This is a genomic window from Acidovorax sp. LjRoot66 (assembly GCF_964253305.1).
Taxonomy (GTDB): domain Bacteria; phylum Pseudomonadota; class Gammaproteobacteria; order Burkholderiales; family Burkholderiaceae_C; genus Acidovorax.
In genome coordinates this window covers 3,388,414-3,442,603 of record NZ_CAXUQU020000001.1, presented here as the reverse complement: position 1 = coordinate 3,442,603, position 54,190 = coordinate 3,388,414, and the positions used below count along the sequence as shown (strand labels likewise).

56 protein-coding genes and 1 tRNA gene (1 of these 57 cut by a window edge) are annotated in these 54,190 nt (G+C 67.4%); 12 read left to right on the top strand and 45 right to left on the bottom strand.

Annotated elements, in window-relative coordinates; translation table 11 throughout:
• A protein-coding gene (locus tag ACSQ3Y_RS16195) for a DUF1852 domain-containing protein (RefSeq protein WP_436178051.1) crosses the window boundary here: on the top strand, positions 1–922 show its 3' portion. It extends 62 nt beyond the left edge of the window; 922 of the gene's 984 nt are visible here — the last part of the coding sequence; its start codon lies off the left edge, out of view; the stop codon is at positions 920–922.
• A 253-nt stretch (positions 923–1,175) separates the two neighbouring features.
• Entirely contained in the window at positions 1,176–2,201 is a 1,026-nt protein-coding gene (locus ACSQ3Y_RS16190; protein WP_428001148.1) for a methionine synthase, read from the top strand.
• Between the two features lie 640 nt (positions 2,202–2,841).
• On the opposite strand, the gene ACSQ3Y_RS16185 is transcribed toward ACSQ3Y_RS16190, so the two are convergent.
• The gene (locus tag ACSQ3Y_RS16185; protein ID WP_436178050.1) at positions 2,842–4,131 is read right to left on the bottom strand and encodes an ankyrin repeat domain-containing protein; all 1,290 of its coding nucleotides are present in this window, start codon (positions 4,129–4,131) and stop codon (positions 2,842–2,844) included.
• Positions 4,132–4,542: 411 nt separating this feature from the next.
• Entirely contained in the window at positions 4,543–6,186 is a 1,644-nt protein-coding gene (locus ACSQ3Y_RS16180) for an amidase (protein WP_436178049.1), read from the bottom strand.
• 50 nt (positions 6,187–6,236) lie between these two features.
• Here ACSQ3Y_RS16180 and ACSQ3Y_RS16175 point away from each other — a divergent pair, with 50 nt between their 5' ends.
• Positions 6,237–7,181 carry a LysR family transcriptional regulator gene (locus ACSQ3Y_RS16175; protein WP_082608171.1) on the top strand — a complete coding sequence of 315 codons (945 nt, stop codon included), beginning with the start codon at positions 6,237–6,239 and terminating at the stop codon, positions 7,179–7,181.
• A gap of 286 nt (positions 7,182–7,467) precedes the next feature.
• On the opposite strand, the gene ybaL is transcribed toward ACSQ3Y_RS16175, so the two are convergent.
• Positions 7,468–9,207, bottom strand: coding sequence for a YbaL family putative K(+) efflux transporter (gene ybaL / locus ACSQ3Y_RS16170; protein ID WP_057203358.1), 1,740 nt, complete (start codon positions 9,205–9,207; stop codon positions 7,468–7,470).
• Between the two features lie 156 nt (positions 9,208–9,363).
• Here ybaL and ACSQ3Y_RS16165 point away from each other — a divergent pair, with 156 nt between their 5' ends.
• Complete coding sequence (locus ACSQ3Y_RS16165; protein WP_428001151.1) at positions 9,364–9,933, top strand: hypothetical protein; 570 nt, start codon at positions 9,364–9,366, stop codon at positions 9,931–9,933.
• Positions 9,934–9,946: 13 nt separating this feature from the next.
• On the opposite strand, the gene ACSQ3Y_RS16160 is transcribed toward ACSQ3Y_RS16165, so the two are convergent.
• Positions 9,947–10,411, bottom strand: coding sequence for a hypothetical protein (locus ACSQ3Y_RS16160; RefSeq protein WP_436178048.1), 465 nt, complete (start codon positions 10,409–10,411; stop codon positions 9,947–9,949).
• Positions 10,412–10,590: 179 nt separating this feature from the next.
• Here ACSQ3Y_RS16160 and ACSQ3Y_RS16155 point away from each other — a divergent pair.
• Positions 10,591–10,667 (top strand) — tRNA-Arg (locus tag ACSQ3Y_RS16155).
• A gap of 40 nt (positions 10,668–10,707) precedes the next feature.
• Here the strand turns inward: ACSQ3Y_RS16155 and ACSQ3Y_RS16150 are convergent.
• The 34 genes from ACSQ3Y_RS16150 to ACSQ3Y_RS15985 all read right to left on the bottom strand — a co-directional run bounded on the left by ACSQ3Y_RS16150 (position 10,708) and on the right by ACSQ3Y_RS15985 (position 40,661).
• Positions 10,708–11,481, bottom strand: a complete 774-nt coding sequence (locus ACSQ3Y_RS16150; protein ID WP_436178047.1) for a 4'-phosphopantetheinyl transferase family protein — start codon at positions 11,479–11,481, stop codon at positions 10,708–10,710.
• Positions 11,478–11,918: a hypothetical protein gene (locus ACSQ3Y_RS16145; RefSeq protein ID WP_057268211.1), complete on the bottom strand. Its 441-nt coding sequence runs from the start codon at positions 11,916–11,918 to the stop codon at positions 11,478–11,480. The genes ACSQ3Y_RS16150 and ACSQ3Y_RS16145 overlap by 4 nt, the downstream gene beginning before the upstream one ends.
• A gap of 93 nt (positions 11,919–12,011) precedes the next feature.
• A complete protein-coding gene (locus tag ACSQ3Y_RS16140) occupies positions 12,012–12,440 on the bottom strand; it encodes a hypothetical protein (protein WP_057203363.1) in 429 nt (142 codons plus the stop codon).
• A gap of 88 nt (positions 12,441–12,528) precedes the next feature.
• Positions 12,529–12,951: a hypothetical protein gene (locus ACSQ3Y_RS16135; protein ID WP_057203364.1), complete on the bottom strand. Its 423-nt coding sequence runs from the start codon at positions 12,949–12,951 to the stop codon at positions 12,529–12,531.
• A gap of 3 nt (positions 12,952–12,954) precedes the next feature.
• Entirely contained in the window at positions 12,955–14,208 is a 1,254-nt protein-coding gene (locus ACSQ3Y_RS16130) for a beta-ketoacyl-ACP synthase (RefSeq protein ID WP_057203365.1), read from the bottom strand.
• Positions 14,205–14,975 (bottom strand): 3-ketoacyl-ACP reductase FabG2, encoded by a 771-nt coding sequence (locus ACSQ3Y_RS16125; RefSeq protein WP_436178046.1) that lies wholly within the window; start codon positions 14,973–14,975, stop codon positions 14,205–14,207. Before ACSQ3Y_RS16125 ends, ACSQ3Y_RS16130 begins: the two co-directional genes overlap by 4 nt.
• 212 nt (positions 14,976–15,187) lie before the next feature.
• Positions 15,188–15,670 carry an ApeP family dehydratase gene (locus tag ACSQ3Y_RS16120; RefSeq protein WP_436178045.1) on the bottom strand — a complete coding sequence of 161 codons (483 nt, stop codon included), beginning with the start codon at positions 15,668–15,670 and terminating at the stop codon, positions 15,188–15,190.
• 18 nt (positions 15,671–15,688) lie between these two features.
• A complete protein-coding gene (locus ACSQ3Y_RS16115) occupies positions 15,689–16,888 on the bottom strand; it encodes a beta-ketoacyl-ACP synthase (protein ID WP_436178044.1) in 1,200 nt (399 codons plus the stop codon).
• Positions 16,885–17,469 (bottom strand): DUF3261 domain-containing protein, encoded by a 585-nt coding sequence (locus ACSQ3Y_RS16110; RefSeq protein WP_436178043.1) that lies wholly within the window; start codon positions 17,467–17,469, stop codon positions 16,885–16,887. The genes ACSQ3Y_RS16115 and ACSQ3Y_RS16110 overlap by 4 nt, the downstream gene beginning before the upstream one ends.
• Complete coding sequence (locus tag ACSQ3Y_RS16105) at positions 17,466–18,743, bottom strand: NAD(P)/FAD-dependent oxidoreductase (protein WP_436178042.1); 1,278 nt, start codon at positions 18,741–18,743, stop codon at positions 17,466–17,468. The genes ACSQ3Y_RS16110 and ACSQ3Y_RS16105 overlap by 4 nt, the downstream gene beginning before the upstream one ends.
• Positions 18,743–21,094 (bottom strand): MMPL family transporter, encoded by a 2,352-nt coding sequence (locus ACSQ3Y_RS16100; RefSeq protein WP_436178041.1) that lies wholly within the window; start codon positions 21,092–21,094, stop codon positions 18,743–18,745. Before ACSQ3Y_RS16100 ends, ACSQ3Y_RS16105 begins: the two co-directional genes overlap by 1 nt.
• Positions 21,091–21,750, bottom strand: coding sequence for an outer membrane lipoprotein carrier protein LolA (locus tag ACSQ3Y_RS16095; protein WP_436178040.1), 660 nt, complete (start codon positions 21,748–21,750; stop codon positions 21,091–21,093). The genes ACSQ3Y_RS16100 and ACSQ3Y_RS16095 overlap by 4 nt, the downstream gene beginning before the upstream one ends.
• Positions 21,747–22,187, bottom strand: a complete 441-nt coding sequence (locus ACSQ3Y_RS16090; protein WP_436178039.1) for an acyl-CoA thioesterase — start codon at positions 22,185–22,187, stop codon at positions 21,747–21,749. Before ACSQ3Y_RS16090 ends, ACSQ3Y_RS16095 begins: the two co-directional genes overlap by 4 nt.
• A 45-nt stretch (positions 22,188–22,232) precedes the next feature.
• Positions 22,233–23,225: an LpxL/LpxP family acyltransferase gene (locus ACSQ3Y_RS16085; protein WP_436178038.1), complete on the bottom strand. Its 993-nt coding sequence runs from the start codon at positions 23,223–23,225 to the stop codon at positions 22,233–22,235.
• Positions 23,222–23,998, bottom strand: coding sequence for a glycosyltransferase family 2 protein (locus tag ACSQ3Y_RS16080; RefSeq protein ID WP_436178037.1), 777 nt, complete (start codon positions 23,996–23,998; stop codon positions 23,222–23,224). The genes ACSQ3Y_RS16085 and ACSQ3Y_RS16080 overlap by 4 nt, the downstream gene beginning before the upstream one ends.
• Positions 23,995–25,707, bottom strand: a complete 1,713-nt coding sequence (locus tag ACSQ3Y_RS16075; RefSeq protein ID WP_436178036.1) for an AMP-binding protein — start codon at positions 25,705–25,707, stop codon at positions 23,995–23,997. Before ACSQ3Y_RS16075 ends, ACSQ3Y_RS16080 begins: the two co-directional genes overlap by 4 nt.
• A gap of 54 nt (positions 25,708–25,761) precedes the next feature.
• Complete coding sequence (locus tag ACSQ3Y_RS16070; RefSeq protein ID WP_436178035.1) at positions 25,762–26,313, bottom strand: hypothetical protein; 552 nt, start codon at positions 26,311–26,313, stop codon at positions 25,762–25,764.
• A gap of 23 nt (positions 26,314–26,336) precedes the next feature.
• Positions 26,337–26,597, bottom strand: a complete 261-nt coding sequence (locus ACSQ3Y_RS16065) for an acyl carrier protein (protein WP_436178034.1) — start codon at positions 26,595–26,597, stop codon at positions 26,337–26,339.
• 29 nt (positions 26,598–26,626) lie between these two features.
• Positions 26,627–26,887 carry a phosphopantetheine-binding protein gene (locus ACSQ3Y_RS16060; RefSeq protein ID WP_436178033.1) on the bottom strand — a complete coding sequence of 87 codons (261 nt, stop codon included), beginning with the start codon at positions 26,885–26,887 and terminating at the stop codon, positions 26,627–26,629.
• Positions 26,874–27,650, bottom strand: a complete 777-nt coding sequence (locus tag ACSQ3Y_RS16055) for a lysophospholipid acyltransferase family protein (RefSeq protein WP_436178032.1) — start codon at positions 27,648–27,650, stop codon at positions 26,874–26,876. Before ACSQ3Y_RS16055 ends, ACSQ3Y_RS16060 begins: the two co-directional genes overlap by 14 nt.
• Positions 27,643–28,404, bottom strand: coding sequence for a beta-ketoacyl synthase chain length factor (locus ACSQ3Y_RS16050; protein ID WP_436178031.1), 762 nt, complete (start codon positions 28,402–28,404; stop codon positions 27,643–27,645). Before ACSQ3Y_RS16050 ends, ACSQ3Y_RS16055 begins: the two co-directional genes overlap by 8 nt.
• A 241-nt stretch (positions 28,405–28,645) precedes the next feature.
• Positions 28,646–28,954, bottom strand: coding sequence for a hypothetical protein (locus ACSQ3Y_RS16045; protein ID WP_057203445.1), 309 nt, complete (start codon positions 28,952–28,954; stop codon positions 28,646–28,648).
• Positions 28,955–28,959: 5 nt separating this feature from the next.
• A complete protein-coding gene (locus ACSQ3Y_RS16040; protein WP_436178030.1) occupies positions 28,960–29,403 on the bottom strand; it encodes a hypothetical protein in 444 nt (147 codons plus the stop codon).
• Positions 29,404–29,424: 21 nt separating this feature from the next.
• A complete protein-coding gene (locus ACSQ3Y_RS16035; protein ID WP_436178029.1) occupies positions 29,425–31,473 on the bottom strand; it encodes a hypothetical protein in 2,049 nt (682 codons plus the stop codon).
• The gene (locus tag ACSQ3Y_RS16030; RefSeq protein ID WP_436178028.1) at positions 31,470–32,168 is read right to left on the bottom strand and encodes a phage adaptor protein; all 699 of its coding nucleotides are present in this window, start codon (positions 32,166–32,168) and stop codon (positions 31,470–31,472) included. The genes ACSQ3Y_RS16035 and ACSQ3Y_RS16030 overlap by 4 nt, the downstream gene beginning before the upstream one ends.
• An 18-nt stretch (positions 32,169–32,186) precedes the next feature.
• Positions 32,187–32,528 carry a hypothetical protein gene (locus tag ACSQ3Y_RS16025; RefSeq protein WP_436178027.1) on the bottom strand — a complete coding sequence of 114 codons (342 nt, stop codon included), beginning with the start codon at positions 32,526–32,528 and terminating at the stop codon, positions 32,187–32,189.
• Between the two features lie 62 nt (positions 32,529–32,590).
• A complete protein-coding gene (locus tag ACSQ3Y_RS16020; RefSeq protein ID WP_057203384.1) occupies positions 32,591–33,583 on the bottom strand; it encodes a N4-gp56 family major capsid protein in 993 nt (330 codons plus the stop codon).
• A gap of 100 nt (positions 33,584–33,683) precedes the next feature.
• Positions 33,684–34,781: a hypothetical protein gene (locus ACSQ3Y_RS16015; protein WP_436178026.1), complete on the bottom strand. Its 1,098-nt coding sequence runs from the start codon at positions 34,779–34,781 to the stop codon at positions 33,684–33,686.
• 244 nt (positions 34,782–35,025) lie between these two features.
• The gene (locus ACSQ3Y_RS16010; RefSeq protein WP_057203386.1) at positions 35,026–35,334 is read right to left on the bottom strand and encodes a hypothetical protein; all 309 of its coding nucleotides are present in this window, start codon (positions 35,332–35,334) and stop codon (positions 35,026–35,028) included.
• A gap of 247 nt (positions 35,335–35,581) precedes the next feature.
• Complete coding sequence (locus ACSQ3Y_RS16005; protein ID WP_436178025.1) at positions 35,582–37,288, bottom strand: hypothetical protein; 1,707 nt, start codon at positions 37,286–37,288, stop codon at positions 35,582–35,584.
• A gap of 352 nt (positions 37,289–37,640) precedes the next feature.
• Complete coding sequence (locus ACSQ3Y_RS16000; RefSeq protein WP_436178024.1) at positions 37,641–37,889, bottom strand: hypothetical protein; 249 nt, start codon at positions 37,887–37,889, stop codon at positions 37,641–37,643.
• A gap of 123 nt (positions 37,890–38,012) precedes the next feature.
• Positions 38,013–38,525, bottom strand: a complete 513-nt coding sequence (locus ACSQ3Y_RS15995) for a hypothetical protein (RefSeq protein WP_436178023.1) — start codon at positions 38,523–38,525, stop codon at positions 38,013–38,015.
• A 175-nt stretch (positions 38,526–38,700) separates the two neighbouring features.
• The gene (locus tag ACSQ3Y_RS15990; RefSeq protein ID WP_436178022.1) at positions 38,701–39,513 is read right to left on the bottom strand and encodes an SHOCT domain-containing protein; all 813 of its coding nucleotides are present in this window, start codon (positions 39,511–39,513) and stop codon (positions 38,701–38,703) included.
• 173 nt (positions 39,514–39,686) lie between these two features.
• Positions 39,687–40,661, bottom strand: coding sequence for a LysR family transcriptional regulator (locus ACSQ3Y_RS15985; protein WP_235516179.1), 975 nt, complete (start codon positions 40,659–40,661; stop codon positions 39,687–39,689).
• 300 nt (positions 40,662–40,961) lie between these two features.
• Here ACSQ3Y_RS15985 and ACSQ3Y_RS15980 point away from each other — a divergent pair, with 300 nt between their 5' ends.
• The 3 genes from ACSQ3Y_RS15980 to ACSQ3Y_RS15970 are packed head-to-tail and all read left to right on the top strand — an operon-like array spanning position 40,962 to position 43,652.
• Entirely contained in the window at positions 40,962–42,107 is a 1,146-nt protein-coding gene (locus ACSQ3Y_RS15980; protein WP_436180125.1) for a M20 aminoacylase family protein, read from the top strand.
• A 60-nt stretch (positions 42,108–42,167) separates the two neighbouring features.
• Positions 42,168–43,199: a Bug family tripartite tricarboxylate transporter substrate binding protein gene (locus tag ACSQ3Y_RS15975; RefSeq protein WP_436178021.1), complete on the top strand. Its 1,032-nt coding sequence runs from the start codon at positions 42,168–42,170 to the stop codon at positions 43,197–43,199.
• Positions 43,200–43,259: 60 nt separating this feature from the next.
• Positions 43,260–43,652, top strand: a complete 393-nt coding sequence (locus ACSQ3Y_RS15970) for a hypothetical protein (RefSeq protein WP_057203392.1) — start codon at positions 43,260–43,262, stop codon at positions 43,650–43,652.
• 41 nt (positions 43,653–43,693) lie between these two features.
• Here ACSQ3Y_RS15970 and ACSQ3Y_RS15965 read toward each other — a convergent pair whose 3' ends face one another.
• Positions 43,694–44,089: a VOC family protein gene (locus ACSQ3Y_RS15965; RefSeq protein WP_057203393.1), complete on the bottom strand. Its 396-nt coding sequence runs from the start codon at positions 44,087–44,089 to the stop codon at positions 43,694–43,696.
• 13 nt (positions 44,090–44,102) lie between these two features.
• Positions 44,103–44,825 carry a class I SAM-dependent methyltransferase gene (locus ACSQ3Y_RS15960; RefSeq protein ID WP_436178020.1) on the bottom strand — a complete coding sequence of 241 codons (723 nt, stop codon included), beginning with the start codon at positions 44,823–44,825 and terminating at the stop codon, positions 44,103–44,105.
• A gap of 182 nt (positions 44,826–45,007) precedes the next feature.
• Between ACSQ3Y_RS15960 and ACSQ3Y_RS15955 the strand changes: the two genes are divergently transcribed.
• A complete protein-coding gene (locus ACSQ3Y_RS15955) occupies positions 45,008–45,457 on the top strand; it encodes a MarR family winged helix-turn-helix transcriptional regulator (RefSeq protein WP_436178019.1) in 450 nt (149 codons plus the stop codon).
• A gap of 190 nt (positions 45,458–45,647) precedes the next feature.
• Positions 45,648–46,760 (top strand): FUSC family protein, encoded by a 1,113-nt coding sequence (locus tag ACSQ3Y_RS15950; protein WP_436178018.1) that lies wholly within the window; start codon positions 45,648–45,650, stop codon positions 46,758–46,760.
• A gap of 15 nt (positions 46,761–46,775) precedes the next feature.
• On the opposite strand, the gene ACSQ3Y_RS15945 is transcribed toward ACSQ3Y_RS15950, so the two are convergent.
• A complete protein-coding gene (locus tag ACSQ3Y_RS15945) occupies positions 46,776–47,285 on the bottom strand; it encodes a hypothetical protein (RefSeq protein WP_436178017.1) in 510 nt (169 codons plus the stop codon).
• Between the two features lies 1 nt (position 47,286).
• Positions 47,287–48,288, bottom strand: coding sequence for an alpha/beta hydrolase (locus tag ACSQ3Y_RS15940; RefSeq protein WP_436178016.1), 1,002 nt, complete (start codon positions 48,286–48,288; stop codon positions 47,287–47,289).
• 282 nt (positions 48,289–48,570) lie between these two features.
• Between ACSQ3Y_RS15940 and ACSQ3Y_RS15935 the strand changes: the two genes are divergently transcribed.
• Together ACSQ3Y_RS15935 and ACSQ3Y_RS15930 are read left to right on the top strand one after the other, a co-directional pair.
• On the top strand, positions 48,571–50,418 hold the full coding sequence (locus ACSQ3Y_RS15935; RefSeq protein ID WP_057203398.1) for an RCC1 domain-containing protein: 1,848 nt from the start codon (positions 48,571–48,573) through the stop codon (positions 50,416–50,418).
• Positions 50,419–50,492: 74 nt separating this feature from the next.
• On the top strand, positions 50,493–52,304 hold the full coding sequence (locus tag ACSQ3Y_RS15930) for an RCC1 domain-containing protein (protein WP_436178015.1): 1,812 nt from the start codon (positions 50,493–50,495) through the stop codon (positions 52,302–52,304).
• 60 nt (positions 52,305–52,364) lie between these two features.
• Here the strand turns inward: ACSQ3Y_RS15930 and ACSQ3Y_RS15925 are convergent, their stop codons facing one another.
• The 3 genes from ACSQ3Y_RS15925 to ACSQ3Y_RS15915 all read right to left on the bottom strand — a co-directional run bounded on the left by ACSQ3Y_RS15925 (position 52,365) and on the right by ACSQ3Y_RS15915 (position 54,107).
• On the bottom strand, positions 52,365–53,075 hold the full coding sequence (locus ACSQ3Y_RS15925; protein ID WP_436178014.1) for a hypothetical protein: 711 nt from the start codon (positions 53,073–53,075) through the stop codon (positions 52,365–52,367).
• 185 nt (positions 53,076–53,260) lie between these two features.
• A complete protein-coding gene (locus tag ACSQ3Y_RS15920) occupies positions 53,261–53,665 on the bottom strand; it encodes an SRPBCC family protein (RefSeq protein ID WP_235514626.1) in 405 nt (134 codons plus the stop codon).
• A 160-nt stretch (positions 53,666–53,825) separates the two neighbouring features.
• Entirely contained in the window at positions 53,826–54,107 is a 282-nt protein-coding gene (locus ACSQ3Y_RS15915) for a hypothetical protein (protein WP_057203402.1), read from the bottom strand.
• Positions 54,108–54,190: the final 83 nt, after the last annotated feature.

Here is a 54,190-nt window from a genome sequence, read left to right as displayed (position 1 = left end):
GGACAGCACGCGCATCACCACCAACTTCGCCAACCTGGCCCGTGGAATGAGCCGGCGGCAGAACCTGCGCAACACGCTGAGGATGATCGACAACCGCTTCAACGACCTGGCGCATTGGGACAATCCGACGGGAGATCGCTATGGGGTCGAACTCGAGATCATCTCCGTCGAGATGGACATGGGCGCCCAGGGCAGCACGGGTGCATTTCCGTTGATCGAGATACTGAAGACCTGCATCCTCGACAAGAAGACGAACAGGCGCATCGATGGCATCGTGGGGAACAATTTCTCATCCTACGTGCGCGACTACGACTTCAGCGTCGTGCTGCCGGGGTACAACGCCGATCGGGCAGAGTTCAGCACGCCCGACGATTTTGGCGACCTGCATGGAAAGCTGTTCAAGCAATTCGTCAGCTCAAGCACCTACCAAGAGCGCTTCAACAAGCCGCCTGTGATCTGCATCAGCGCCTCGACCAGCAAGACCTATGAGCGGACAGGCAACCAGCACCCTGTGCTGGGTGTGGAGTACCAACAGAGTGAACCGTCCCCGACCGACCGGTACTTCGCAAAAATGGGGTTGCAGGTCCGCTTTTTCATGCCCGCGAATGGCGTTGCGCCATTGGCCTTCTACTTCTACGGCGACCTGCTGGGCGACTACACCAACCTTGAGCTGATCGGCACCGTCAGCACCATGGAGACCTTTCAGAAGATCTATCGCCCCGAAATCTACAACGCCAATTGCGCCGCTGGAAGACTTTATCAGCCGAGCCTGAAGAACCAAGACTACTCGTTGACGCAGATTGTCTATGACCGGGAAGAGCGCAGCCAGCTGGCGGTGCAGCAGGGGCAGTTTGCGCAGGAGCACTTCATCAAGCCGTACAAGAACGTCCTTGAGCAATGGGCTGCCGATGTCGCGCTCTGACCCGCCCGACAAGCGCTCTTGCGGCGACGTCTCGCCTGCCGCCATGCCCCTACAACACACCATCCGTGGCTGTTCGCGTAAAACGACACCGAAGTGATTAAGAGCGGCTAACAAAACTCTTCTGGCGTCGTTGCCGCGTCTTGTCGTACTACTCGTACTGCCTACGACGCAGCGCCTAGCCAGAACCGCTTTGCTGAGTTTTGTTATCCGCTCTAAGCTTGCCACCCCATCTTTGCTTTAAAGGAATCCTCAGATGTTTGAAACCTCCATCGCCGGCAGCCTGCCCAAGCCCGCCTGGCTGGCTGAAACGAACAAGCTCTGGCCTCAGTGGATGGCCGAAGGCGATGCGCTTCGCCAGGCCAAGGCCGATGCAACCTTGCTGTGGATCAAGGCCCAGGAAGACGCTGGCCTGGACATCGTGGGCGACGGTGAGCAATCACGGCAGCACTTCGTGCACGGCTTTCTCGAGCAGGTCGAGGGCATCGACTTCGAGCACAAGGTGAAGATGGGCATCCGCGACAACCGCTATGACGCGATGGTGCCGCAGGTGGTTTCGGCCCTGCGCCTGAAGGGCCGCGTGCATGCGTTCGAGGCACAACTGGCGCGCGCGCACACCAAGAAGAAGCTGAAGTTCACCCTGCCCGGCCCGATGACCATCGTCGACACGGTGGCGGACCGCTTCTACGGCGACAAGGTCAAGATGGCCTTTGCCTTCGCCGAGCTGCTCAACCAGGAGGCCCTGGCGCTGCAGGCCGACGGCGTGGACATCATCCAGTTCGACGAGCCCGCCTTCAATGTCTACATGAAGGACGCCGCCGACTGGGGCGTGCAGGCACTTGAGCGCGCGGCGCAGGGCCTGACCTGTACCACCGCGGTGCACATCTGCTACGGCTACGGCATCAAGGCCAATACGGACTGGAAGAGCACTCTGGGCGATGAATGGCGCCAGTACGAGGCGGTGTTCCCCGCGCTGGCCAGGAGCAGCATCGACCAGGTGAGCCTGGAATGCATCCACTCGCATGTGCCGCCCGACCTGATGAAGCTGCTGGCCGGCAAGGACGTGATGGTCGGCGTGATCGATGTGGCCAGCGACGTGATCGAGACACCCGAGGAAGTGGCCGACACCATAGGCCGGGCGCTGGAGTTCGTGCCCAAGGAGCGGCTGTTCCCTTGCACCAATTGCGGCCTGGCCCCCATGGCCCGGGACGTGGCCTGGCGCAAGCTGCAAGCGCTGGCCGAAGGCACCAGGCTGGCAAAGGAACGCTTCGCCACGGCGTGACTGACGCCCCCGCACGGCCGTGCGTTGCGCCCCGCGTTTAGGCGACCGCCCTGCGGCATGGCAAGCGGCGCAAGCCGCCGCGCGCCGCCAGGGGCCGGCGCCGGTGTGGGACATCTGCGTGCGCGGCGAACCAAGCCCAGGCCAACCCATTGCGGGGCTGGGCCTGATCGGTTGCGTTCGGCTGTCCTGCGGCGGTGGCGCTCCTGGTACCGCCTGCTTGGGCGGTGCGTTCATGGATTCGATGTGATGAACGCTTGCTTCGATGGGAACTGGAGCGCGTGCCATCTGGGCATCTTGGGCGCCCTTGGTTGACATCATCCCGACCAGCGTGGCCAGTTCGGAATGCGCGCAGTCCACTGTTGCGATGACAGGGACCGGCCGAGGCTGTGTGAAAACGCGCGTTGCGCCCTCGGTTTGACGATCCGCTCAGAAATGGACTGCTCGGATCGCCCTACGACGCACGATCTCGATACGAGCAAGGGGTGAAGTACCCCTGCAAAAGTCGTCTAACGACGTTTCCCACAGCCACGGGCCGAGGCCCTTCAGCGCGCAGCCAACCTCCGTTAAAAGCAGCTCCTGCACCCGGCTCGAAGACCTTCCACTGCTGCATCGGTGCAAGCCAATACCAGACTGAAGTCCCTTACGCGCGTCGGCTGGCGAACAGGTCGGCTGGCGTTCTACCGGCCACGTTGGTGGCGCCGTCATCAGCGCCGTGCTGGCGCAGCAGGTCGATCACCTTGGGGTTGTCATCCTGCGCAAACCAGAGCGGGCCATCTTCGGACACCCAGGTCTGGCCGCTGCAGTAATGCAGGGCCGTATTGCCGTAGACATCTACCGCGTGTATGTCGGCCTCGGCCTTGAGCAGGTACTGCACAACCGCCAGGTCGTCCGTCAACGCGGCCGCCATCAGGGGCGTGGCCATGCGGCGCACGCTGCCCAGGCTTTCATGGATGGTGCCGGTCACGGGGGCGTTAACGTTGCAGCCCAGGTCTTCGACCAGGTAGCGCACCATCTCCAGCTTGGTCGGCATGGCGCTGTGGGCCACGCAGGCGTGCACCAGCAAGTCAGGGCCTACCAGGTGGGCATGGCCCTGGGCGAGCTTGCGCACCATGTCCACCGACAGGCTCTGCACCGCGCCCTGCAGCGCACCCGCGTTGACGGTTGCGCCGTGCGCAAGCAGTTGGTCCACGAAATCCACGCTGCCCGACTCGGTGGCAAAGCCCAACGCATCGGTGCCGTCGCTGGTGCGCGCGGCCATGTCCGGCTGGCGCTGCAGCACGGTCTGCAGGTTGTGCGCCTGCACCGCCAGCTCTGCTGCGGCGTCGGCTTTTGCTTCGCGGCCTTCATCGCTGTCGTCTTCCATCTGCGCATCGGCGTGCTGCGAAATGGCCCAGCGGTAGCCTTCGCACGCCGCCAGCAAAGGCGTTTTGCCGTTGTAGTCACGACAGTCCACGCTGCCTTCGCTGGCGATGAGGGCATCGAGCTCAGCGGTGGTGATCTTGCGGTCCGCCATCTCGCTGATGAAGTCGTCGACCGCTTCGCTGGCGTGGTGGTTTTCTTCGTCGCCATCTTCCACATCGATGCCCGCCTCATGGAACGCGGCCTTGGTGCCGTGGGCCATGGAGCCCGGCGTCTCTTCGTGCGCCAGATCTTCGATGAAATCCCAGTAGTAGGCCGAGAGGTCTACCGATTCGCCGCCCTCGAAGGGCACGAGCAGCAGGTCGCCACCATCCACATCGCATTGCATGCCCAGCAGCTCGAACGCGCGCGCCAGGTAGCGGGTGCGGGCGAACTCCTCGGGGTTCTTCAGATAGTCTGCAATCACCATGTGTTTTGGACACCCGCGCTGCAGGTTCTGCAAGGCGGCGGCCTGATCGGCCTGGCGGATACGGAAGGTGCCGGGTTGAATGAACGAAGAAGCGTCTTGCATGAAGTCTGTGGGTCTGTCTGTTGTCTTGATGGGTGTGGTGCCCACGGTGCATGGTCGGCCAAGGTGGGATGCCTTCGAGCGGCTAACAAAACTCAGTGAAGCGGTTCTGGCTAGGCGCTGCGTCGCAGGCAGTACGAGCAGTACGACAAGACGCTGCAACGACGCCAGAAGAGTTTTGTTAGCCGCTCTTAGCGCGATGATAGATGGTGCCTCTCGTGCCGCACTGGACGAATTGTCCAGTGGCGCATGCCCATGGGCCCTATGCGGTCTGGGCAGCAGCGCGACTGGAGGCCGTGATGCCCGGGTGCGGCCAGGGCGGTGGCTTTGCACTGGCCCTGAGCCTGATCGTGATGCGCAGCGGCAATGCGCAGGTCACGGCCCAATTGTCGGCCACGGCCAGAGTTCAGCTATTCATTCATTTATCGCCGCGCCGAGTGCGCCAATGCCGTTGGCTCCACGGTTGGGCCGCAATCTTGCCAGCAGTGGCTCCATTGCTTTGGCGACAGACAGCAAATGCCAGTCGTCAAAGCGGCGGCCGACCAACTGAAGGCCGACGGGCAATCCTTGTGCGGTCTGAGATGCGGGTATGGAGACCACGGGGCCCTCTGTGACACTGAACAATGTCGTGTAGGACTGCGTGACGTTGTAGTACGGCACAGCCTTGCCATCCACTGACAGCGGCTCATCGTACACATTGAAAATTCCGAATGTCCGGCTGTGCTTGTGGTGCACAAAAGCGGGCACCGGCGAGACAGGGACGATCCATGCGTCATAGCCAATGAGGAATCGCTCCATTGCATTGGTTTGCTGCGCCTGCTCTGTCAGCGCTCGCATGTAGCTTTCAACGGAGATCGGGTCGAGGATCCTGCGCTGGTGGGGGATATCTTTTACCGATTTTCCTGCAAACAGGCGCCCGATGCGGCGTGCAAGGTTCGAGCGCTCATAGCCGCCTTGCATCCCTACAAGTGCCCCCCAGGTTTCCCAGGTGCGTTGGTACGAAAAGCCTTGGGGTTCGGCCTTTTCGACAATTGCGCCTGCTGCGCGCAGCGCGTCCACCACCTGTTCAATGGCCTTCTTGACGTCCACACCGACAGGCATTCCCCCCAACTCGACCGCATAGGCAATCTTCAGACCTGTCAACGCTACCGGTTGGGCGGATCGAGGATGCAGCGGAGCGACCGTTGCGTCTTCGGGCGAGGTTCGCGCCAACACCGACAAGGCCAGTTCGAGATCCTCGACACTATTGGCCAAAGGCCCCAACACAGCCATGGTCCTGATGCCGTCCACCTCGTCGGGCTTGGGTGGGATATGGCCAAGCATCGACACAACACCATGGGTTGGCCGCAAGCCCCAGACACCGGTGTAAGCGGCGGGAAGGCGGATCGAGCCCGCCAAGTCGGAGCCGAAGGAAAGAGGCGACATGTGCGAGGCGACCGCGGCAGCGCACCCACCGCTGCTACCGCCTGTGGTCAGTTTCACATTCCAGGGGTTGTTGGTGGTTCCAAACAGGGTGTTGGTCGTCTGCATATCCATCGCCAGCGTTGCGGCATTGGTTTTGGCCAGGACAATGGCCCCCGCCTGGCGCAAAAGAGCCACCGCAACGGCGTCATTTTCGGGAACGTAGTTGGCCAGATCAGATGAGCCGGCAGTCGTGCGCAGCCCGCGTGTTGCATAGGTATCCTTCACCGTCACGGGAACTCCATGCAACGGGCCCCAGATCTCACCGCGCCCCAACGCCTGGTCCGCAGCCTGTGCACGTTCCATTGCGGCGTTCAGATCCAGCACGACGATAGCGTTGAAATCTTCGTTGTAACGCGCGATCTGGCTGACAAACGCCCGCACCACCTGAACAGAACTGAGCTCCCGTGCCTGGATCTTGCGTGCCAAGTCAGACGCCGTCAGTGTCACGATCTGTGTGTCCTGCTCAGAAACAGGCCAACTGTCGCTGGAGGGTATTGCGCGATGGGGTCCGGGCATTGAATTGCCCGATGCATTGGGTGTCAGTGCTGCTGTCAGGACGGAAGATCCCGGCAAGGTGTGTTTGAGAGTGTTCACGAAGGAGGTTCATCAGTGCTTGATGGCTCAATCATCAAGATCTAGAATCAATGCGTCTATTGCATATTTCAGATGAACCCATTCAGAATATGAAACTGTCAGGACTGGACCTGGATCTGCTGATTGCACTGGATGCGCTTTTGGATACCGGTTCTGTAAGCGCAGCCGCAGGACGGCTCCATCGGTCCCAACCAGCGGTGAGCAGGATGTTGGGGCGGCTGCGGGAGTGCTTTGATGACCCGCTGTTTGTTCCCCATGGGCGAGGACTCGCGCCCACCCCGCGTGCCATCGCGTTGCGTGGGCCGTTGAAATTGAGTTTGAGCGAAGTTCAGCAGTTGTTCAACCCACCGCGTGCGTTCGATCCGTTGCGGGACAAGGCGCATTTCCGCATTGTGAGTTCGGACTACGCAGCGGTTGCGCTGATGGGCTCCATCGTCAGCTGGCTGCACGACCATGCACCCCATGTGCATATTTCTCTGCTCCCTGTTACGGGCAATCCCGAGAACCTGCTTGCCAGTGGCGAGGCCGAAATCATGTTCGGTCCACAAGAGTTCTGTCCTGGGTGGTGTGCGAGTACCCCTTTTATCGAGGACTCCTGGATGTGCGTGCGGCGAAAAGGCGAACCGCTGCCGACCACTTTGAAGGAGTACCTGCAAATGGCGCATGTGGCAGTTCACATCGAACGCGCCTTTGGCAATCAGGTGGATGAAGCGTTGCGCAAGCGGGGACGGGCAACGCGCCGGGTACAAGTCACGGTGCCCGATTTTGCGGCAGCTGTTTTTATCACCGCCAACAGCCCACTGCTGGCCACGTTGCCCAGCCCGGTGGCGCGCGCTGCCTCGAACCTGCTGTCAATGGAGTTGGGTGAAGTGCCACTGCGCGTGCGCGGATCGTCCGTGTCCATGATCTGGCCACGCCGTCTGGAACGCGATCCGCCTCATGTATGGCTGCGCCAAGCTGTCCTTGACAGTGCAGGCTTGTCTTTCCGGGGCTGAGCGCGTCGCTGTTGCATTGACCGGGTGACGCAACTTGTCTGGGTCAGGGCCAGCAATGGGTTTCAGCGCTTTCATTCTCGGTGCCAACGGTCACGCTGAAAACACGCGTAAGACGCTCGATGTTCCGACGTGCTCAAAGATCGACGTCTGGCGGCCCACAGCGCATGATCTCGGTGCGGGCAATGGTTGAGGTATCCCCTCAAGAGGGGGTGAACTATCGAACGACAGCTCCTGGCCGAAACCTGCCATCCATCACTGGATCGCGCAACAGCACCAGAACAGCCCCTCACCCCGACCCATGCAAGCGCGCCGGCGTCGTCGCCGTCCCATGCCGCGCCATGTCGTTCGCGCGGTCGATCACATGCCGCACCATGGCCTGGGCCAGGGCCTCTTCCGCGAGGAAGACGGTGCTGCCGTTCTCTTCCTCCAGCAGGCGCGCCTCTTGCTCGCTGTGGCTGCGGATCACGGTTTCGATCATGGGGTTGAGCAGCTTGGCGGTGGCGATCATCTGGCGCACCTTCAAGGTGTCGGGCGTGGCGATGACCAGCATGGCGGCGCGGGCGATGTGGGCCTGGATGAGCACGGCGGGCTCCACCGCGTCGCCGAACACAGCGGCGATGCCCTTGGCGCGCAGGGCTTCGACCAGCTCGCGGTTTTGCTCGGCGACCACGAAGGGCACGTCGTTGGCGGCCAATGCGGCGGCCAGGCGGCGGCCGACCTTGCCGTAGCCCACCAGCACCACCTGGTGCGCGAGGAACTTGGCGTGCGTGGTCATGGGCAGCTCGGCCAGGGGGTCGTCGCGCTCTTCGAGCCGGCGCGCCAGGGCCGAGCGCGTGCGCAGCCAGCCCTGCAGCGGTGCGATGGCGTGGAACAGCATGGGGTTGAGCGCCATGGAGATCAGCGCGCCGGCCAGCACCAGGCTCGTGCCCTCGGCCGGCAGCAGGCCCAGCGACGCGCCCAGGCCCACCAGGATGAACGAGAACTCCCCTATCTGCGCCAGGCTGGCCGAGACGGTGAGCGCGGTGTTGAGCGGGTAGCGGAACGACAGCACCAGGGCTGCGGCCGCGAGGGTCTTGCCGACCATGATGATGGCCACCACGGCCAGCACCTGCAGGGGGCGGTCCCACAGCACGGCGGGGTTGAAGAGCATGCCCACGGAGACGAAGAACAGCACGGCAAAGGCGTCGCGCAGGGGCAAGGATTCCTGCGCGGCGCGGTGGCTGAACTCCGACTCGCGCATCACCATGCCCGCGAAGAAGGCCCCCAGCGCGAACGACACGCCGAACAGCGCGGCCGAGCCGAAGGCGATGCCCACGGCCGCGGCCACCACGCACAGCGTGAACAGCTCGCGCGAGCCGGTGCGGGCCACTTGCCACAGCACCCAGGGAAACACGCGGCGCCCCACCACCAGCATCAGCACCACGAAGCCGCCCACCTGCAGCAGGGTGAGCCCCAGGGTCTTGGCCAGGTCCGAGGCATCTGCACTGGCCCCGTTGCCGCCCAGCACGCCGGCCAGCGGCGGCAGCAGCACGAGCACCAGCACCATGACCAGGTCTTCGACCACCAGCCAGCCGACCGCGATGCGGCCGGTGTACGTCTCGAGGATGCCCAGGGTTTCGAGCGCGCGCAGCAGCACCACTGTGCTGGCCACCGATAGCGACAGGCCGAACACCAGCGCCCCGCCCAGGCCCCAGCCCCACCAGTAAGCCAGGCCCATGCCCATGAGCGTGGCCACCATGATCTGCACCACGGCCCCCGGCACGGCGATCTTGCGCACCGCCAGCAGGTCACCGAGAGAAAAGTGCAGCCCCACGCCGAACATCAGCAGCATCACGCCGATCTCGGCCAGTTGGCTGGCCATGGCCGCATCGGCCACGAAGCCCGGCGTGAACGGCCCGATCACCACCCCGGCCAGCAGGTAGCCCACCAGCGCCGGCAGGCGCAGCCGCGTGGCGACAAACCCCAGCGCCAGCGCCAGCCCGAGCGCGGCTGCGATGGTGTGGATGAGGTTGACGCTGTGGGGCATGGTGGTGAAAGGCGGTGGAAAAAACTGGGCGGGTGCTTGCCTGGAACACGCAGGCAAATAGCGTGCCTTAGTTCACACAAGCGGTCAGCAATCTTATAACCGCAAGCACGCGCGGTGCAAAAATCAAGGGCAATGCTGCGCCCTGAAATTCACCCCATGCTCCCACTCACCACCACCCCCCTGCCCTTCCCCGCCGGGCATGCCGCAGGCCCCCTCTCCCGCCACCCTCATGGATTCCTGGCCATGGCCGGTCTCGCGCTGGCGCTGGTGCTGGCATCGCCCGCACCGTCCTGGGCCCAGCAGGCGGCGGCACCGGCAGCCAAGGCTGCGCCCAAGCTCACCCAGAGCTACCATGATCGCGTGGAGGAACTGCAGGACCAGGTGAACGAGGGCAAGCTCGCTGAAATCCGCGCTCGCATCGTCCCCACCACCGAGCGCAAGGTCTTCGACGTGGGCGATGTGAACGACTCGCAGACCTGGTGGCAGTACGAGGACGACACCACCTTCGTCCACATCGAGAACGGCACCGGCCGCACGATCACGGGCCTGGTGCTGGACTTCTGGGTCGACAGCTGCTCCCAAAAGGCGAAGCCCCCCAATACCGTGCATGTTCTGCTCAGAAAGCCCCTGCGCAAGAACGCCCAGGCAGTGGTGGTGGTACCGCCGAGCAAGCTGCTGCACACCAAGAACGAGGTGAGCTGCCTGAGTGTGCGGGGCGGATGGTAGCGCGGCGGATCGGTTAGGGCTTGCGCCCCCAACGGGCTTCGTAGTCGCGCTCCATCTTTTCGCAGGCGCCCGCAACGAACCGCGCCGTCGACGCGTCCAGGGATTTGCGGCCCTGCTCGCTCCAACACAGTTTGATGGCGTCTTGCGCCCGCCAGCGCGCATCGCGGTCCGGGTTGTTCGGCATCAGGGCCCCGATCAGCATGAGGCCCCCGATGGCGATCACCGGGGCGAGCAGGACCCAGCCCCACCAGGGCAACAGCCGCTTCTTGCGGGGCTTGGCGGCTGGCGGCTCTTCTGCAGCCGCCGCAGCGGATGGCGGCGTGCTGCCCGCCACCTTGGCCCGCATATAGGCCGCCTTGGCGCGCTGCTCGTCGCCTTCGGTTTCGGCAAAGCACTTGGCCCACAGCGCCGGATCCCGGTCTGCGGGAGACTCCGCCTCTTTCATGGCCGCAGCCCAGCTGTCTTCCGATCCTTGCATGCACCCTCCTTCAATCAATCATTCAATGCTCTTGCGGATTGGGCAGAGCAGCCCGGCCTGCCGTTTGGCCGATCCAGAGTGCCCGAACGGGTATCATTCGGTACCTGCACAGCTTGGATTCGCGGATCGCCCCGCGGACGCCATCAAAATAGTAGCGCCAAACGCAAGGTTGGCGCTGTCTGCCCGTAGCTCAACTGGATAGAGCAATAGCCTTCTAAGCTATAGGTCGGGGGTTCGAGTCCCTCCGGGCAGGCCACATTCCTCATACGCCCATACTGGCGCCGCGCGCGCAGCCGTCAGCCCGGCAACGCCACCAGGCGCCAGTCGCCTTCGTCCTGCCATGCGACGTCCGCATCAACGGCCAGCGAACACGGCGACAAGCCCCCGGCCCCCAGCGCGCACACCGACAACAGCACCGCATGGCCGCCCGCCGTGGCGCCGTGCCATGCCCTGGCATGCGCCAGAACCTGGCCCTGGATTGGCAGGCCCGCAGGCTGGCTCTCGATGCGCCGGATCGCCGCGAAATCCACGCCCGTCCCCGTGCATTTGAAATAGGCCTCCTTGAGGCTCCAGATCTGCAGGAAGTGGCGCTGGCGTGCAGGGCCATCGTCCAGCGCCTGCAGCTGCGCCAACTCCCCTGGCGTGCAGGCCATGCCGGCCAGGGCGAGCACATCGCGCCGGCTGGCGTGCAGGTCTTTCACCTCCAGGTCGATACCCACCGGGTGCGGGGCCGCCGCGCAGGCAAGCCAGGCGCCGCTGTGCGACAGGGACAAGTGGGTGGCGGCTGCTGCTTCATCGCCATGGTGCTGCGCGTTCAGGTGCGGCGCCCTGCCCTCGGGCGCGTCCAGCCGCCAGTGGTCGGGGGTGGTGCCGCGGGCCATGGCCAGCTGGTGGCGCAGGGCGTAACGGCAGGCGATGAACTCCTGGCGCCGGGCCGGGTGTTGCATGCCGGCCAGCCGGGCCGTTTCACTCTCCGTCAGCCACTCCGGTGCGTTTTGCTGCTGCGCGCGGGCCGCCAAAGGGGCCTGTGCGGCGAGCAGCAGTTGCAGCGCCGGGGTGGTAGTCGTCACTGCCCGAAACGGACGTAGGTGCCCTTGAAGGTCACGCCCGTGAGCATGCTGCCCGCGTGGCATTCGTAGTTGACCGGGTCCTTGTAGACCTTGCCCTTGAAGGTGCTGTGCAGGTCCACCACGGCGTTGGCGCCGCGCTTCTTGGCGAATTCTTCGAGCGAGATCAGCGTGGACAGGGCCACCCAGTGGCAGGCCTCTTCCTTGGTCCGGCCGCCGGAGGATGTCTTGCGGTTGGCGGTTTCTTCACCGATGGCGGTGCCGCCCTCGGGCGTGGGCGCACCCGACAGGTAGAACTTGACGCTGCCGTCGAGCTTCTTGAGCTCCAGGCCCAGTTGCACGGCCTCTTCCAGGGGCAGCAGCAGTACCTTTTCTGCGTGGGCGGCCATGCTTGCGCCAGCCAGTAGGGCCAGTGCAAGGATCGTTTTCTTGATGGTCATGCTTTGCTTCCCTCTTTTCGATCTCTTTGTTTTGATGGATGGATGGCCGGGGCGCGCGCGGGCCCGGGCGGCAAGGCCACCCGGCGGGTGGCTTCACACCTTGGCGAAGGTGCCCTTGAGCGTCACGCCGATCACGACCGCGCCGGCATGGCACTGGTAGGTGACCGGGTCCTTGACGGTGGCGCGCTTGTAGTAGCTGTGCAGGTCGACCACGGCGTTGGCGCCCTTTTGCTTGGCCGATTCCTGGAAGGCGATCAGCGCCGACAGGGCGGCCCACTTGCAGCCATAGGCATCGTCCTTGCCCACGCCGTTGGTCTTCTTGTTGGCGATGTCCTCACCCAGGCGGGCACTGACCCGGGGCGTTTTGGCGCCCGAGAGGTAGAACTTGACGCTGCCGTCGAGCTTGCCCTGCTCCACGCCCATGCGCACCACCTCGTCCAGGGGCAGTGTCAGAACGGTATTGCGGGCGTGTACCGCGCCCAGGGCCGACAGCGCGGCCAGTGCCACGATCCATTGCTTCATGCGGATTCTCCTGTGGTGCCTCTCCGCGTGGGAGGGGCGGTTGCGAATGGTTTGTTTGTTTGCTTGCGCCGGCGCTGCGCGCCGGGCTTCAGACACCGCCGCTGATGCGCTGCATGAGGTTGCGGATCCAGCGGTTGTAGTTGGGGTGGATGCGGCGGCCCTCACCCGCATCTGCGTAGTTGAGGTTGTAGCTGTTCAGGTAGTCGATCTTGTAGCCTGTGTGGTCGTAGCGCACCACGATGGCTGCCATGTGCTTGCCGTTCTTGTCGTACTGCAGCTCCACCGTGCCCGGGGTTTCGCGGGTCACCGCCCAGCCCAGCGACTGGCCGGCCAGGATGATGCGGTCGCGCACCTGCGCCGGGGTGGGCACGTAGGCGCTGGTGAAGACGACCTGCGGTGCATCGACAAGTGCCTCGGCGCGCGCATGCACACCGCCGCTGTGCAAGGCCAGCGCCAGCACGGCGCCGATGGCCAGGGCGCTGCCCCGGGCGAAGGATTTCTCAGTTCCCATTACTTACTCCCTCCAACGTTTGAAAATCAAGGATGTGTTGATGCCGCCGAATGCGAAATTGTTGCTCATCACCACGTCGGTCTGCCGCTGGCGCGCCTGGCCCATGATGAAGTCCACCGCGCCGCAGCGCGGGTCAGGCTCGGTGAGGTTGGCGTTCTGGGCGAACCAGCCTTCGCGCATCATCTCCAGCGTCATCCAGGCCTCCAGTGCGCCGCAGGCGCCCAGGGTGTGGCCCATGTAGCCCTTGAGGGTGCTCACCGGCACGGTGTTGCCGAACACCGCGTGCGTGGCATTGCTCTCGGCGATGTCGCCCTGGTCGGTGGCCGTGCCGTGGGCATTGATGTAGCCAATGGCCTCGGGCGCCAGGCCGGCATCGGCCAGTGCCATGCGCATGGCCTGGGCCATGGTGACCGGGTTGGGGTGCGTGACGTGGGTGCCGTCGGAGTTGGTGGCAAAGCCGATGATCTCGCCCAGAATCTGCGCGCCGCGCGCCTGGGCGTGCGCAAGCTCTTCGAGCACGAAGGTGCAGGCGCCCTCGCCCAGCACCAGGCCGTCGCGGTGGGCGTCAAACGGCCGGGGCGTGAGCTCGGGCGTGCCGTTCTTGGTGCTGGTGGCGAACAGGGTGTCGAACACTGCAGCCTGGGTGGCGTCGAGCTCTTCGGCGCCACCGGCCAGCATGGCCAGTTGCTTGCCGCTCTGGATGGCCTCGTAGGCATAGCCCAGGCCCTGGCTGCCCGAGGTGCAGGCGCTGGACGTGGGGATGACGCGGCCTGTGGCGCCAAAGAACACGCCCATGTTCACCGCGGCCGTGTGCGACATCATCTTGATGTAGGTGTTGGCGTTGATGCCTTCGGTGCTCTTCTCGGCCATCATGCGGCCGAAGTCGCCGATGGCGGCCGGCGTGCCGGCCGACGAGCCATACGAGACGCCCATGTGCCCGCTCTTGACGAAGGGGTCGCCCAGCAGGCCTGCGTTCTCCAGCGCGATCTCGGTGGCGCGGGTGGCCATCAGCGCCACGCGGCCCATGCTGCGCATGGTCTTGCGGTTGTAGTGCGCGGGCAGCTCGAAGGGCGCCACGGTGCAGCCCAACTGGGTGCTCAGGCCCTCGTAGCCTTCCCACTCGTGCATCACGCGGATCACGTTGCGGCCACTGAGCAGTTGGCTGCGCACCGTGGCCCAGTCGTTGCCCAGCGGGCTCAGGGCGCCGATGCCGGTGACGACCACGCGCTTCTTGCCTGTTGTTGTTGAAGTGCTCATCCGACCATCCCCCCATTGACCGAGATCACCTGGCGCGTGATGTACGAGGCCTCGGGGCCCAGCAGGAAGGCGACCACGCCGGCCACCTCGTCCACCGTGCCCATGCGGCGCATGGGAATCATCGCCAGCGCGTGCTCCAGCACCTCTTCGCTGACCATTTCGGTGTCGATCAGGCCCGGGGCCACGCAGTTGACGGTGATGTCGCGCTTGGCCAGCTCGATGGCCAGCGACTTGGTGGCGGCGATCACGCCGGCCTTGGCCGCGCTGTAATTGGCCTGGCCCCGGTTGCCCATGAGCGCCGAGACCGATGCCAGCGTGACGATGCGCCCGGGCTTGCGCCGGCGCACCATGGGCATCACCAGCGGGTGCAGCACGTTGTAGAAGGCGTCGAGGTTGGTGTGCACCACGCGGTCCCACTCCTCGCCGGTCATGGCGGGGAAGGCGTTGTCCATGGCGATGCCGGCATTGCAGACCACGCCGTAGTAGGCGCCGTGGGCTTCGATGTCGGCCTCGAGCACTGCGGCGCAGGCGGCGCGGTCAGCCACGTCGAACTGCAGCACGCGCGCACTGCGGCCCAGGGCCTGTATCTCGGCCACGGCGCTGTGTGCCTGGTCCAGGCCGCTCCTGCAGTGCACCACGATGTCATGGCCGTCACGCGCCAGGCGCAGGGCGATGGCCCGGCCTATGCCCCGGCTGGAGCCCGTCACCAGCACGGTGGTGGCAGCAGTGGGCGTTGGTGGTGGGGTTGTCTTCGTCAGCTCGTTCATTCTCGGTATCGATGGCCTGTTGTCTGTGTGGGGTGGGCTTGCCTGGGGTCTGGCGGCCCGGTCACCAGTGTCCCGTCCCGCAAATAAATTCCAATAAAGCCGCGTCTTTCACACCAGGGCCGCGTTGCAAATCCTCGCGATAGCTACGGCTATCGCTGCGGTTTGCGCCTTGCCCTGGCACGAAATCCATCGGCTTTATTTTTGGCATCTGTTTACGGGACGGAACACTGGCCCGTGGCGGGCGATGGTGGAATATAGGCGTTCCCATCCACCGGCTCAAAGACGGAAATGCGCGCAGTTGCCAACTCTTTCGCGCCATCGGCTTCGATCCGGCAGTCGAACATGCTCAGGCCGTTGTCGCCCAGCAACTCGCAGCGCACGCTGATAGTGAGGCGGGTACCGGGTGCAAAGAAGGGCTGCGCCGTCTCGTACCGGCGCGAGCCGAGCAGAAAACCGATCTGCACCGCCCTGCCCGTTTGCAGCGCACGCCAGCCGGCCCAGGCTGCCACTGTCTGCGCCATGTACTCGATGCCCACCCACGAGGGCATGCCGGCGTCGTGCATGAAAAGCCCGTCGCGCGGCACCGTGACCTCGGCGATGGCGCTCTCGTCGTCGGCGGCCAGCAGGCGGTCCAGCAGCAGCATGGCGCTGCGGTGGGGCACGTAGTTCTCTATGGGTAGAAGTTCACTGCTCATCGGCTTGTCATCACTCTATCAAGCGGCCTCGAACAGCAAGGTGCTGTTGCTGCCGCCAAAGGCAAAGGAGTTGCTCATCACCACGCGCGCCGCGCGCCCCAGTTGCATGCACGGCGCCACGGCGGCCAGGGCCGGCATGGTGGGGTCGGCCACGCCATCCCACCAGTGCACGGGCAATACGCCCTGCGGATTGTGCTGCAGCACATGCCAGGCCACGGCGGCCTCCAGCGCGCCGGCGGCGGCCAGGGCATGGCCGGTGAGCGGCTTGGTGGAGCTTACCGCGACATCCAGGCCCAGAACGGCCTGCACCGCCCGGCTCTCCATGGCGTCGTTGTGCGGCGTGGCCGTGCCGTGCAGGTTGACATAGTCCACGGCGGCCGGCTGCATGCCCGCGCGCGCCAGCGCCTGCTGCATGGCCGCCACGGCGCCCTGGCCGGTGGGGTCGGGGGCGGACATGTGGTGCGCGTCCTGCGACTCGCCCCAGCCGGCCAGGCGCACGGGGCCCGCGTCGCGGCTCAGCACGAAGAAGGCCGCCGCCTCGCCCAGGTTGATGCCCCGGCGGTTGGCCGACAGGGGGTTGCAGCGCTCGGCAGACACCGCCTCCAGCGCGCTGAAGCCGCCCACGGTGAAGCGGCCCAGCGCATCGACGGCTCCGGCCACCACCGCATCGGCCATGCCGGACTGCAGCAGCCGCGCGGCCGAGGCCAGGGCCTTGGCGCCCGAGGAGCAGGCGGTGGAGATGGTGTGCGCAGGCCCGCGGATGCCCAGGTGCTGGGCCAGGAATGCGGCCACGTTGCCCATCTCCTGCACGGGGTACTCGAAGCCGGGGGGAAAGCACCCTTCGCGCGCCAGATGGCGGGCGGCCGCCTCGCCCTCTTCGATGCCCGCCGTGCTGGTGCCCACCACCAGGGCCACGCGCGTAGGGCCACAGCGGGCAATGGCCTGCTGCACCGGGCCCTGCAGCGCCTGCAGGGCGCCCCAGGCCAGCGCATTGTTGCGCGAGCGCTGGTGCGGCGGCGCAAAGGCCAGGTCAGGCAGCACCGCGCCCTCGGGCAGGCAACCCAGCGGCAGGGTGCGGCCGGGGGAGTAGCGGTCGGTTCGCTGCAGGGTCTGCGGGTCGGTGGCGGACAAGAGGTTGGCGCGCATCGCTTGCGCGCTGAGGCCCAGCGCGCTGTACGCCGACGCGGCGTTCAAATAGACATGCGGGCGGGTGGTCACGAAGGCTCCTGCGCCGGGGCGCACAGTTGGGAGCCCCCGGGCGACTCGACGCGCAAGGTGAAGGGCCCGCCGGGGTAGATGATCTCGACGGCAGAGTTGCCGATGAACTGCACGCGCACCTGCTCGCGGCCGTCGCGCAGCAGGCGGCGCCCAGTGGGGCCTGCCTCCACGCTCCAGGGCGGCTGCACGGCGCGCTGCACGGCGCGTGCGGGCCAGAAGGCCAGCTGCAGGTCGCTGAGCACCTGCTCGGGCGCGAGCTGCGCGGGCCAGTGGCGCGAGAGCTGCTTGTCCCACTGCCAGCCGTCCCACACCAGGGTACCCATGCCCTGCCCCATCACGAAGAAGGCCAGGCGCACGGCCTCGGCATCCACTTCGAGCAGGGCTTCGAGCTGCTGCGCGGGCCGGCCGGGCACCTCCACGGTGAGGCGCTGCTGCACGGCGACCTCGCAGCGCAGGGCTGCGGGTGCCAGGGCCAGCAAAGGGCTGCGCGCGGCATCAGGGGCGCCCGGCGATGCACAGCCTGCGAGCAGCAGGGCACACACTGCGGCGGCCAGACCCCCAGGAATTCGCACGGGGTTCATGCAGGCACAGCCCCCTGGCCTGGCGCCTGCCGCTGCTGCCGGCACACCTCGCCCAGCACCTGCAGACGGCGCTGCGGCTCGGCGACATAGGGGTTCTTTGCGTCCCAGGCGTAGCCGGCGAGGATGGAGGAAATCATGCGCCGGATCTCGGGGTTGCTGTGCTGCTCGTGGAAGATCACGTCCTGAAAGCCCCCGTCGTACCAGCCCTGCACGAAGGCGCGAAAGGTGTTCACCCCTGCCTGCAGCGGCACGGCATAGTCCTGCTGCCAGTCCACCGCCTCGCCGCGCCAGGCACGCGCGATGCAGCGCGCGGCCAGGCTGGCCGAGGTGACGGCGATGGTCACGCCGCTGGAGAACACCGGGTCCAGAAACTCGCCCGCGTTGCCCAGCAGCGCAAAGCCCTTGCCCCACAGCGCGGTGACGTTGGCTGCATAGCCGGTGATGGAGCGGCCCGGCGTGTCCCACACGGCGTTGCGCAGCACGTGGGCCAGGCTCGGCGTCTCGGCAATGATGGCGCGCAGGCGCTCGACCTCGCTGCCCTCATACCGCGCCAGGAACTCGGGTGTGGCCACCACGCCCTGCGAGCAGCGACCGCCGGAAAACGGGATGGTCCAGAACCAGACCTCGTGGTGCACCGGGTGCACCGTGATCAAAATCTTGCTGCGGTCCATGTCGCCATGGGCGATGCCGTCTTCGATGTGGGTGAACAGCGCCCCGCGCACGGGGAAGTCCGACGGTCGCTCCAGCTGCAGCAGGCGCGGCAGGATGCGCGCGAAGCCGCTCGCGTCCAGAAGGAATCGCGCCTGCACCGTGTACTCCTCGCCCTCGGGCGAGGTGACCGACACCTCGGGCTGCTCGCCCGACACGTCCACGGCGGTCACCGTGTGGCGGTAGCGCACCTCGGCACCGGCCTTGGCGGCGGCATCGGCCAGCACCTTGTCGAAGTCGCCGCGCTGCACCTGGTAGGTGGTGCCCCAGCCGGGCGAGAACTTGTCGCGAAAATCGAAGTCGGTGCGCAGGTCGCCCTTGGCGAAGGCCGCGCCGTTCTTGTACTGGAAGCCCGCCTCCACCACGTCCTGCAGCATGCCGGCCTCTTCGATATAGGCCATGCTTTGCGGCAGCAGGCTCTCGCCGATGGAAAAGCGCGGAAACGTCTCCTTTTCGAGCACCAGCACCTGGCGGCCCTGCTTGCGCAGCAGGCCGGCAGCCACGGCGCCCGAGGGGCCCGCGCCCACGATCAGCACCTCGGTCTGTTCCAGTCGGCGTTGTTGCATCAATGTTCCTTGTTGTCCGTGGCACTGCGAAACAGCGGTGCCAGCACCAGCACCAGCGGCAGGCCCAGCATGAGGGTGAGGCCAAAGGCCTTGAGTGCCGGCGTGGCCGACAGGCCCAGCAGCCCGAACGACAGCCAGGTGCTGCCCGCGCCGATGACCACCGCCAGCCAAGCATGGGGGTCGTCCTCGTGCTCTTGCAGGAAGATACCGTAGTCGATGCCCACGCCCAGCAGCAGCATCAGCGCCAGCACGTTGAACAGCTGCCAGGGCGCGCCAAAGGCGGTGAGCACGCCCACCACCACCAGGCTGGCCAGCACGGTGGGCATCCAGGCGCGCCAGGCCTTGCGGCCAAAGCGCAGCCACAGGGCGGCCAGCACCAGCACATGGCCCAGCAGCAGCAGCTCGGTCATGGAGATGCGGTAGCGCTGCAGCAGGGCGGATATCTCGGCCGGCTTGTCGACCCAGGCCACGCCTTCGAGGCCCTCGGCAGCGCCGGCCAGCGCGGGCAGCGATGCGAGGTCCCTCACGCCGCGCAGCATCAGCAGGCTGCGGTAGCTGCCGTCGCGCTCGCCCAGCCACAGCGGCCGCGCGGCGGCCGAGATGGGTTGCGCCAGCCAGGCCTGCACGGTGATGGGCGCGGGCGGCGGCATGGCGGGCCGGGCAAAGCTTTCGCCGAGCTCGGCGTTCACGCCCTTGAACACGGCCTCTTGTGCGCGGGCCACCAGCTCTCCATCGCTGTCCTGGCGCCGGGCCGAGGGCACCCAGTCGGACACGCCGCTGTAGCCCACCAGCAGTTGGCGCGCCACCAGCGCGTCGAGCCGGTCCTTGAGTTCTTCTTCGCGCTGCAGCACCTGCTCGGGCGAGTTGCCCTGCACCAGGTAGAACTGCGCGGGGCTGGGCAGGCCCAGGATCTCGCCCACCTGGCGCTGCTGGGCCACGAGCGGGGTGGATGCGTTCTGCAGCTGGCGCACGTCGTCCTGCGCACGCAGGCCGCCCAGCAGCCACAGGAGCAGCGCCATGGCCACGCACACCGCCACCGAGCCGGGCAGCGCATGGCGCCAGCGCGGCCAGGCCATCAGCGTCTGGCCAATGCGCTGGGCCACCGGGCTGTGCGGCATGGTGCCGCGGTCAAGCCAGGGGAACCAGCAGACCACGGTGAGCATGGCCGCCGTGAGCCCCACCACCGAGAACACCGCCATCTGCCGCAGGCCCGGGAAGGCCGCCGCGCCCAGCGCCAGGTAGGCGATGGCGCTGGTGCCCAGGGCCAGCCACAGCGCCGGCATCAGGCCGCGCATCAGCCCATGCGGGCTGCGCCCGGGCGCGCCCTGGCGGCTGGCGAAGTAGTGGATGCCATAGTCTTCCGCCACGCCCACCAGGCTGGCGCCGAACACCAGGGTCAAGAGGTGCACCTGCCCGAAGAACAGCGCCGTGACCGACAGCGCCACCGCGCAGCCCACCAGCAGCGACACGCCCACCAGCGCCACCGGCCGCAACGAGCGAAACGCCAGCCAGGCCAGCAGCAGCACGCCGGCCAGCGAGCCCCAGCCGATGGTGTTGATCTCCCAATTGGCCTGCACCGCGGCCGCCTCGGCATGCAGGGGCACGCCGGCGGTGAGCATGCGGGCATCCGGCCACTTCGCGCGCACCTGGGCCAGCGCAGTTTGCAGGGCGCCATCGAGCAGGGGCTCGCCGGACAGGCGAAAGGCCGAGCCCTCCAGCGTGAACTGCAGCACGGCCCATTGCTGGCCGTCGGCCGCCACCCACAGCTCACCATCGCGCGGGCGGGCCTGGCTTTGCGCGCCGCGCGCGGCCCACCACTGGGTCCACAGGCCCAGGGGGTCGCTCACCCAGTCGGACAGACGGGCCTGCACGGCGGGCTGGTACAGGTCCTGCAGCGCCTTTTGCACCAGCGCGGCATCGGGCGTGCCGGCCAGCATGGCGCGCTGCGCGGGCGTGAGCAGGCGCTCGCGCCAGGGCTGGTAGAAGCCGAGCGCGGCCTCCATGGAGGTCTTTTGCGCGATGGGGTCCTCGCGCAGGCGCGCACCGGCCCCGGTGGCCAGGGACTGGCGCAACACCTGCACCGCGGCGCGCGAATCGGCCCACTCGCCCGCCCCCAGCAGCACCACCACCTGGCGCGACATCTGGCCCACCAGTTGCTCGGTGGCGAGGGCCATATCGGGTGCCTGCTCGTTCACGGGCAGCAAGGCCATCACGTCGGTGTCGATGCCGTCGTGCTTCCAGAACTGCCACTGGTGCACGCCCACGGCGATGAGCACCAGCAGCCAGGCCAGCGCGGCCGTGCGCCAGAGCCAGCCGGGGGGGGCGTCCGCCGCCGGGGTGTGCGCCGTCATTCGAACTGCGCCGCGTCCTGCGGGCGCAGCGCGTTCTCGGCCACGGGCGTGAGGATGCGGATCAGGCTGCTGTCACCGCGTGCCTCCTGCAGCTTGACCTCCTGCACGAACTGGTTGCCCTGCAGCTCCACGGCGGCAAGCCACTGGGCCAGCGTGGGGTCGCGCGGCACCAGGTGCAGCGACCAGCCCTTGGCGGCCACCTGCCCCGTCACCTCGAAGTGCTGGGCAAGCTCAGTCAGGTTGGCCGACATGACGGCGAACAGCATGGCGTTGACGGTGCGCAGCACGGGCTCGTCCTGCGCGCGCATCTGCGTGGTGAGCTTGCCGTCGCTGCCGCGCGACTGCAGGCTGTCGGGCCGCACCACCAGGGTCGACTCGAAGGGCTTGAGCACATGCCAGACGATGCCCTTGCCGCGCGCCACGACGAAGTCGCCACTGGAGCGCAGCGGCTGCTTGAAGCCCTTGACGGTTTTGAGCTGCTCAAAGCCGCCGCGCACCACGGGTGCGTCGTGCACGCGCTGGCGCACCTGGGCCAGCAGGTCCTGCGCAGCAGGCGTCGCCGGCGCCGGTGGTGCCGTCTGGGCCAGCGACGACAGCGCCAGGGCGCACAGTGCGGCCCCCAGCACGGTTCTTTTTGTCCAGGCGATGGCGCTCATGGCGCCACCCCCAGCCGCTGCCACAGCACCGGCGGGCAGACGAAACACATGGCACGGGTCTGCATGTCCACCGCCACCTGGATGGTGTGGGCGCTGTTGACCTTCTGGCCCGTGGCGGCGTCGCTGATCAGGTAGTCGATGCGCAGGCGGTTTTCCCATTCGGTGATGGTGGCGCGCACCTTGAGCACCTGGCCAAAGGTGGCCGGGCGCACGTACTTGAGGCGCATGTCCACCACGGGCCAGCCGTAACCCGATTCGCGCATGCGCGGGTAGTCGTAGTCGAATTGGGCCAGCAGCGCGCTGCGCGCCAGTTCGAGAAAGCGCACGTAGTGGCCGTGGTAGACGATCTCCATCACGTCGATGTCGTAGAACGCGGGGGTGATCTCGATCTCATGGCTGAGCCGCTCGCGTGAGGCCAGCTCTTTCTCAGTGGACATGCGTCAGCCTCCGGGCGGGCGTGAAAAATGGGGTCATGCAGGCAATCATGCAGCGGGGACCGGGCGCGCGGGCGCGGCCTGATCCCAGAAGGGGAAAAAATTGAACCAGTCGTAGGGCGCCTTGCGCAGCATGCGTTCGAGCTGCTGGGCGAACAGGCCCGCATACTCGGCCAACGCCTGCTCGCGCCGGGCACGCGGCAGCAGCACGCGCTCGGCCAGCGGCACGAATTCGACCGCGTAGCCTGCGCCATCGTGCACGCAGCCCATGAAGTACAGCGGGCATTCGAGCACCGAGGCCAGCACATAGGGACCGCAGGGAAACGGCGCCTGGTGCCCGAGGAAGGTGGCATGCGTGACGCGGCCCTCGCGCACGGGCACGCGGTCGCCGGCAATGGCAATGAGCTCGCCGCGGGCCACGCGCTCGCCGAGCATCATGGCCGTGGCGGCGTTGAACTCGGTCACCTGCAGCAGCTGCACGCCGCTGTCGGGCGCCAGGCGCTGCAGCACGCGGTTGAAGCGCTCCGCATGGGCCGTGTGCACCAGAATGCTCAAGCGCAAGCCCGAGTGCCGCTCGGCAATGGCCCGGCACAGCTCGATGCAGCCCATGTGCGCGGTGACCACCACGGCGCCCCGGCCCTGCTGCTGGAGCAGCGCACTGAACTGCTCGCGCCCGGTGAAGGCCACGCGGTCGAAGCGGTAGCGCCCGGTGAGGGCCAGCAGCTTGTCGAGAATCACCTCTGCAAACATGCGAAAGTGCCGCTGGCTCTGGCGCCAGCCCGGCATGTGGGGCCACAGGCTGTGGGCCGCCTGCATGCGCTGCAGGTACTGCAGCGATGAGCGGCGCGCCACCGGGCTGGCCAGCCAGTAGTAGGCGACGATGGGGTACAGGCACAGCAGAAACGGCCAGCGCCCGAGGAACCGGTGCACCTGGTACAGCAGCCACATGCCGGCGACGAAGGTGTTCTCGCCCATCTGCGCCCAGTGCGGCGCTTCGGCCGCTGCGGCAGCAGTTTTGGCGTCGGGCGCCGGTGCCGTCATGCCGCGTGCCCGGTACGGCGCCGCCCCACGAGCTTGCGCGCCAGCAGCAGGGGGCTGCGCAGCAGCATGCCGCCGAACAGCCGCGTGTGCATGCCCGAGATGAGCACGTTGTCGCGCCACACGCGAAAGTGCGAGAGCCCGTCCTCCGGGTAGGTCACGGCCGTGCGCTGGGTGACGAAGGGCACGCCCTTCCAGTGCATGCGCACGAGGATCTCGGTGTCGAACTCCATGTGTTTGCCGATGCGCGCGCCGTCCATCACGCCGATGGCCTCGCGCAGCGGGTAGACGCGAAAGCCGCACATCGAATCCTCGATGTCCAGCGACAAGGTGTTGATCCACACCCACACATGCGTGGCATAGCGGCCGTACAGGCGCGCCTTGGGCACGCTGGCGTCGTAGCGCGGCGCGCCGCAGACCATGGTGCCGGGCTGCGCGCGGGCCAGCGCGATGAAGGCGGGGATGTCGGCCACGGCGTGCTGGCCGTCGGCGTCGATCTGCAGCGCATGGCTGTGGCCCGCCGCCAGCGCATGGCGCATGCCGGTCATCACGGCGCCGCCCTTGCCCTGGTTCTGTGGCAGGCGCAGCAAGGTGACCTGTGCGCCGTGCTGCACGGCCAGCGCGTCGAGCACGGCGGCGCAGCCGGGCTCGGAGCCGTCGTCGACCAGGATGCAGTGCAGGCCCGCACCGAGCACGCCCTGCACCATGCGGGCGATGGTGGTGGGGTGGTTGTAGACGGGAATGATGGCCACGGGGTTGAATGCGGCGTGCGTCATGCAGCACCTCCCTGCACCAGGCGGCCACTGGCGTGCGGGCCCCGGTGGGAGGTCAGCGAAAACTGCAGCTGGCCCTTGTCGGGCACCCATTGCAGCTGCACCTGCACGCTGGTGCCGGGCAGGATGGGCTGCTGGAACTTGACCACCTCGGCCCGCATGAAGGCCGCCGGGATGCCGAAGGCCTGCGTGCCCAGGGTCGCCACCCAGTGCAGCTGCGCCACGCCAGGCACGATGGGCGCGCCGGGGAAATGCCCGTCGAGCACGCGCAGCCCGGGGTCGACCTGCAGCGTGGCCGTGGCCCGCAGGTCGCCGCGTTCGGTCCACAGCGGCTGCGGCATGAGCGGGCGAAACAGCGCCAGCAGGTCGTGCTGCGTGGTCTTGCCCTGCGCGTTCTGCGGCATGCGCAGCACGTAGCGCCAGCTGCGCGGCAGGGCCACGCGGTCCACGCAAGGCTCGAGCAGCGCGCGCAGCGCAGCGCCCAGAGCGCGGCGGCCCTGCTGCTGCAGCGCCAGCCAGCCGGCGTCGCTGAGCGCCAGCACCATGCCCACGCGGTCGGCAGCGGGCGGCGCTTCGAGCACCACGGCCCGGGCCGCGGCCACCCAGTCGCTGGCGAGCAGCGCGTTTTCCATGGCGGTCAGCGAGATGCGCTTTTCGGCGATTTTCACGATGCGGTCTGCCCGGCCCTGCAGCACGAAGCCGGCGCCGCCGTCCTGCGGCAGCGCGCGGTCGGCGGTCTCCCACCAGGCATCGGCATCGGGCAGGTGACCCGAGCGCACCGAGAGGCAGCCGCTGTCGGCCAGGCGCACCTGCACGCCCGGCAGGGGCTGCCAGGCATCGCCCTGCTCTGCCCTGCGCCGCCAGGCGATGCCGCCGGTTTCGGAGCTGCCGAAGACTTCGGTGGGCGAATGGCCGAGCAATGCCAGGCAATGCGCCGAGGCCTCGGGCGGCAGGGGGCCGCCCGATGAAAAGATGCCGCGCAGGCCCTGGGATGCGGCCGCCCAGTCGAGCGCATCCGGCAGGCGGCTGAGCATGGCGGGGCTGGAGATCAACACCGCAGGCCCGGGCTGCGACAGCTGCGCCACCAGCTCTTCGGGGTAGCGCAGGAACCCGGTGCCCAGGTGCCGGCCAGCCGCCAGAGGCCACAGCACGCGGAACAGCAGGCCGTAGATGTGCTGGTGCGACACGGTGGCCAGCGTGCGCAGGCCGGGCGCTTGCGCCATGGGGCCGAACACCGCCTGCAGCGCGTGCACCTCGGCATCGAGCTGCGACAGCTGCTTGACGATGCGCTCGGGCACGCCTGTGGAGCCCGAGGTGAACAGCACCACCCGCGCATCGCACAGGGACAGGGGCTGCAGCACCACGGCCGGGGCCCCGGCTTCGTCGGGCTGCAAGGCACCGGGCAGCAGGCCTGCGGTGGCCTGCACCTGGGGCAGCAGGTGCGCCAGCGTGTGCGGCTGCAGGTCGCTGGCCAGCACCGGCGTCTTGCCCGCATGCCAGGCGCCCCAGAGGGCAGCGGCAAAGGCCAGTGGGTCGTCGAAATACAGGCCCACTTCGGTGCCCTGCACCTGCTGGAAGGCGGCGCACCAGGCCTGCACGGACAGCACCCAGTCGGCGTGCTGCACCGTACGACCGCCGATAGCCGCCACCGCATGCACGGCGGCACGTGCCTGCGGCAGGGCCACTTCAGACAGCGCTGTAAATGCTTTCACTTTGCTCGATTCCTGGATTCTTGGAGTTGTTGGACAGGGACGGGAAATTCAAAATCAGGCCAGCGCGCCGCGGCGCTTGACCCACTGGCGCACACACCACTCGGTGCCCATCAGGCAGCCCATCAGCACATAGGCGATGAGCCCGTTGTACAGCGCCCAGGTGGCATCGCTGCTGAAGGCGGCGGTGTAGGCCGCCGCCGCGCCGTTGGCCACAAAGAACACGCACCACACGGCCGTCACCTTGCGGGTGTAGCGTACCCCGGCTGCGGGCAGGTCGGGCTCGGTCAGCCGGGCCAGGCGCTCGACCACCGTGGGCGGGTGGCGCAGGCTGACCAGAAACACCACCAGCAGCACGGCGTTGACCAGCACCGGGTAGAGCTTGACGGCCAGCGCATCGCCCTGCCACCAGGCGGCCAGCGCCAGCACCGCCGCGCCCGAGGCCACGGCCCACCAGAAGCGCTGGCGCGTGACCAGGGCGCGCAGCACGGCCAGCGCCACGAGCAGCACGGCCAGCCACTGCGGCGCCACGTGGCCCATGGCCAGGTACACGCCCAGCGGGTACAGCACCGTCAGCACCACCAGCACGGCGGTCACGATCTTGTGCATGGCGGGCAGGTTGCCGAACCGTCTCAGGAAGCGGGGGCGGCGTCGTTCACCAGCCGGTGCAGCGCGTCGACCACGTCCTGCACGGTGCGCACCGACTTGAAGGCGTCGGCGTTCAGGCGCTTGCCCACCCAGGGCTTGAGCTGCACGATCAGGTCCACAGCGTCGATGCTGTCAATGTCCAGGTCATCGTACAGGCGGGCCTCGGGGGTGATGCGGGCGGCGTCGATTTCAAACGTCTCGCGCAGGATGGCGGCGATGCGTTCGTAGATGGCTTCTTTGTTCATGTTGGATTTTTCCGTGAATGCCGCCCGGTTCAGTGCGTGCGGTTGGCGGCCACGAAGGCGGCCAGCGCCTGCACGCTGCCAAAGTGCTTGCGCGTCTGCTCCGAGTCGGCCGACATGCTCAGGCCATAGCGCTTTTGCAGGGCCAGGCCGAGCTCCAGCGCGTCGATCGAATCCAGGCCCAGGCCTTCGACGAACAGCGGCTCTGCGGGGTCGATGTCCTCGGGCGCGATGTCTTCGAGCGCCAGGCTGGAGATGATGATTTCTTTGATTTCTTGCTCAAGTTGAAGCACGGGCAGGTCCCCTGAATAGTTGTACGGACAGGTGCTCGGTCACATGGCGCGCGGCCAGCGTTTCGCTGGCAGCCGAGTCACAGAATTCTTGCACCGCGATGTCGGGCTGCACCTGGATGGTGAAGTGCGGCTTGCGCACGGGCACCTTCCACCACGGCGTGCCCTTGGTCAGCATGGGCAGGCTGCTGTGGATGTGCACGGGCGTGATGTCGATGCGCCCGCGCACCGCCACATGGGCGGCACCGCGCTGCAGCCGATTGGCGCCCTGCAGCGGCGTGCGCGTGCCTTCGGGAAAGATGATGAGGTTGTTGCCGTCCTTGAGCGAGCGCACGCAGTCTTCCAGCAGCCCCGCGCCATCGCCGTTGGTGATGAAGCCCGCCGCCCGGATGGGGCCGCGCGTGAAGGGGTTGCTCGCCAGCGCCGCCTTGACGATGCAGTCCGCATGGCGCACGAAGGAGATCAGGAACACCACGTCGATCAGCGAGGGGTGGTTGGCCAGGATCAACAGGCCCCGGCGATTCAGGCGCTCGGCGCCATGCACCTCATAGGAGATCACACCCACCCAGTCCATCAGCCCCACGAAGCCGCGAAAGCAGTAGTGGATGATGGTCTGCGACAGCTGCTGCTGGCGCGCGGCACCGCGCACAAAGAGCATGGCCACGGGGCACACCACGATACCCAGCACGATGCCGCCCAGGCCGAACACGGAAAAGCAGAACCCTGTGGCCACGATGCGCCAGGCGCGGTTGATCACTTCAAGCATGCACGCGCTCCCACATCCATCGGCCCGAGGCATGGCCACGCACCAGGCTTTGCCGCTCGCCCTGCAGCAGAAAATGCAGCGCATCGAGCCCGTGCGGCAAGGCGCCCGCCTGGCCTTCGCCCTGCGGCGCGTCGTCGTCGAGCGCCTGCAGCACGAAACCTGCTTCGCCCGCCTGCAGGGGCGCCAGCAACGCGGCCCAGGCGTATTCGGCTGCGGGCTCATCGTGGAAGGCCGCGTAGTCGGGCGGCAGCACCTCGTCGTAGCAGACCAGCAGCACCCCGGCCGCACCCGGAGGTGCATCGCTGAGCAGGCCCAGGGCTTCGACCACACCGGCCTCGGGCGCGCAGTGCGAGGAGGCAACGCAGACCGCGTTGGCGCGCATGCCGCGCAAAATGGAATGCTGGGCCCCTACGGCGTTGTGCACCGACAGGCCGAAGGCGGTGGGCGACAGGGGTTCATCCAGGGCCTGGGTGCGCAGCAGCGCCAGCGCCTTGTCGGCATCGCCATAGCGCGAGGCCCAGACCACGGGGATGTCGGCGCCGTCTGCGGGCGGCAGCACGGTGTCGGCTACGGCAACGGCCATCTTCGCCAGGTGGCCCAGGCGGCGGCGCGACATGGCGGGCACGTGGGGCAGCTCGACCGCCGTGTCCCCCACGGGGCACACCGGGGCCTTGGCCCATTGCAGCCATTGCTCCTGACTTTGCAGGCCCGGTGCTATCGCAGCCCACGCCCGAACGGCGAACGCAGCGCGCACGGCCCTCTCCTGATTTCATTGGTTAGCGTGTGCACGGCGCACACGGTTCGATTATCTCAGAAAGGCCCTTTGGGGCGACAGTTTTACCGTTACAAAAGAGCACAAATACCCACCCCAGTGCGGGTTGCGCGTGCTGGCGCAACGGTTTAGGGGTTAGTACCCACCCGTTCGGGTGGGATCCGCTTCGTTGCATACAGGCGACAGGGCGCCACCCCCACCCCTACCCTGCCCCCACTGTGTCTTACTCCTCGAACCCGAACCCCACCGCCGACACCCCGGCCGCGCTGGCCCGGGCCACCAGGTACTGGCCCGGCCCGACCACGATGGCCGTGCGCTCGAGCACGCCCGAGGGCGGCAGGTACACGTCGTATTCGATCCACTCCGCATCGGTGGGTGTGGCTGCGGCGGCCAGCGCCACCCGGGCCAGCACGGCCCAGGTGTTGCGGTTGACCAGCGACAGCGTGAGCGTGCCGGTCAGCGTGGCTGGCTGGTAGAGGGTGGTGGCCGTGGCCGCAGCCAGGTCCAGTGCAAAAAGACGTCCGTTGGCCATGTCGATCACGCTCCTGAAAGAAAGAAAACCTTGCTGCGCGACTGCACCGGCGCCCACTGGTGCACGCCGGCAACCACGAACAGCGCCAGCGGCCGGGCCTGCACCGGCGACACGGGCAGGCCGATGGCCCCGCCCGCCTGGGCGCTGACCCAGGCCTGCACCCAGTTCGTACTGGCCAGGGCCTGGCTGTTGTCGCCCGGCGGCACAGGCGTGGCGGCGGTGACGGTGCCAGTCACCGTGACGTTGCCCGTGACGGACTGGTCTCCCGCCAGCGCATTGCCGCCGGCCAGGTTGGCCTTGGTGGCCAGGCCGGTGGCGAGCTGGCCGGTTTGGCCGGCCACGCCGTCGAAGCCCAGTTCGACGCGCTGGAACTCGTCCTTGAGGACCTGCTCGTCCACGCGCTGGCCGGGCAGCGGGTTGAAGACGCGGTGGTAAAAGGAGTTGGCCATGGGTGTGGTTCCTTTGGTTGGCTATCGGTCCAGGCGCCGCGGCGTGTACACCACCGACACGCTCTGCAGCGTGTGCGGCAGCTCGTCGCGCGCGGTGCTCACGATGTTCAGGCTGAGGTCGGTGCCCACGCCGTCCAGCCGCACCTTGGAGAGCACGTTGGCCGGCACGCTGTAGTAGCTCTGGCCGTAGTTGCTCACGCTGTAATAGGCGCCGCCGGCGTTCTGCAGCACGTTGACCACGTCGGTCAGGCCCACCTCGGGCTTGCCCAGGCTGTACTCGCCCTGCACCAGCAGGCGGCAGGCGCTGCGGTTCTTGCTCTCCAGGTCCACGCGGCGAAAGCGTTTTTTCTCCATCGGGCTCTTGGTGTGGTTGAAGGCCAGGCGCAGGTAGGCCTGGATCTGCGCGCCGTCGAAGCTGCGGCCCCGGTCGGCCTCGTAGACAAAGCCGTCGTCGCTGCCGAAGAAGTTGCGCGGCTCGCCGCCGACCACCGCATCGCAGGTGCAGCGCACCGTGCGGCCATAGTCGATGGGCATGAAGGCCAGCGCGCTGCCGCCGTCGGCCGTGGGGATGGGCGTCACGCTCAGGCTCTCGCCCGTAGCGAAGAACAGGCGCATGCGCTTGTCGGCCCGGTTGACCACCGAGGCCGTGACCTGCCGCGCCTTGAGCAGCCGCTGGATGCGCGAGGACAGCGGCAGCCGCTCGAAGTTGCCGAAGGCCTGCGTGGCGCTGACCACGGCCACGCCCAGCGTGTCGAACACCAGCACACGGCCCAGGTTCTGCACGCTGCCGCGCTGGGCGCCCACGTCGTCGGCAAAGTTCACGAAGCGCCAGTCGGCGCTGCTGCTGCCGTACAGCACCCAGGTGCGCTCGGCGGCAAACACCATGAGTGCGCCGCCCTCGGCGTCCGACGGCAACACCTGGAAGCCCGTGACCACGTCGCCGGCCGCGATCTCGGCGGCGCCCACCACGGCGGACCAGCGGCAGGGGTCGCCCACGGCACTGTGCTGCACCGAGCCCTCGAAGCTGAAGAACAAATGGTTCTTGTGCGCCACGCAGTGCACCGGCTTGTCCACCCCCATGCCGGTGGCCAGGGGCACCAGCACCTCGCCGTCGAACTCGAAGCCCCGGTTCACGCCATCGGCGCCGTAGATGCGCTGCTGCCCGGCGCGGCCGTTGAAGTTGTAGACCACGGCATCGAGCCGGCCGCCAGGCAACTGGGTGATGGCCGTCTCGGCGCCGCTGGCGGTGGCGGCCACGCCGGCCGTGAAGGCGCCCGCGGTGAACGGCCCGCCCGAAGGCGCCGTGACGATGAAGCGCCCCTTGGCCGTGCCGGCTGCCCAGGTGCCCGACTCGACCACCACGCGCTTGACCATCGCGGACACGGCCCCCTTGGTGATGTTGGCGCCCACGGCCGGCTCTGCCCCGCTGCCGCCGGTGAAGGCTAGCTCGTGGTGATGGAACACCGGCATCCAGCCGGTGGCCGAGCTTTTGTAGATGCTGCAGGCCGTGGCGGCCACGTTGTCGCGCCAGGCGTAGACCGTGCCATTCAATACGGCAATGCCCCGCAGCGGCCCCGCCCCCGGCACGGCGCCAATGGCCGCGCGGTAGTGGTCGGCCGCCAGCGCCGCAAAGGCGTTGTCGTCAAAGCCGTCGATGTCCGAGGCATCGCCGTCGAACACACCCACAGCGCTGCCTGCCACCGTGAGCACCTCGCCCACGGCGAATGCGCCCGTGAGCTTTGTCACCACCATCTGCGCCGCATTGCGCAGCGCCAGCACCAGGGCCGTGGCACCCGAGGTGGCACCCGCCACCGTCTGCCCCACGGCCACGCCCGTGAAGGCGGTGGCGGCGCGCAGGCACTTGAAGGCCGCATCGCTGGGCCGGGGCCGGCCGTCAAAGCGTTCGTAGCCGCCGATGCGCTCATAGCCCTCCAGGGCCGAGCTTTCGTAGTTGATCGCCCCCGTCACCATGCCGGGGCGCAGGGTGAGCTGGGCCGACTCGGCATCGAGCCCGCCCGCGAGTGGGAAGTACTGGGTCTTGAGCGCAGGCATGCGCATCTCGCCGGTCATGCCAAGGGCCTCGCACCGAAGCCGGGCCTGGGCAGCTGCGACTGCGCCAGCGCCGAGAAGCCCATGCTGTAGTTCTGCTCGGCACGCTGGTAGACCTCGCTGGCCGCGTCGAAGCCGCCGTACTCGCGCAGCGCGCGCCAGCCGATGAGGTTGTGAAAGCGCGCCGGCAGGGCCGGCTCGTCGGCGTCGAGCACCATGTCCACCACGTCCTTCACATAGGCCGCGCGCACCATGTGCGCCGCGTCGGGCGTGGGACCCACCAGTAGCTCGCCGCCGGGCGCGATGCTCCAGCACTGCAGCGCGCCCGGCGCATGCACACCCACCAGAAAGCGCTGGCGGAACGCCTCGTAGTCGAGCCAGGCCAGCGCATGCTCGTTCACCTGCCCGTCGGCCACGCGCCAGGCGCTGGGGCGGTAGCCGTCGGCTGCAGGCTTCCAGGCGGCAAAGTCGGCCAGGGCAAAGCCCGGGGCAGCGGCTTCGGGCACCATCAGCATGGCACCGGCAGCCACCTGGCCCAGCGCCTCGCCGCGGCGAAACAGCCAGGACTCGTGCGCCAGCGCGATGTCGCGCCAGGCCCAGTTCACCCACTCGAACACGCGGGCATCGTCGCCGCTGGCCGTGGTGGCCGATGCCGGCGGGCCACCCGACAAGCCGCTCTCGCGCTTGACGGCCCGGGCCAGTTGCAAAAAGTTCATGGTGCGCGCCCTCCCCGCTCAGCTTTTGCGCTGCAGGGGAAAGCGGGGCTTTTCGACCCAGCGCATCCTGTCGATGTTTTCGGGCTCTTCCGGGTCGGCCTCGCGCACCGTGTAGGCCAGGCCTTCGATGTGGTCGGCCATCTCCACCGGCACGCGCACCCAGCGCTCGCGCTGGATCTGGATCTGGTAGTTGTTGAGCCCGAAGAACGGCTGCTGCGGCTCGTGCAGCTCGCCCTTGAAGAGCTTGATCTCGCAGGTCTGGCCCGAGAAGCCGTGCTGCTGCACGGCGACGTCGATGTCGGTGTCGGTGCCAGCGGTGGGTTCGGCCAATGCGGCGGCCTTGGGTTGTGCTTTTGCCATGGGGGTGTTCCTTCCAAAGAAGGGGCCGGCAGCGTGCCGGCCCGGGGGTTGCTATGCCAGGGTCAGGCGGACACGCCGTGCTCGATGCGGGTCATCCAGGCGTCGTTCAGGATCGCCGCCGCCGACCACATCTTGAAAGCCACATGCCCGCGCTGGCCCATGGGGTCGCTGTCGCTGGGCTTGGGGTTGACCACGATGGGCGTGAGGCCCGAGCCCGATGCCGACAGGTTCACCGTGGCATAGGCCTCCTTGCCGACGATGACCGACTGGTACACGTCCACGGCCGTGCCGCCCAGCATGCCGTTCAGCGTGGCATTGCCGGCGTTGACCAGCGGCGCGTACAGCGTGGACGAGACGAAGCGGATGTTCTCGAACGAGCCGATCTCGTTCTCGCACAGCGGCTTGAAGGTGCCATAGTTCTGGATGCGCGTGTAGCCGGCTGGGAAGAACGCGGGGTTCTGCAGGTCCATCTCCACGTTGGGGTGCACGAAGCACACGTAGCACGGCGGGATGGGCAGCGTGCCCACGCCGTCGGTGGCGTTGAGCACGGTGGTCAGCGCCCGCGCATCCTGCGCCTTGAGCTGGCGGATGGCGCGGCGCGCCACGTTGGCCGTCATGGTCGTGTTCACCGTGTTGCGCGCCACGCCGTTGGCGTACAGCACCTGCGTGCCGGCCTTGATGGTGTTGTACAGGATCAGCTCCTGCGTCTGGCCCGCGGTCTCGCCCAGCGAGGCGCTCAGTTCGCTGAGCACCGGGTCTTCGTGCGTGTCGGCAATCACGTCGGTGATCTGCACGCGCTGGCCATACTGTTCCAGGTTGGCCGACACGTCGGTGCTGGTGATGTTGCCCTGCACGGGCGTCACGCCCTCGGTCAGCGGCGTGGTGGTGGGCGCCAGGCGGCCATAGCGGCGCCACTTGACCACCTTGGTCTTGCCCTTGGGCACGGCAGTCACCACGGCAAACTTGGCCATGTTCAGAGAGGGCTGGGCACGCTCCAGCATCTTGTCCACCGCATAGGCGGCGGTACGGGGGGTGATGTCACCGTAAACGGTCATATCGATTGCTCCTCATCGGGAAAATTGGGTACGGGTGTCCAGGCGCTGCGGGTGGCCGCAGCGCCCGTCTATGGAGCGCGTGGGGGCGCCGGGCCTTGCGTCAGCCGGCGCGCGTCAGGCGCTGGCGCCGAAAGAAGTCCAGCGACGCCTCGAAGTCGTCCTCAGGGGGCAGCCCGCCCTTGGCGCCGCTGGCGCGCGAAGGCAGGCCCGCCGCCGACTGCAGCCGCGCGGCATTGGCGCTGGCGCGCTGGGCGGCCGGCTGCTGGGGGTAGTGGGCAATGGGCGCACGGCCCGCGCGGCGCAGGTGCGCGTCGTAGGCGTCCATCACCGCGATGGCCTCGCCCGGGTCCTGCCCCTGGTAGAAGGCCGCCTGAATGGGCTGTGGCTGGGTGTGGATCCAGGCGCTGAAGTCCGTGCTGCGCACCACCTCCACGGCATTCGGGTAAGTGGATTGGAAGGTCTGCATCGCGGCCTCGTAGGCGGCGCTGCGTTGCTCCTGCGCGCGCTGCTCCTGCTCGGCGCGCAGGCCGTGCAGCGGCTCGACCATGCGGGCGGCGGTCTGCTCGGCCACCGTCGCGGCCTGCGCATCCACGGCCTGCAGGGCCTGCTGCACGGCGCCCACCAGCCCATGCAGCTCGGGGAACTGCTGCACCTTCTGGGACAGCTCGGCCAGCCGGGCTGCGGCAGCGGATCCATCCGCGGCAGCGCCCGGCGCGGCCTTGCCGCCACTGCCCTTGAGCTGGGCGTTCTCCTGCAGCAGGCGGTCGCGCTCGGCCCGCGCCTGGTTCAGGTAGCGGTTGAGCTGGCCCACGCGGCCCATCTCGCTGCGCGCCTTGTGCAGCTCTTCCTGCGTGCGGCGCAGCAGCTCGGCGGGGTCGGGGTTGCCGGCCCTTTCGGTGTGCTGCGCGGCGCTGGATGCAGGTGCGCGCGCACGGGTCTGCGCTGCATCGGTGCCTGAGGCTTCGGCGCCCATCGCCGCTGCTGCGGGCAAGTCCCCATCGGGGCCTGCCGGCATGGCGGAGGTGGGCACCTGTGCGTCACCACCCGTTTCCACACGCTCCTGGCGCAGCGCATCCAGCGCCTGCGCCATCTGGTCCTCGGCATCCATCGCGCTGGCGGCGCCCTCGCCGGGTTCCCGGCTGGCTGCGGAGGTGGAGTGGTTGCTGTTGCTGTAGCTGCTGCTGTCGGTGGCGTTCATGGTGCGGTCTATCCTTCTTCGGCATGGCCCGCGCGGACCAGAGGCAGTGGTGGTTGCTGACACCGGGCACATCGCCCGTGAAAGCAATGTCCGCGAAGAGGCGACCGCGCTGAAGGGGTGGCATATATGCCGCCATTTCAAAGGCCCTCCAAGTCGAGAGGAGTGATGAGGATGGTGGTGTTTCACGGCACGCCAAGCGAAAAAAAAAGCCCGCACTCGGCGGGCTTGATTTATCGGATTCCCATCAGATGTCGGGAAAATTCTGGCTGACGAAAGACTCCACAAAGGCGAGCGCATCGGGCTGCAGCCGGTCGATCTGGCATACCTCCTGGTAGCTCCTCCAGAACATCTGCACCCGATCTGTCACGCCCGGTGGAAAATCCATCTGCCTGGCCACGATCTCCTGCCACGACCCCTGATCGCGGTACACTGCGGCCAGTCGCGGCTGCATGGCAACCAACGCAGCGTTCTGTGCCTCTCCCAACTGGCCGATCACGTCCAGAAAATAGCTGTCCAGCAGCCTCAGAAAGGGCTTGCCTGCGTAGCGATCCATCTCAATCCTCCTTGGGTTTATCGGGGTTCAGCTCTGTCGTGAGCGGAGCCTTGTTTTTACTATCTTTCCGGCAAAGCCTGGCCATTGACTGGCCCTTCTCCACGGTTTTTCGGCTTTTTCTTTTTGTTGGCTGGCGCGCCCGCAGGGATTGCCCATTCCGAATAGCCACCCCGAGCTCCATCGTCGGGGTGAAGAGCTCGCCAAAATGGCGAGCCAGGGGTGTGTTGCTCCTGAGGGACCAAGCGCATCACACCGGCCTCGCCATGAGCAGCCGACCTGGAGGCATGCTCCCACACCCAACCCGCAGGAGTTTTGCGCCCCCCGTCGATGACACTGCACCCATCACACCCGGGATCAGCCGCTCCATCATCTGTGCAAACTCAGGATCGAGAACAAAGGCGCCATCAAGGGCCGCATTGGCGCGATTGAAATGCACCGCCCGGCTTCTTCCAAAGTCCTCCAGCTTCAACTTCATCTCGAAAGCTACCGTGTAGGCGTGGGAAGCCCAGGGCAATCCGTCAGCCCCCATCTTGGGCCACAACGCCTTGCGAGAATCGGCTTGCGCCTCACCGCTTTCAATCGATGGGCCTGTTCTATCGCCCACATCCGGCATCGCGAGATCTTCCGATCCAGCATACCCACCAGCCATGCCGGACTGCATGGATTCCGCCACCTGCGCGCCAAGGGGCGCAGCCCTTTCCGCAAAGGCGGGTAATGGGACGTCTTGTTCCTGAGCCAGCACTTTCTTTGCACGCGACGCGCTGCGTGGTGCCACATGCAGCTGGTTGCCAGGCATCTCGAGAAGATCGCCTTCGGGGATTCCAGCCTTTCTCAGCCGTGCCAATGCCGACTGCCCGTTGCTCACCACCGACAGGGTCCCTTCGCTGAGCAACTTCATGCGCGTTGGCAACGCCGGTGCAGCACCGTCGGCGCCGCCCAACGGATCGAAGGAGCGTTCGGCCGGCTCAGACACCTCTTGCCTGCTGGCAAGAAGCTTCCCAGGCAACAACGACAAAACCTCCTGCGCTCGCCTCGCGCTGCCTGGCTCCACCATCACCCCGCCTGGACTTGCAAAGATATCCGAGAGCGCTATTCCCGCCTGCTGAAGTGCTTCACCTACGAGGACGGGGTCCCCCCGCACGGCCAAGGTACCGCTGTCCAGCACCTCCATCCGGGATATGGCGGCCATTGCAGACGGCGAGTCTTGCGCGCCCCGCTCCCGTTGCACCGAATCCGCCTGCACAGGCGTGGACTTCATGGCGCTCGCTGTCGCGGCCTGCGGCGCCTCGAAGGGCAGATCGTCGGTACGTGGCCAGCCTGCCTCACGACCTTGTGCTTCATTGGGACCACCGTGCCGACTGCGGCCATCGCCACCCAACTCCTTCGGTCCTGCCGAACTCTCACGCTCGGGGGCAGGCAGGTGCGGCGATGGCTGATACGGCGTCTCGGGCGGAATATCACCTCCGGGAACATCGTCTGCAGAAACGGACGCCACAGCATTGATACTCCCGGGGCGCCTTCGCCCCCTGGCGCCCGACGCAATGCCGAACAGTGCGCCTGCAGCAGCTTCGTCGAGGTACTGAGCCACCTGGCCCTGGCCATACGGATCACGGCCGGCCCCCCACTCCTCGGGCACACGCTGCACAGCCTCGGTGCCGCCCTGCACTGCCATCTGGGCGCCCATGGACTTGCCCAGGCGTTCCAGTGCATTGCCCTTGAAGGTCTTGGCGGTCAAGGCATCCAGGCCGATCCTGTCCGCGAGCGTGTCGATGGCCGTAGAGACCGTGGCACCGGTCAGCATCACAGGCAGGTCGATGGGGTTGCCGGTCCTGTGGGCCTCTTCGGCCGCGTCGCCATAGACGGAACCAAAGGTCTGAACGGTGTTGTTCAGCGCAATGCCGACCGCCTCGCCCAGCGCCTTTCTGCCCAAGGTGTTGGCGATCAGGCCACCCATGCCGGCCGAGAGAACGGTGGTTGCATGTCCGTTTTCATTGGGCGATGCAGCACTGGCGCCAAAGCCTGGCCCGGGCGGGGCACCAGCGTCCGGCTACCCAAGCAACAGGAGAGCCCTGTCCGCACTGCCAGGCGACACCAGCACGCGATCAACTATCTGGATCAGTTCAGCCGTACCGATACCTGCCCGTTGCAGGCGCGAAATGGTGGCTGCCGGATTGTCGCCAGCTACCGCCCGCAAGCCCCTGTCCAACAATGTGATGCGCAATGCTGCGGGGCGGCCTGGAGCGCTCAGGCTTGTGCAGCATCGGTGCGTGCGGCTGCGGCGCCCACACCCGCCCCGACCGCTTCGACTATCGCCGCAGCAATTCTGCAACCAGGGCGAGCAAGGTCACTGCCGCGAACAACGCATAGACCGCCACGACGGCTTTGGCCCAGCGATCCCCGGCCTTGGAGCGGCTCCAGATCAATGCGATGGAGTAAGGGCTTTTTCTGGCGGCACAGTAGAGCGCTGGCGCCAGAAGCCCTGTGGCCAAAAGCAGCAGATAGGCAATGGGCAGCAATGGATGAATGCCGTAGAAGAACTGGAAGAGTATCTGCAAGAAAACGCTCACTCAATGTCGATGGGAAAAACCGAAGAGGCATCCAGGCGGGCGCTCGGTCGCTGAACAGCGGCAAGGCAGCTGTTTGCACTAACCCTCAAGCGCCGTCACGCCGTCGCCTCTTCACCACAGCACCCCGATCAGCGCAAACGCCCCGCCCAGTACGAACATGGTCTGGAACAGCATGCTGCGCAGCTTTTCGTCCGCGCTTTCGCCGGACCACGACTCCACGCCCGTGAGCTGGATCACCGAGCCCCAGGTGGCGAAGATCGCACCCAGGGCGGCCAGGACCTTGCCCATGTCGTCCGGAAAGACCAGCTCCAGCGGCCGGCCCAGGCCCGAGTACATGATGACCAGCAGCATGAACACCCCCACGATGGCCAGGCCCGAACGCCAGAACTGGGTGCGCGTGCGCAGCAGGCGCGCGAGCGATGCCTGGCGCATGGCCTCCAGCTCGGTGCCGGTGCTCCATGCGCCCGCGTTGTAGCGCGCCAGTTGGTCTACGGGCTGGATGATGATGGCCAGGTCATGCGCCGCCGCCATGTCGGCGAAGCGCTTGCGGCTGAACAGAAACGCCCACAACGTCGGAAAGGTACTGAGACGCTTGGGCACCACGGGGGGCACCGGGGACGGCATGCTAGGTTTCCGCCCTCTTTCGCGCTGGCAGCAGCATCCCATGCACGGCGCCCTGCGAGGGTGCGGTGCAACGGTGCGTGAAGTGGGAAATGCGATCTACTGCCATCCCTGGATCATAGGGGCAGGTGGCACAGGTGCAATAAAACAATGGCCGGCTCGGCGCACCCGCCCGAGTTCACTTCGCCAGCAGCCTGCCCTTGAGGTTCTGGAATTCCAGCTCGGTGATCGTGCCATCGGCCCGGAGCTTGCCCAGCTTCTGCAGCTCATCGGCCACCGAAACCGGCCCTGCAGCGGCAGGCGCTTGCGCGGCTGGCGGTGCCAGCACGGGTGCCGCAACCGGCATCACCGCCGCAGCAGGAGCACTCACCTTGCGGTACTTCGCAGCCTCCACGCCCGCCTGCGCCACCAGCTCGTTCACCACCTGCGCATCGACCTCGATCAGGGTGGGGTTGGCGCCCAGGCCCGACAGCTGTATGCGCAGGGGCTGCGTGCGGGCCCGGTCCACGGTGGCGGGCGTGAGGTCGATGAAGATTTCTTCCGCGTAGGAGCAGCCGCTGCGGCACGACACCACCCGTGCGCCCAGGCGGCCGAGCTTGAGGCTTTCGCCCGCATCCGTCTGCGCCACCGACAGCGCCTTCCACGAGCTTGCGCGGTAGATCTCGTAGTAGTGCACGTAAAAGTCGACGTCGCCCGTGGCCTTGCTTACCAGGGCCGACAGCGTCCAGCGCCGCACGTCCATCGCACCGGCTTCGCGGCTGACGGGCTGCGCCTCCAGCTTGGCGAAGCGGTAGAAATCACCGGTACCCGGCTGGAGGGCACCGCGCTTCTTGGCCGCTGAGTCCTTCACACTGCCGCCGAGCGGCGGTGCAGGCGTATCGGAAAACACGCCCCGGTTCATGGCCTCCATGTTCGTGGCCTGCTGGGCAAAGGCCGCAGCGGCGCTCAGCGCCATGGCGGCCACGGCCAGATTTTTTGCAAGTCCCTGCATGCGTCTCCCTCTCGACTTTGTTGTGTGGGCCCGGCTCTCACCAGGCAGCCGCGCGATCATAGAACCTGCCTACAGCAACGCCGCAGATGCCGCGGCAGATGACACAGGCGCTAAAAGGACAAAGGGCCCACCCGCGCAGGGCCGATGCAGAGGCAACCCCGCCTTGCCCGGCATCACACCCCGGCGCCCACGCCTGGCGCCATTTCCACCGAATAGAACACCCGCCGCAGCTCCGCATCGTCCGACTGCACACTGGCCTGCACCTGCTCGGCAAAGTGCGCCAGGAAGCGCTGTGCGGCGAGCGACGGGGTTTCGTTGCTGCGGCGGATGATGCCCACGGTGCGCGGGGCGAACTGCTCGCGCAGCTGCAGCGCCACCATGCTGCCGCGCAGCGACGCGGTCTCGGCCAGCGGCCAGGGGCAGAAGGTGAGCATGTCGGTCTTTTGCACCAGGGTCAGCATCAGCGCGGCCGACTGGGCCAGGTGGATGTGGTGGCGCGGCACGGCGGCGCCGTGCTGGGTGAAGAGCTGGTCCATCAGCTCTTTTTCACCGCCGGGGCCGAAGTTGAGCACCCAGTCATCGCCCAGCAATTCGTGGATGGACGATGCGCCCGCACGCGGGTGGCCGGCGCGGGCCATCACTGTGGCCTCGTAGGTGAAGAGCGGCGTGGACTGCAGGCCCAGCATCTCGTCGGACGCGGCGATGCGGCCGATCATCAGGTCCAGGCTGCCCTCGCGCAGCTTGGGGTAAGCCAGGGCCGAGAAGCCGTCGAACAGCTCCAGCTGCACATGCGGCATCTCGGCGCGAAACGGCGGCAGCACGCGCGCCAGCAGGGTCTGCGCCACCCAGGGCGTGATACCGATGGACAGGCGCTGCGGCGCGCCCGCGTCGCGGTGGCGGGCCAGATCCTGTTCGGCCTGGTGCATTTGCTCCAGGATGCGCTGGGCGTGCTGCACCAGGTCGCGCCCGGCGGGGGTGAGGCCAATGCCGCCGCTGTGCCGGGTGAACAACGCCAGCTGGCAATCTGCCTCCAGTTCGCGCATGCCCTGGGTGACGGCCGCCTGCGTAACGCCCAGCGCACGCGCCGCCGCGCGGATGCTGCCATGCGCGGCCACCGCGGCGATGTAGCGCATCTGGTGCAATTTCATGGTGGCCATTATGGGTGCCCGCAGGCCCCGGCCGCCCTTGTAGCCCTGCCACAGCACAACCCTGTGACAACAGCAAGACAAGCACCGCCATGCGGTGCAAGGCAGCCCCTGTCTGCCGCCGGGAGGGTGGGGTTTCTAGACTTTGCCTGCATACCGCACACCACTCCAAGAACCGCCATGAACCAGGTCACCGAACGAGACAACGAACAAAAACAGCAACCGCACCAGCTCGCCCATGCGCACGGCAGCGCCTGCGCCGCCGACCCCGTGCTGCCCGGCATCCGCGCCATCGAGGCAGAGATGGTGGCGCTGCGCCATCACATCCATGCGCATCCCGAGTTGGCATTCGAAGAATTCGCCACCGGCGACCTGGTGGCAGCGCGCCTGGCCGAGTGGGGCTATACCGTGCACCGGGGCCTGGGTGGCACCGGCGTGGTGGGCACGCTGCGCCTGGGCAGCAGCCCGCGCGTGCTGGGCCTGCGCGCCGACATGGATGCCCTGCCCATCCACGAGGAAACCGGCCTGCCCTACGCCAGCACCCACCAGGGCAAGATGCACGCCTGCGGGCACGATGGGCACACCGCCATCCTGCTGGCCGCGGCGCGCCACCTGGCAAAGGAGCGCAGCTTCGACGGCACGCTGCACCTGATCTTCCAACCTGCCGAAGAGGGTCTGGGCGGGGGCCGCAAGATGATCGAGGACGGCCTGTTCGAGCGCTTCCCCTGCGACGCCATCTTCGCCCTGCACAACATGCCCGGCCACCCGGTGGGCACCTTCGGCTTCATGGGCGGGCCGTTCATGGCCTCGTCGGATTCGGTCACCATCACGGTCAAGGGCCGGGGCGGCCACGGCTCGGCCCCGCACCTGGCGGCCGACCCGGTGGTGGCGGCCGCGCACATCGTGCTGGCGCTGCAGACCATCGTCTCGCGCAATGTCGACCCGCGCGAGATGGCCGTCATCTCCGTGGGCGCCATCCACGGCGGCGATGCGCCCAACGTGATCCCCGGCAGCGTGCTCATGCGCCTGACGGTGCGCGCCTACCGCCCCGAGATCCGCGCCATGCTGCGCGAGCGCATCACCGCGCTGGTACAGGCCCAGGCCGCCACGCTGGGCGTGCAAGCCGAGGTGGACTACCACTGGCGCTACCCGGCTCTGGTGAACGACGTGGCCAGCACCGACTTTGCACGCCAGGTCGCGCTCGACTGGCTGGGCGAGGACGGCCTCATGCCCAACCTGCAGCCCCTGACCGGCAGCGAAGATTTCTCCTTCATGCTGGAGCAGTGCCCCGGCAGCTACCTCATCGTGGGCAACGGCGTGGGTGATACGCATGGCAGCGGCGGCTGCATGGTGCACAACCCCGGCTACGACTTCAACGACGCATGCCTGCCGCTGGCATCGACCTACTGGGTCAAGCTGACGGAGCGCTTTCTGGCAGCGCCGGCCTGATCCCTGCTTGCCCCGCCCACTCACCCTGTTCGCAACCCCTCACCTCCACGGCCCCCGACCATGCACATGCCCATCTCCCGTCTGTTGACCCCCTTCTTCGCCGTGCGGCCAATGCGCCGGGGCGCCCTCGGGCTTGCCGTGGCTGCGGCGGCATGGGCATGCCATGCGCCCGCCGCCCTGGCCCAGGGCGCGCCAGCCTGGCCCACCAAGCCGGTGAAGATCGTCATTGGCTACCCACCAGGCGGCTCGGTGGACCAGGCCGCCCGCATCATCAGCGACGCGCTGGGCCCCAGGCTCGGCGCCACGCTGGTCATGGACAACCAGGGCGGTGCTGCCGGCGCCATTGCCGCGCAGCGCGTGGTCAGCAGCCCGGCCGACGGCTACACCCTGCTGGTCGGCTCCAGCAACGAGATGGCCGCCACCGGCCTGGTGAACCCGGCGCAGAAGTACGACCCGCTCAAGGACCTGGCACCCATCGGCCTCATCGCCACCGCCCCCGTGCTGCTGGTGGCCGGCCCCAAGACGGGTGTGAAGACCCTGGCCGAGTTCATCGACCTGGCAAAGCGCAACCCCGGCAAGTTCAGCTACGGCAGCTCGGGCGTGGGCTCCACGCTGCACTTCGCGGGCGAGCTCATCAAGCAGCGCGCCGGCATCTTCATGACGCACATCCCCTACCGCGGCACCGCCTCGCTCACCAGCGACCTGGCCGGCGGCACGCTGGACTTTGCGATGCTGTCGCCCACCGCCGCCCTGCCCTTCATCCAGAGCGGCCGCCTGGTGCCCCTGGCCATCACCAGCGCCGCGCGCAGCCCGGCCCTGCCCAACGTGCCAGCGCTGGCCGAGCACCCGCTGCTCAAGGGCTATGACCTGGTCGGCTGGTTCGCCATGGCCGCGCCGCGCAACCTGCCGCCCGCCCTGGCCCAGCAGCTCACCCAGGGCCTCAAGGCCACCCTGCAGGACCCGGTCGTGCGGCGCCGCCTCGAAGACGCCGGCATGGTGCTGCCCACCCCCCAATCCAACCTGGCCACGCTGATGCGTGACGACATGGCGCAGTACGCCAAGCTGGTGGACTTTGCCAAGATGAAAGACTGACCGCCTAGTCAGTGCGTGCGATCATGCGGCAGACCTATTTGTTCTTCCAACGGCCTGCCCATGACGACCACTACTGCCACCCCCGAACAATGCGCCGCCCTGCGCACCGCGCTGCTGGCGCTGCACCGCCACCTGATCGAGCTGGAGCGGCGCGACTATGAGAAAGTCCACGGCCGCCAGTCGGCCGGCGAGTTCCTGCAGGTCATGGCCTATGCCGAGTCCATGCGCTGGCTGGAGCCGCTGAGCCGCCTCATCGTGATGCTCGACGAGGCCATGGAGCCCGACAACGCCGATGCCGCCGAGGCACCCCACATCGTGGCAGGTCGCGTGCGCGAGATGCTCAAGCTGGAGCATTCGGCCGAAGCGGATTTTTCAGGGCACTACCAGCGGCACTTTCACACCTCGCCGGAGCTGGCGATGGCGCATGCGGCGGTGATCAAGGCGCTGGGGTAGGACTGCACCTGGGCTCGCAGGGGCGCTTCCTGCGGTGCAGTTCAGCCAGCCTCATCGGGCTGAACGAGATTGATCAGATTACCGCAGGTATCCTCCAGCAGCACCATCGTGATCGGCCCCGCGCGCATGGGCTCGCCGCGGAACTGCACGCCATTGGCCTTGAGCCGCGCGTAATCGCCCGCCAGGTTCTTGGTGATGAAGGCAGTGGCCGGGATGCCCGCCTCGAACAGGGCCCGCTGGTACACGGCCGAGGGCGGAAACGCCATGGGTTCGAGCACCAGCTCTACGCCCTCCACCCCATCGGGCGAGTGAACGGTGAGCCAGCGGAAGGTGCCCATGGGGATGTCCTTGTCCTTCACGAACCCAAGCTGGGTCGTATAGAACTTCAGGGCCTTTTCCTGGTCGTCCACGAGGACGCTGGCGAGTTTGATCTGCATGGTGGTCAGCTCCTCAAAGCGGTTTGCGCGCTACTGCATTGAGCAGGGTTTCCTCGCGATCCTTGGGCACGCCAAAGCCCATCCATTCCAGGGCGCCCAGGTCTTTGCGGCTCCACCACAGGTAGGGCATGCTAATGTGCTCGGGCTTCACCTCGAAGCCGGCTTCGCCCAGCATCGCCAAAAACTCTGGCGCGCTGCGCTGCACATGCATGGGGTGGCGAAACAGCAGCCGGATGGCCAGGCTGTGGATGTACGCGCGGGTGCTCTCGGCCAGCAGCAGGTGGCCGCCCGGCTTGAGCACACGAAAGATCTCGGCCAGCGCGGCCTGCTGGTCCACGATGTGGTGCAGGGTCTGGTGGCACAGCACCAGGTCCACCGATGCGTCGGGCAGCGGGATGTGCTCGGCATGCGCGTGGTGCAGCGTGACAGGGGGGCTGACCGTCTGGCGCATCGCTGCGCTGCGCTCGGCAAAATCCGGCTCGGGATCGAGGGCATGGATCTGGCTGGGGCGAAAGCGCTCCGCCAGCTCCGGAATGGAGTGGCCCAGGCCGGTACCGATGTCCAGCACGGCACCGCCCTTGGGCAGGTCGGGTGCCAGGCGCTGCAGGTCGTTGAGGGCGCGCTGCAGCACATGCACGCGCCAGGTCGCGGTGGACAGGAACCACAGGCCGAAGCGGGTCTCGGGGACGAAGGCGGGTGACGCTGTAGCGGCCGGGGGGGACGAAAGAGAGGGCATGGATGGGCTTTGGCTGGGGGCCTGTTCGGACGGCTTTTTCTTCAATAGATGATAGGTCAAGAGAAGGCCCGGCCCCCTATCCCCTGGTTCATGGAACGGTAACAGGCATCGGCCCCTGGGCCGCAACCCCCCATTGCACCACAATCATTTGAATTCAAATGATTGTGGTAAAATCGTTTCCCATGAAAGAAGCCCTGCCCGACCCACGCCACCGCATCGGTATCCGCCTTGTGGGCCTGGCACGCCGCTGGCGCCAGACGCTGGATGCCCGGCTGTCCGCCAGCGGCCTGAGCGATGCCACCTGGGCGCCGCTGATGCACCTGCACGAACTGGGCAGCGACAACGACGTATCGCAGAGCACGCTGGCGGCGGCCGTGGGGCTTGATGGCTCGAGCCTGGTGCGGCTGCTCGACATCCTGGTGGAGCGCGGGCTGATCGAGCGCCGCCCCCACCCCGAGGACCGCCGCGTGAAGCTGGTGCACCTGACGCCCGCCGGCCGGCGCACCGTGGCCGCCCTGCGCAAGCAACTGCAGGCCATCGAGTCGGAGCTGCTGGCCGACATCGGCGAGCAGGACGCGCTGGCGATGCTGCGCGCCTTCGAGCGCATCGAGGCGCGCATCGCCGCACAGTGAAGCACCCCCTGAGTCGCTTCGCGCCTTCACCCCTCTCTCGACTCGCTGCGCGAGTCGGGAGGGGGACGCCCCCGGTGCACGCAAGCGAAGCGCCGCCTACGCGGGGTGGCGGCCCTTGCACGGGGGCACTGGCCTGGGCTGCGCCAGTTGCAGAGGTTATGGGCAGCACCTAACACCATTGAAAACTGACATGCAGAACCGCGCCGTACCTTCATCATCTACCCATTCCACCAGCTCGCACCTGGCCAGCCTCCTGCGCCTGCTGGCACCCGCGCGCCTGCGAGAGAGCTGCGCCATCACCCCCCTGCCCTCGCTGCGCAATGCCGCCGTGGTGGGCCTGCAGACCGGGCTGGCGGTGCTGATCTCCGCGGGGGCCACGCACCTGTCGCCGTGGGCGCACCTGGTGGGCTATGCGGCGCTGGGCGCGCTGGCGGCGCTGCTGGGGCGCTTTGCACCCGTGGGCCAGCGCATGCCTGCCGTGCTGCAGGCGGGCGTGCTGCTCGTCGGCGCGGTCGCGCTGATGTCAATATTGGGCTTGGCAGGCGCAACACCGGCCGCCCTGCTGCTGTGCCTGGGCCTGCTGGCCGGCGCAGTCTCGTGGCTCGCCGGCCGCTGGCGCCTGGGCCCGCCGGGCGCAGTGATTTTCGTCTTTGCGGGCTGCGCAGCCATGGTGCCGGTGGATGACTGGCAGGCCGCCGGCGCCCGCGTGCTCTTCACCCTGGCCGGCGTCGCCACGGCCCTTGCCGTCTGCCGCGCCACCGACCGGTTGCGCTCAGCGCCCGCAGCGCCGCCTGCCGCACCCGCTTTGCAGGCACCGTGGCTGGCCTTTGCCCGCATTGCCCTGTGTAGTGCCAGCGCCGGCCTGCTGGCCCTGGCCGCCGGCTGGCAGCACCCCGCCTGGGCCGCCATCGGCGCCATGGCCGTGCTGCAGGGCGGCCACCTGCACACCACCATGCACCGCGCAGTGCAACGCACCCTCGGCACCCTGGCCGGCGCAGGCCTGGCCTGGCTGATCCTGGCGCAGCACCCCTCGTTCTGGCCGCTGCTGGCGGCCGTCATCATGCTGCAGCTGGCCACCGAGGTGGTGATCGGCGCCAACTACGCGCTGGGCCAGGTCTTCGTGACCCCCATGGCCCTGCTCATGACCTCGCTGGCAGCGCCTGCGGCGAGCAGCGGCATGCCACTGGCGCGCGTGCTCGACACCGTGCTCGGCGCGCTGGTGGGCATGGCGTTTGCGGTGGTGTTCTCGACGCTGAAGGACAGGGTCCATCTGGCGCAACACCATGAGAACGCGCGGCCATAGAAGCGCGCCCTCAGGTCAGTTGGCACCGCCCGCTACATAGGCGCGCAGGGCTTGTGTGAATTCAAGGTCCGGGCAGGCATGGCCGCCTTCATCGGCGCGCAAGATTCTCGCGTGCGGCGCCATGGCCCAAACCTGCCGCAACAACTCCAGCAAGGCACGCAGCGTCTGCTCGTTCCAGTCCGGCCCCATGCGATAGTCCATCGAGAGACCACCGGACTCCACACTCACCGTGAGCGGCGGCAGCTCCACGTCCCCCACTCGCAGGCCGGCAAGGCAGTGCCGAAAACTGTCGACCCTGCCCTGCACGAAGTCCCTTGCAGGATGGGGCACATCGCGCACCAGAACATCCTGCTGCAGGTCGATGCGCCACAGTGTTGAATCGCCCGCTCCAGAGGACTCGCCCCTGAGCCATTCGTACACCGCGACGATCTGCTCTGGCGACAGATCCTCGACGAAGATGTCCGGCAGCGAGCCGTCGTCCACCTCAAAAAGATGCCGCAGAATCGGCCACCATGGCGTGGTCATATCATGGCCTTGGCTTGCCCGGCGCAACAAACCGTGCGACCGCATCCACCACCCCTGGCGCCAGCGGCTGGCCCGGGTTGGCATAGGTCGCCATGTTGGCCGCAGGGTCGTCTGTGAGCACGGCCTTGAGCACATGGTTGGTGTCAGGCAGCAGCACCAACTGGGCAGCGGGCTTGGCCTGGGCCAGCAGGCGCGCGTCCTGCACGCCCACCTGCAGGTCGCGCTCGCCCTGCAGCACCAGCACGGGCTTTTGGGTGGTGGCAATGAGCCTGGCCGGGTCTTGCGCAAAGGCGCTGATCAGAAAGCCCTGCACTGACTCGTTGAACAAGGGCTGCAAGGCAGGGTGCAGGCTGGCAGTGTCCACACGGCCGCCGCCCTCCAGCTTGGTGATCGCAGCCAGCGCCTGGTCCAGGATGGGCGCGTTGGCCGGGTTGGCGCGCCATTGGTCACTCAATTGGTCGCGCAACACCTGGCCCAGGGGCCGGCCGGGCGTGGCCACCAGCAGCAGGCCGCAGATGCCCTGCACCTCACTGCCGCTCTGCGCAGCGGCCAGCGCGACCAAGCCGCCCTCGCTGTGGCCCAGCACCCACACGCAGGGCACACCGGTGGTGCGGCGGATGGTGCCCACCCAGCTGTGCACGTCGGCCGCATAGTCGGGGATGGTGACGGCATTCGCATCGGCCACGGCCTTGGCACTGCCGAACATGCCGCGCTTGTCGATGCGCACCGTGGCAATGCCCCGGGCCGCCAAGTCCTGCGCGAGCAGCTTGTAGGTGGCGGCATTCACACCCAGGGGGTCATTGCCCTCGCGGTCCGTGGGGCCCGAGCCGGGCACGATCAGCACCACGGGCGCGCCCGGCTTCGCAGGCGACAGCAGCGTGCCCTTGAGCGGCGCCAGCGGGCCACGGGCTTCGATGGGCTTATCCCGCGTGCCGGCGGCGGGCTGTGCTGCGGCGGCCAGCGATGCGGCCACCGCCGCCAGGGCCAGGAGGAGTGCTTTCATGTGGCCAAGTATTGCCGATGTGCAGCCATCGGCCGTTACAAGGGGTGGCTTCGTGGATGCACCGGCGGGGCTGCTGTCAAACCCGCGGGCTACCCCTCAGCCCCGGCCTTGCCCCCATCCACGCCTTTGACATCGCCATCGCCGCCGTGCGGAACCGCGCCGCGGGCCGCACCACCAGATGTAGACCTACCGCAGGCGCCCGCGTCGACCCGACCCACCCGAACGGGTGATCACGTGTCTTTCGTCTGTCCACGAGGCGCCAAAGCTGCTAGAACACGCGCCATGAACCGAACCCGCCCTTTACCCCAGCGCATCACCCCCTGGCTTCTGGCACTGACGGCCTGGTTGCTGCTCGCCGCGACACCGGCACCCGCCACGGCCACCACCGTCAGCGCTGGCTATGACACCTCGTGCTCGGTGTCCGACACCGGGGCCGCGCAATGCTGGGGGGCCATGGCGCTGGCAAAGACCAGCACGGCCGGCATTGCCGACGTTCGCGTGGGCAAGGGCTTCGGTTGCGCCCTGCTCAAGACCGGCACCGTCAGTTGCTGGGGCACGATGGGTGGCCTCTCGCTGGGCGCCGCGTCTGCGGACACGCTGGGTACACCGATCACCGGCATCTCGGATGCCATACAGCTGGTGGCAGGGGCCAGCCATGCGTGCGCACTCAGCCGTTTCCGCGAGGTGTACTGCTGGGGTGACGGCAGCCAGGGCCAGTTGGGCGAGCCGCTGCGCGCGACACCCACGGCCGAGGCGACCAAGGTGCCAGGCTTCTCGGGTACATGGCGCATTGCAGCCGGCAATGGCAGCACTTGTGCAGCGCTGACCATTCGCACCGTGGTCTGCGTGGGCGCCGGCAGCCTGTTGGAAGGGGCGCAGTCCGATCCAGGCAAGGCCCGCACGGTGCCAGGCATCCACAATGCATACGACGTATCGATCTTCGATGGCCATGCCTGCGTGCTGCTGGGCAATGACAAGGTCGCCTGCTGGGGCAACAACCAGCATGGAGAATTGGGCGTGCCCGCCAGTAGCGGCGTGGCCACCAGTCCTGTCGACGTGGCGGGCCTCTTGGGCCCCGTCAAGGCCCTCACGGCGGGCCACCGCTTCACCTGTGCGCTGCTGGCCAACGCCACACTCCAGTGCTGGGGCAACAACGCCAACGCCCAGTTGGGCACGGGCCTTCCCTACGCAGATAGCCAAGCGCCCACGCAGGTCGTGGGCATCACCGAGGCCGCCGAGGTCAGTGCAGGACAGGGGTATGCGTGCACCGCCCTGTACGGCGGGTACGTCAACTGCTGGGGGAAGCCAGAGCCCCTCCAGGCGATGGGCCATGGACTGTGCGATACGCACATTGCCACGTATCCCGGCTTCGACTATGTCGCATCCCGCGACAACCTTCCGGTGTGCCATGCCAGGCTCACCGGTGCGATCACCCCCTATTCCGTGCAGGGCCTCGGGCCCGCCCACGACATAGGCCTGGTGCTCGACTGGGCCGAAAAGACCTTGCCCTCGCTGTTTCCCGCGCGGTCGCATTCTCTGGCCGACCCACTGCAGGACTTCTACACCGAGAACTACCCAGGCGGCCACACCCTGGCTGTCACGGGCCATGGCACGCCCCGCCTGTTCTACCAAGGGCCGGAAAGCGGCGGCAGCGTGGTAGAGCTGGGAACCCTGGCCCACTGGGCGCAACTGGCCGCCCGGCCCGCCCTGGCACTGCAGGCCACCGTGTGGATCGACTACATGCCAGGCCCTCCCAGCCCCGGCTGCAACAACCTGTTTGCCGCCTACGCGGTGCGCGCCGGAACCACCGGTTTTCCCGCCGGTTTCAGGGCCACGTCGGTGCGGCTGGAAAAGCCCAGCCTGGTGGTCGATGTGCCCGTGCGGGACCAGTATCTTTACGCACGTTTGACGACTGCCGCCGACTGGCTCTCCAACCGCGGCCGATTGCCCGGCGCACCCATCCCGCCCGGAATGATGGAAGAGCCGGTTTACAGCGGCGTCGCCCAAGGCTGCCCCCCGGCCGGTCTGACGCCCGGCGACGACGTGGATGTAGTGCTCTTCTACACCACGGACCAGGGGAGCGGGTCGCTGCGCGTCAAGGCCAAGGGAGCGATTCTGGCGACTTCCTGACCCTGAGGGCCTGCGCTGGTCGCCAGCGAAATCTCTTTGGCCAAACCCGCTTTCCCACCCATGAAGTCCTTGCCATGAACGCCCACCGATTTTTACTACAGCGGCAGCGCATTGAAGTCTGGCTTCTCGCCCTGGCCGCCGGGCTATTGCTGCTGCTGGCCGCGGCGCCATCCCCCGCCCGGGCAACCACGCTCAGCACCGGGTACGACACCTCGTGCTCCGTCTCCAACGACTGGGTGGCGCAGTGCTGGGGTGCGGTGCCGCTGGCCAAGACCGGCACCGCGGGCATTGCCGACCTGCGCGCAGGCAAGGGCTTCAATTGCGCGCTGCGCAAGGACGAGACCGTGAGCTGCTGGGGCGACATGGGCAGCCTGTCGTTCGGCCCCGCGACAGGCGACACGCCGGGCCAGGCCATTGCGGGCGTGCGGCAGGCCACCCAGCTGGCCGTGGGCGCCACCCACGCCTGCGCGCTCAGCCGGGGGGTGGTGTACTGCTGGGGCGATGCCAGCCGGGGCCAGCGCGGTGCACCGGTGAGTCCTGCGCCATCGGCCCAGGCCACCTACGTGGAGGGCCTGTACCAGGTGGTGCGCGTGGCCGCCGGCAACGGCAGCACCTGCGGGGTCAAGGGTGACGGTACCGTGTGGTGCTACGGCAGCGGTAGCCAGATCACCGCACCGGGCGGCATGGCCCCCGCTCCCGGCACGGGCACCATGGTGCCGGGCATCAGCGACGCGGTGGACGTGTCGCTCTTCGACGGCCACGGCTGCGTGCTGCGCAAGACGGGGGCTGTGGCCTGTTGGGGGAGCAATGCCAACGGCGAGCTGGGCGTAGCGGCCGATGCCAGTGTGCGAAGCGCCCCCGTCGAGGTGATCGACCTCGGCGGCGCAGCCAAGGCCGTTTCCGTGGGACCGGGCTACACCTGCGCCCTGCTCACTACCGGAACGGTGACGTGCTGGGGCGCCAAGGCAACGGGCATGGGCGCCTACCTCAAAACGCCCACCCCCGCCTCCGGCCGGGTGATCGGTATCAGCGATGCCACTGCCATCGCCGCAGGGCAACAACACACCTGTGCCGTGCTGGACGGCGGCTACGTCAACTGCTGGGGCAAAGGCGGCGGCCTGGGCCACCTGCTGTGCAACACATCGGGGGCGTACTATCCCAACGTGGACTACCAGGCGCCCGTCTTCAACATATCGGCCTGCATCGGCGACAGTTCGTCCACACCCTACGCCGTGTTCGGGCTGAGTCCGCTGGAAGATGCCATGCTGGTGATGGACTGGGCCGAAAAATCCCTGCCAGGAACATTCCCCCTACCCTACGGCTCCTGCTGCGGAACCGACCGCATCCCGAACTACTACGCACGCTACTACCACCCCGACAAGGGCGCTCTGGCCGTCAACGGCCACGGCACGCCGCACCTGATGTACCTGGGCCCCGACAGCGGCGGCCAGCTGCGCGACCTGGGTCGCCTGGCCCAGTGGGCGCGGCAGGCGCGCGCCTCGCAGCCCGTTACGCCGCCCATCAACACCACGCTGCAACTGCTGCGGACACTGGTCACCGTGGACTTCTTTCCCGGGGCTCACCGCACCGGTTGCGACAACCTGTACGTCTGGTACCAGTTGAGCGCCACCGCTGGCAACGCCCTGCCCGCGGGGTTCACGCCGACCTCGGTACGGCTGCTCAAGGGCGACACCTATGTCGATATACCGAACGTCCGCGAGGACAGCAGATCCCCTGTGTCACCTGACACCTACCTGGGCACGGCCGGGGGCTGCCCCGCCACGTTGATCCGTGGCGACGACGACGTGGAGGTCGTGCTGTACTTCACCATCGGCGGCGAGGCGGGGCAGGTGCGGGCCAAGGTGAAAGTGATGGAAACGTCCTGAGGGCCAGCCCCCACGGCGCCATGCCGAATCAGGCCCGCAGGCCTGGCGGGCGCTGATCCGTCAAAAATCGTACTTGATGCGCGCGGTCAACATATTGCCGCGCTGCCCGTAGGTCTTGCCGTAGAGGTAGGCAGCCTGCCAGCCGAACTCGTGGTCGCCGAACTTGAAGCTGCCGAACAACGCCGGGCCTGCACGGTGCGACTGCTCGTGGCGCGGCGCCCATTGGTCCCACTGCCCGAGTTCGCCGAAGCCCTGCGCGCCGAAGTGCAGATCTGGCGTCCAGCGGTGGCGCACCTGCCACTGGTACTTGAGCTGCGTCGGCCGCCGCGAGAAGCCGCCATAGCCCTTTTCGAAGAACACATTGAAGTTCAGTTGCGTTCGCCCAATGTCGGTCTGGAAGGCCGGGCCGAACTCCAGCGTGTGCCCATCGCCCAGGTGCTTGGGTGCCGACACCAGCGTGTGGATCGCCAGGTCGAACGGGTATTCGCCCTGGGTCAGCAGCACGTCGTTCTGCCAGTTCCAGCTCGACAGCGTGGTGGGCGTGTCCGACGCGGTGATCCAGCTGGCAATCACCTCGGTGTACCAGCGGGCGTTGACGTTCCAGCCCAGCCCCACCTCGGGCCACTTGGTCAGCGCCGAGCCCCGCGAGGCCACGGTCCAGTAGCGGAAATCAATGGTCATTTCACCGGGATCACTGTACGCGGTGACCACGTAGTAGCCCGGGTCCGCCAACGCGGCCCCGCCGGCCAGGGTGGCAGGGATGCACAACACGCGGAGTATCGAGCGCAACAACCGGGGCCTTTCCGGCACGCCGGCACATGGACAGCGCGCCCATGCGAATGGATGAACAACCCATTGTGCGGGGCCCTGGCAGCGCGGTCGAGCGCTGTTACGAGTGTTGTGCCGAGGCGTTGCAAATGCGGGAAAGGCGCGAGGTTCCAGGGCTAGCTGACCACCTACTCGCCGATCCCGGCGAGCAGCAGCCCGGGCAGGCGCTGATGGATCAGCGTGGCCCAGCCCTCGATCATGTCCACGAAGGCAGTACCCCGATAGGTACCCAGCGACTCCAGCCCGGCCGGCGTCAGCGCCGTGAGAGCATAGCCCACTGTCACATCGCAAGCGGAGTCGCCTACCGGCGTGCAGGCGATCTCCACTGTGCCGGTGCGCAGGGCCGGCGTGGTGCGCACGTACTGCGCTCGCCGCTCAGCAGTGTCGAAGCGGCTCACCAACCAGATGGTGAACTCATCGGCCTCGCCGGTGGTGAAGACCAGACCCTCGCGGGTATGGCCATCGAGGGAGTTCAGGTAGCGTGGCGCCCAGCCGGGCACCCAATGCGATTCACCCTCTGGTGTGAAGAACATCAGCGCTGAATCGGCTGGCGCAGCGATGCGAATGGTATGACTGCTGTGGACGGATCCAAGGGCTGCAGCAGCCGTGAATGGTGATTGGGACATGTGCGAAGAACTCCATGAAAGTCGATACGTTTGAAACGAAGCTCCATGGGCATCGGCATGCGCGGGTTCACGCTCCCCTTTTGTCGCGAAGGCGGTGGCTCGAAGACGCGTCGATCTGCATGCCGTAGATCGTACGCAGTTGGGCAATCAGCGCCAGCGTGTCTTTGGAGAACGGCTGCTTGCCTTCCAGCGCGTGCAGCAGCACGCCTTCGAGCAGTTCGCCGAGCGTCATGTCCTTGTGCTCGGCCAGGGCCTTGAGCACCTTGACGAGTTGCTTCTCCAGCCGCACCCCGGTCTGTATGCGCTCGACGGGGATGGTGGGTGTGCTGTCTTCGGGATTTGGGGGCATGGTGAACGCAGTGCATCGGATTTACCAAGATACCAGTGTACCAAAGAAGGAACATACTGCACTTCAGCCGACATCTAGGGAGG

What these genes read in the sequence shown, in the direction of transcription:
- ACSQ3Y_RS15915 (WP_057203402.1), bottom strand. Translation starts at nt 54,107, where the DNA reads ATGCCCCCAAATCCCGAAGACAGCACACCCACCATCCCCGTCGAGCGC.
- ACSQ3Y_RS16185 (WP_436178050.1), bottom strand. Translation starts at nt 4,131, where the DNA reads ATGCAAGACGCTTCTTCGTTCATTCAACCCGGCACCTTCCGTATCCGC.
- ACSQ3Y_RS15945 (WP_436178017.1), bottom strand. Translation starts at nt 47,285, where the DNA reads ATGACCACGCCATGGTGGCCGATTCTGCGGCATCTTTTTGAGGTGGAC.
- ACSQ3Y_RS16045 (WP_057203445.1), bottom strand. Translation starts at nt 28,954, where the DNA reads ATGGCCAACGGACGTCTTTTTGCACTGGACCTGGCTGCGGCCACGGCC.
- ACSQ3Y_RS16125 (WP_436178046.1), bottom strand. Translation starts at nt 14,975, where the DNA reads ATGAACGAGCTGACGAAGACAACCCCACCACCAACGCCCACTGCTGCC.
- ACSQ3Y_RS15920 (WP_235514626.1), bottom strand. Translation starts at nt 53,665, where the DNA reads ATGTTCTTCACACCAGAGGGTGAATCGCATTGGGTGCCCGGCTGGGCG.
- ACSQ3Y_RS16070 (WP_436178035.1), bottom strand. Translation starts at nt 26,313, where the DNA reads ATGCACAAGATCGTGACCGCCGTGCTGGTGGTGCTGACGGTGCTGTAC.
- ACSQ3Y_RS16040 (WP_436178030.1), bottom strand. Translation starts at nt 29,403, where the DNA reads ATGGCCAACTCCTTTTACCACCGCGTCTTCAACCCGCTGCCCGGCCAG.
- ACSQ3Y_RS16010 (WP_057203386.1), bottom strand. Translation starts at nt 35,334, where the DNA reads ATGGATCGCTACGCAGGCAAGCCCTTTCTGAGGCTGCTGGACAGCTAT.
- ACSQ3Y_RS16025 (WP_436178027.1), bottom strand. Translation starts at nt 32,528, where the DNA reads ATGGCAAAAGCACAACCCAAGGCCGCCGCATTGGCCGAACCCACCGCT.
- ACSQ3Y_RS16105 (WP_436178042.1), bottom strand. Translation starts at nt 18,743, where the DNA reads ATGCAACAACGCCGACTGGAACAGACCGAGGTGCTGATCGTGGGCGCG.
- ACSQ3Y_RS15995 (WP_436178023.1), bottom strand. Translation starts at nt 38,525, where the DNA reads ATGCCGTCCCCGGTGCCCCCCGTGGTGCCCAAGCGTCTCAGTACCTTT.
- ACSQ3Y_RS16030 (WP_436178028.1), bottom strand. Translation starts at nt 32,168, where the DNA reads ATGAACTTTTTGCAACTGGCCCGGGCCGTCAAGCGCGAGAGCGGCTTG.
- ACSQ3Y_RS15950 (WP_436178018.1), top strand. Translation starts at nt 45,648, where the DNA reads ATGCAGAACCGCGCCGTACCTTCATCATCTACCCATTCCACCAGCTCG.
- ACSQ3Y_RS15970 (WP_057203392.1), top strand. Translation starts at nt 43,260, where the DNA reads ATGACGACCACTACTGCCACCCCCGAACAATGCGCCGCCCTGCGCACC.
- ACSQ3Y_RS16110 (WP_436178043.1), bottom strand. Translation starts at nt 17,469, where the DNA reads ATGAACCCCGTGCGAATTCCTGGGGGTCTGGCCGCCGCAGTGTGTGCC.
- ACSQ3Y_RS16140 (WP_057203363.1), bottom strand. Translation starts at nt 12,440, where the DNA reads ATGAAGCAATGGATCGTGGCACTGGCCGCGCTGTCGGCCCTGGGCGCG.
- ACSQ3Y_RS16135 (WP_057203364.1), bottom strand. Translation starts at nt 12,951, where the DNA reads ATGGGAACTGAGAAATCCTTCGCCCGGGGCAGCGCCCTGGCCATCGGC.
- ACSQ3Y_RS16005 (WP_436178025.1), bottom strand. Translation starts at nt 37,288, where the DNA reads ATGGGTGGCCTGATCGCCAACACCTTGGGCAGAAAGGCGCTGGGCGAG.
- ACSQ3Y_RS15955 (WP_436178019.1), top strand. Translation starts at nt 45,008, where the DNA reads ATGAAAGAAGCCCTGCCCGACCCACGCCACCGCATCGGTATCCGCCTT.
- ACSQ3Y_RS15930 (WP_436178015.1), top strand. Translation starts at nt 50,493, where the DNA reads ATGAACGCCCACCGATTTTTACTACAGCGGCAGCGCATTGAAGTCTGG.
- ACSQ3Y_RS16165 (WP_428001151.1), top strand. Translation starts at nt 9,364, where the DNA reads ATGCTCCCACTCACCACCACCCCCCTGCCCTTCCCCGCCGGGCATGCC.
- ACSQ3Y_RS15980 (WP_436180125.1), top strand. Translation starts at nt 40,962, where the DNA reads ATGGTGGCGCTGCGCCATCACATCCATGCGCATCCCGAGTTGGCATTC.
- ACSQ3Y_RS16015 (WP_436178026.1), bottom strand. Translation starts at nt 34,781, where the DNA reads ATGAACGCCACCGACAGCAGCAGCTACAGCAACAGCAACCACTCCACC.
- ACSQ3Y_RS15935 (WP_057203398.1), top strand. Translation starts at nt 48,571, where the DNA reads ATGAACCGAACCCGCCCTTTACCCCAGCGCATCACCCCCTGGCTTCTG.
- ACSQ3Y_RS15940 (WP_436178016.1), bottom strand. Translation starts at nt 48,288, where the DNA reads ATGAAAGCACTCCTCCTGGCCCTGGCGGCGGTGGCCGCATCGCTGGCC.
- ybaL (WP_057203358.1), bottom strand. Translation starts at nt 9,207, where the DNA reads ATGCCCCACAGCGTCAACCTCATCCACACCATCGCAGCCGCGCTCGGG.
- ACSQ3Y_RS16120 (WP_436178045.1), bottom strand. Translation starts at nt 15,670, where the DNA reads ATGAGCAGTGAACTTCTACCCATAGAGAACTACGTGCCCCACCGCAGC.
- ACSQ3Y_RS15975 (WP_436178021.1), top strand. Translation starts at nt 42,168, where the DNA reads ATGCACATGCCCATCTCCCGTCTGTTGACCCCCTTCTTCGCCGTGCGG.
- ACSQ3Y_RS16100 (WP_436178041.1), bottom strand. Translation starts at nt 21,094, where the DNA reads ATGACGGCGCACACCCCGGCGGCGGACGCCCCCCCCGGCTGGCTCTGG.
- ACSQ3Y_RS15990 (WP_436178022.1), bottom strand. Translation starts at nt 39,513, where the DNA reads ATGCAGGGACTTGCAAAAAATCTGGCCGTGGCCGCCATGGCGCTGAGC.
- ACSQ3Y_RS16080 (WP_436178037.1), bottom strand. Translation starts at nt 23,998, where the DNA reads ATGACGCACGCCGCATTCAACCCCGTGGCCATCATTCCCGTCTACAAC.
- ACSQ3Y_RS16020 (WP_057203384.1), bottom strand. Translation starts at nt 33,583, where the DNA reads ATGACCGTTTACGGTGACATCACCCCCCGTACCGCCGCCTATGCGGTG.
- ACSQ3Y_RS16175 (WP_082608171.1), top strand. Translation starts at nt 6,237, where the DNA reads ATGCGTCTATTGCATATTTCAGATGAACCCATTCAGAATATGAAACTG.
- ACSQ3Y_RS16055 (WP_436178032.1), bottom strand. Translation starts at nt 27,650, where the DNA reads ATGCTTGAAGTGATCAACCGCGCCTGGCGCATCGTGGCCACAGGGTTC.
- ACSQ3Y_RS15960 (WP_436178020.1), bottom strand. Translation starts at nt 44,825, where the DNA reads ATGCCCTCTCTTTCGTCCCCCCCGGCCGCTACAGCGTCACCCGCCTTC.
- ACSQ3Y_RS16090 (WP_436178039.1), bottom strand. Translation starts at nt 22,187, where the DNA reads ATGTCCACTGAGAAAGAGCTGGCCTCACGCGAGCGGCTCAGCCATGAG.
- ACSQ3Y_RS16095 (WP_436178040.1), bottom strand. Translation starts at nt 21,750, where the DNA reads ATGAGCGCCATCGCCTGGACAAAAAGAACCGTGCTGGGGGCCGCACTG.
- ACSQ3Y_RS16130 (WP_057203365.1), bottom strand. Translation starts at nt 14,208, where the DNA reads ATGAGCACTTCAACAACAACAGGCAAGAAGCGCGTGGTCGTCACCGGC.
- ACSQ3Y_RS16035 (WP_436178029.1), bottom strand. Translation starts at nt 31,473, where the DNA reads ATGACCGGCGAGATGCGCATGCCTGCGCTCAAGACCCAGTACTTCCCA.
- ACSQ3Y_RS16145 (WP_057268211.1), bottom strand. Translation starts at nt 11,918, where the DNA reads ATGACCATCAAGAAAACGATCCTTGCACTGGCCCTACTGGCTGGCGCA.
- ACSQ3Y_RS15965 (WP_057203393.1), bottom strand. Translation starts at nt 44,089, where the DNA reads ATGCAGATCAAACTCGCCAGCGTCCTCGTGGACGACCAGGAAAAGGCC.
- ACSQ3Y_RS16190 (WP_428001148.1), top strand. Translation starts at nt 1,176, where the DNA reads ATGTTTGAAACCTCCATCGCCGGCAGCCTGCCCAAGCCCGCCTGGCTG.
- ACSQ3Y_RS15985 (WP_235516179.1), bottom strand. Translation starts at nt 40,661, where the DNA reads ATGAAATTGCACCAGATGCGCTACATCGCCGCGGTGGCCGCGCATGGC.
- ACSQ3Y_RS16160 (WP_436178048.1), bottom strand. Translation starts at nt 10,411, where the DNA reads ATGCAAGGATCGGAAGACAGCTGGGCTGCGGCCATGAAAGAGGCGGAG.
- ACSQ3Y_RS16065 (WP_436178034.1), bottom strand. Translation starts at nt 26,597, where the DNA reads ATGAACAAAGAAGCCATCTACGAACGCATCGCCGCCATCCTGCGCGAG.
- ACSQ3Y_RS16085 (WP_436178038.1), bottom strand. Translation starts at nt 23,225, where the DNA reads ATGACGGCACCGGCGCCCGACGCCAAAACTGCTGCCGCAGCGGCCGAA.